The 57,671-nt window shown below is 59.1% G+C and carries 49 protein-coding genes (1 of these 49 running past the window's edge); 18 read left to right on the forward strand and 31 right to left on the reverse strand.

The window, feature by feature from the left end; genetic code table 11:
• Nucleotides 1-8 precede the first annotated feature (8 nt).
• The gene (locus ACT3UA_RS01115; protein WP_096286387.1) at nt 9-674 is read left to right on the forward strand and encodes a potassium channel family protein; all 666 of its coding nucleotides are present in this window, start codon (nt 9-11) and stop codon (nt 672-674) included.
• On the opposite strand, the gene ACT3UA_RS01120 is transcribed toward ACT3UA_RS01115, so the two are convergent.
• The 4 genes from ACT3UA_RS01120 to dut form a co-directional block, all read right to left on the reverse strand.
• Complete coding sequence (locus ACT3UA_RS01120) at nt 671-1,384, reverse strand: DUF3159 domain-containing protein (protein WP_096286389.1); 714 nt, start codon at nt 1,382-1,384, stop codon at nt 671-673. The two genes, ACT3UA_RS01115 and ACT3UA_RS01120, sit on opposite strands and share 4 nt — an antisense overlap.
• 65 nt (nt 1,385-1,449) lie before the next feature.
• Nucleotides 1,450-1,824 carry a hypothetical protein gene (locus tag ACT3UA_RS01125; protein ID WP_096286391.1) on the reverse strand — a complete coding sequence of 125 codons (375 nt, stop codon included), beginning with the start codon at nt 1,822-1,824 and terminating at the stop codon, nt 1,450-1,452.
• 4 nt (nt 1,825-1,828) lie between these two features.
• On the reverse strand, nt 1,829-2,527 hold the full coding sequence (locus tag ACT3UA_RS01130) for a DUF3710 domain-containing protein (RefSeq protein WP_096286393.1): 699 nt from the start codon (nt 2,525-2,527) through the stop codon (nt 1,829-1,831).
• A gap of 38 nt (nt 2,528-2,565) precedes the next feature.
• Entirely contained in the window at nt 2,566-3,024 is a 459-nt protein-coding gene (gene dut / locus ACT3UA_RS01135) for a dUTP diphosphatase (RefSeq protein ID WP_096286395.1), read from the reverse strand.
• 132 nt (nt 3,025-3,156) lie between these two features.
• On the opposite strand from dut, the gene ACT3UA_RS01140 reads away from it, so the two are divergent.
• On the forward strand, nt 3,157-3,717 hold the full coding sequence (locus ACT3UA_RS01140; protein WP_096286397.1) for a DUF3093 domain-containing protein: 561 nt from the start codon (nt 3,157-3,159) through the stop codon (nt 3,715-3,717).
• 44 nt (nt 3,718-3,761) lie between these two features.
• On the opposite strand, the gene ACT3UA_RS01145 is transcribed toward ACT3UA_RS01140, so the two are convergent.
• Complete coding sequence (locus ACT3UA_RS01145) at nt 3,762-4,064, reverse strand: DUF4193 family protein (protein ID WP_096286399.1); 303 nt, start codon at nt 4,062-4,064, stop codon at nt 3,762-3,764.
• A 240-nt stretch (nt 4,065-4,304) separates the two neighbouring features.
• On the opposite strand from ACT3UA_RS01145, the gene sepH reads away from it, so the two are divergent.
• On the forward strand, nt 4,305-5,357 hold the full coding sequence (gene sepH, locus ACT3UA_RS01150) for a septation protein SepH (protein ID WP_096286401.1): 1,053 nt from the start codon (nt 4,305-4,307) through the stop codon (nt 5,355-5,357).
• Between the two features lie 99 nt (nt 5,358-5,456).
• On the opposite strand, the gene ACT3UA_RS01155 is transcribed toward sepH, so the two are convergent.
• Genes ACT3UA_RS01155 through ACT3UA_RS01165 form a run of 3 tightly spaced genes read right to left on the reverse strand, consistent with a single transcriptional unit; the run spans nt 5,457 to nt 9,945 of the window.
• A complete protein-coding gene (locus tag ACT3UA_RS01155; protein ID WP_096286403.1) occupies nt 5,457-6,641 on the reverse strand; it encodes an alkaline phosphatase family protein in 1,185 nt (394 codons plus the stop codon).
• A gap of 6 nt (nt 6,642-6,647) precedes the next feature.
• Complete coding sequence (locus tag ACT3UA_RS01160; protein WP_096286405.1) at nt 6,648-7,232, reverse strand: DUF5998 family protein; 585 nt, start codon at nt 7,230-7,232, stop codon at nt 6,648-6,650.
• A gap of 52 nt (nt 7,233-7,284) precedes the next feature.
• A complete protein-coding gene (locus ACT3UA_RS01165; RefSeq protein ID WP_096286407.1) occupies nt 7,285-9,945 on the reverse strand; it encodes a bifunctional acetate--CoA ligase family protein/GNAT family N-acetyltransferase in 2,661 nt (886 codons plus the stop codon).
• 99 nt (nt 9,946-10,044) lie between these two features.
• On the opposite strand from ACT3UA_RS01165, the gene ACT3UA_RS01170 reads away from it, so the two are divergent.
• Nucleotides 10,045-12,675, forward strand: a complete 2,631-nt coding sequence (locus tag ACT3UA_RS01170) for a DNA gyrase/topoisomerase IV subunit A (protein WP_096286409.1) — start codon at nt 10,045-10,047, stop codon at nt 12,673-12,675.
• A 13-nt stretch (nt 12,676-12,688) separates the two neighbouring features.
• Here ACT3UA_RS01170 and cydC read toward each other — a convergent pair whose 3' ends face one another.
• From cydC to ACT3UA_RS01185, 3 genes are read right to left on the reverse strand one after another with little or no spacing between them, the layout of a single operon-like run.
• Complete coding sequence (gene cydC, locus ACT3UA_RS01175) at nt 12,689-16,006, reverse strand: thiol reductant ABC exporter subunit CydC (protein WP_096286411.1); 3,318 nt, start codon at nt 16,004-16,006, stop codon at nt 12,689-12,691.
• A 26-nt stretch (nt 16,007-16,032) separates the two neighbouring features.
• Nucleotides 16,033-17,058, reverse strand: a complete 1,026-nt coding sequence (cydB, locus tag ACT3UA_RS01180; RefSeq protein WP_096286413.1) for a cytochrome d ubiquinol oxidase subunit II — start codon at nt 17,056-17,058, stop codon at nt 16,033-16,035.
• Between the two features lie 13 nt (nt 17,059-17,071).
• Nucleotides 17,072-18,661: a cytochrome ubiquinol oxidase subunit I gene (locus ACT3UA_RS01185; RefSeq protein ID WP_096286415.1), complete on the reverse strand. Its 1,590-nt coding sequence runs from the start codon at nt 18,659-18,661 to the stop codon at nt 17,072-17,074.
• A gap of 393 nt (nt 18,662-19,054) precedes the next feature.
• Between ACT3UA_RS01185 and ACT3UA_RS01190 the strand changes: the two genes are divergently transcribed.
• A complete protein-coding gene (locus ACT3UA_RS01190; RefSeq protein WP_096286417.1) occupies nt 19,055-19,426 on the forward strand; it encodes a BlaI/MecI/CopY family transcriptional regulator in 372 nt (123 codons plus the stop codon).
• Nucleotides 19,427-19,449: 23 nt separating this feature from the next.
• Complete coding sequence (locus tag ACT3UA_RS01195; RefSeq protein WP_096286419.1) at nt 19,450-20,415, forward strand: M56 family metallopeptidase; 966 nt, start codon at nt 19,450-19,452, stop codon at nt 20,413-20,415.
• A gap of 115 nt (nt 20,416-20,530) precedes the next feature.
• Here ACT3UA_RS01195 and ACT3UA_RS01200 read toward each other — a convergent pair whose 3' ends face one another.
• Entirely contained in the window at nt 20,531-22,639 is a 2,109-nt protein-coding gene (locus ACT3UA_RS01200; RefSeq protein ID WP_096286421.1) for a DNA gyrase/topoisomerase IV subunit B, read from the reverse strand.
• A gap of 223 nt (nt 22,640-22,862) precedes the next feature.
• Between ACT3UA_RS01200 and ACT3UA_RS01205 the strand changes: the two genes are divergently transcribed.
• Entirely contained in the window at nt 22,863-23,087 is a 225-nt protein-coding gene (locus tag ACT3UA_RS01205; protein ID WP_096286423.1) for a DUF7455 domain-containing protein, read from the forward strand.
• A gap of 157 nt (nt 23,088-23,244) precedes the next feature.
• On the opposite strand, the gene ACT3UA_RS01210 is transcribed toward ACT3UA_RS01205, so the two are convergent.
• The 4 genes from ACT3UA_RS01210 to ACT3UA_RS01225 form a co-directional block, all read right to left on the reverse strand.
• On the reverse strand, nt 23,245-24,474 hold the full coding sequence (locus ACT3UA_RS01210) for an RNA polymerase sigma factor (protein ID WP_096286425.1): 1,230 nt from the start codon (nt 24,472-24,474) through the stop codon (nt 23,245-23,247).
• 252 nt (nt 24,475-24,726) lie between these two features.
• Entirely contained in the window at nt 24,727-25,830 is a 1,104-nt protein-coding gene (locus ACT3UA_RS01215; protein WP_096286427.1) for a DUF4192 domain-containing protein, read from the reverse strand.
• Between the two features lie 66 nt (nt 25,831-25,896).
• On the reverse strand, nt 25,897-27,165 hold the full coding sequence (locus ACT3UA_RS01220) for an MFS transporter (protein ID WP_096286429.1): 1,269 nt from the start codon (nt 27,163-27,165) through the stop codon (nt 25,897-25,899).
• On the reverse strand, nt 27,162-28,118 hold the full coding sequence (locus ACT3UA_RS01225; protein ID WP_255248438.1) for a proteasome assembly chaperone family protein: 957 nt from the start codon (nt 28,116-28,118) through the stop codon (nt 27,162-27,164). The genes ACT3UA_RS01220 and ACT3UA_RS01225 overlap by 4 nt, the downstream gene beginning before the upstream one ends.
• Nucleotides 28,119-28,363: 245 nt before the next feature.
• Here ACT3UA_RS01225 and ACT3UA_RS01230 point away from each other — a divergent pair, with 245 nt between their 5' ends.
• The 4 genes from ACT3UA_RS01230 (at nt 28,364) to ACT3UA_RS01245 (ending at nt 33,908) form a co-directional block, all read left to right on the forward strand.
• On the forward strand, nt 28,364-29,878 hold the full coding sequence (locus ACT3UA_RS01230; protein ID WP_096286433.1) for a leucyl aminopeptidase: 1,515 nt from the start codon (nt 28,364-28,366) through the stop codon (nt 29,876-29,878).
• Between the two features lie 257 nt (nt 29,879-30,135).
• On the forward strand, nt 30,136-31,515 hold the full coding sequence (lpdA, locus tag ACT3UA_RS01235; RefSeq protein WP_096286435.1) for a dihydrolipoyl dehydrogenase: 1,380 nt from the start codon (nt 30,136-30,138) through the stop codon (nt 31,513-31,515).
• Nucleotides 31,516-31,673: 158 nt separating this feature from the next.
• Complete coding sequence (gene sucB, locus ACT3UA_RS01240; protein ID WP_444615334.1) at nt 31,674-33,449, forward strand: 2-oxoglutarate dehydrogenase, E2 component, dihydrolipoamide succinyltransferase; 1,776 nt, start codon at nt 31,674-31,676, stop codon at nt 33,447-33,449.
• Between the two features lie 108 nt (nt 33,450-33,557).
• Nucleotides 33,558-33,908, forward strand: a complete 351-nt coding sequence (locus ACT3UA_RS01245) for a hypothetical protein (protein WP_096286439.1) — start codon at nt 33,558-33,560, stop codon at nt 33,906-33,908.
• A 72-nt stretch (nt 33,909-33,980) separates the two neighbouring features.
• Here the strand turns inward: ACT3UA_RS01245 and ACT3UA_RS01250 are convergent, their stop codons facing one another.
• Nucleotides 33,981-35,495: a serine/threonine-protein kinase gene (locus tag ACT3UA_RS01250; RefSeq protein ID WP_096286441.1), complete on the reverse strand. Its 1,515-nt coding sequence runs from the start codon at nt 35,493-35,495 to the stop codon at nt 33,981-33,983.
• Between the two features lie 105 nt (nt 35,496-35,600).
• On the opposite strand from ACT3UA_RS01250, the gene lipB reads away from it, so the two are divergent.
• From lipB to ACT3UA_RS01265, 3 genes are all read left to right on the forward strand, one after another.
• Entirely contained in the window at nt 35,601-36,248 is a 648-nt protein-coding gene (gene lipB / locus ACT3UA_RS01255; protein WP_096286443.1) for a lipoyl(octanoyl) transferase LipB, read from the forward strand.
• A gap of 31 nt (nt 36,249-36,279) precedes the next feature.
• Nucleotides 36,280-37,281, forward strand: a complete 1,002-nt coding sequence (lipA, locus tag ACT3UA_RS01260; protein ID WP_096286445.1) for a lipoyl synthase — start codon at nt 36,280-36,282, stop codon at nt 37,279-37,281.
• A 158-nt stretch (nt 37,282-37,439) separates the two neighbouring features.
• Nucleotides 37,440-38,183 carry a DUF4191 domain-containing protein gene (locus tag ACT3UA_RS01265; protein ID WP_096286447.1) on the forward strand — a complete coding sequence of 248 codons (744 nt, stop codon included), beginning with the start codon at nt 37,440-37,442 and terminating at the stop codon, nt 38,181-38,183.
• A gap of 69 nt (nt 38,184-38,252) precedes the next feature.
• Here the strand turns inward: ACT3UA_RS01265 and ACT3UA_RS01270 are convergent, their stop codons facing one another.
• Entirely contained in the window at nt 38,253-38,690 is a 438-nt protein-coding gene (locus ACT3UA_RS01270) for a hypothetical protein (RefSeq protein WP_096286449.1), read from the reverse strand.
• Nucleotides 38,691-38,930: 240 nt separating this feature from the next.
• Here ACT3UA_RS01270 and glnA (ACT3UA_RS01275) point away from each other — a divergent pair, with 240 nt between their 5' ends.
• On the forward strand, nt 38,931-40,355 hold the full coding sequence (gene glnA / locus ACT3UA_RS01275; RefSeq protein WP_096286451.1) for a type I glutamate--ammonia ligase: 1,425 nt from the start codon (nt 38,931-38,933) through the stop codon (nt 40,353-40,355).
• A 139-nt stretch (nt 40,356-40,494) separates the two neighbouring features.
• Entirely contained in the window at nt 40,495-40,863 is a 369-nt protein-coding gene (locus tag ACT3UA_RS01280; RefSeq protein ID WP_096286453.1) for a hypothetical protein, read from the forward strand.
• Here ACT3UA_RS01280 and ACT3UA_RS01285 read toward each other — a convergent pair.
• From ACT3UA_RS01285 to glnA (ACT3UA_RS01300), 4 genes are all read right to left on the reverse strand, one after another.
• Nucleotides 40,860-41,327 (reverse strand): nucleoside deaminase, encoded by a 468-nt coding sequence (locus ACT3UA_RS01285; protein ID WP_096286455.1) that lies wholly within the window; start codon nt 41,325-41,327, stop codon nt 40,860-40,862. The two genes, ACT3UA_RS01280 and ACT3UA_RS01285, sit on opposite strands and share 4 nt — an antisense overlap.
• An 85-nt stretch (nt 41,328-41,412) precedes the next feature.
• Nucleotides 41,413-41,976 carry a DUF1990 family protein gene (locus tag ACT3UA_RS01290; RefSeq protein ID WP_096286457.1) on the reverse strand — a complete coding sequence of 188 codons (564 nt, stop codon included), beginning with the start codon at nt 41,974-41,976 and terminating at the stop codon, nt 41,413-41,415.
• Complete coding sequence (locus ACT3UA_RS01295) at nt 41,976-45,002, reverse strand: bifunctional [glutamine synthetase] adenylyltransferase/[glutamine synthetase]-adenylyl-L-tyrosine phosphorylase (protein ID WP_096286459.1); 3,027 nt, start codon at nt 45,000-45,002, stop codon at nt 41,976-41,978. Before ACT3UA_RS01295 ends, ACT3UA_RS01290 begins: the two co-directional genes overlap by 1 nt.
• Nucleotides 45,003-45,053: 51 nt before the next feature.
• The gene (gene glnA, locus ACT3UA_RS01300) at nt 45,054-46,394 is read right to left on the reverse strand and encodes a type I glutamate--ammonia ligase (RefSeq protein WP_096286461.1); all 1,341 of its coding nucleotides are present in this window, start codon (nt 46,392-46,394) and stop codon (nt 45,054-45,056) included.
• 133 nt (nt 46,395-46,527) lie between these two features.
• Between glnA (ACT3UA_RS01300) and panB the strand changes: the two genes are divergently transcribed.
• A complete protein-coding gene (panB, locus tag ACT3UA_RS01305; protein WP_096286463.1) occupies nt 46,528-47,364 on the forward strand; it encodes a 3-methyl-2-oxobutanoate hydroxymethyltransferase in 837 nt (278 codons plus the stop codon).
• A gap of 70 nt (nt 47,365-47,434) precedes the next feature.
• Here panB and ACT3UA_RS01310 read toward each other — a convergent pair whose 3' ends face one another.
• Nucleotides 47,435-47,629: a hypothetical protein gene (locus tag ACT3UA_RS01310; RefSeq protein ID WP_096286465.1), complete on the reverse strand. Its 195-nt coding sequence runs from the start codon at nt 47,627-47,629 to the stop codon at nt 47,435-47,437.
• A gap of 112 nt (nt 47,630-47,741) precedes the next feature.
• Between ACT3UA_RS01310 and map the strand changes: the two genes are divergently transcribed.
• On the forward strand, nt 47,742-48,617 hold the full coding sequence (map, locus tag ACT3UA_RS01315; RefSeq protein ID WP_096286467.1) for a type I methionyl aminopeptidase: 876 nt from the start codon (nt 47,742-47,744) through the stop codon (nt 48,615-48,617).
• Nucleotides 48,618-48,724: 107 nt separating this feature from the next.
• Here the strand turns inward: map and nrdR are convergent, their stop codons facing one another.
• The 8 genes from nrdR to ACT3UA_RS01355 form a co-directional block, all read right to left on the reverse strand.
• Nucleotides 48,725-49,213: a transcriptional regulator NrdR gene (nrdR, locus tag ACT3UA_RS01320; protein WP_096286469.1), complete on the reverse strand. Its 489-nt coding sequence runs from the start codon at nt 49,211-49,213 to the stop codon at nt 48,725-48,727.
• A gap of 85 nt (nt 49,214-49,298) precedes the next feature.
• Entirely contained in the window at nt 49,299-50,651 is a 1,353-nt protein-coding gene (gene hisD, locus ACT3UA_RS01325) for a histidinol dehydrogenase (protein WP_096286471.1), read from the reverse strand.
• Between the two features lie 75 nt (nt 50,652-50,726).
• Entirely contained in the window at nt 50,727-54,290 is a 3,564-nt protein-coding gene (gene dnaE, locus ACT3UA_RS01330) for a DNA polymerase III subunit alpha (protein WP_096286473.1), read from the reverse strand.
• Nucleotides 54,291-54,373: 83 nt separating this feature from the next.
• Nucleotides 54,374-55,321 (reverse strand): RluA family pseudouridine synthase, encoded by a 948-nt coding sequence (locus ACT3UA_RS01335; protein WP_096286475.1) that lies wholly within the window; start codon nt 55,319-55,321, stop codon nt 54,374-54,376.
• Nucleotides 55,318-55,890 (reverse strand): signal peptidase II, encoded by a 573-nt coding sequence (gene lspA, locus ACT3UA_RS01340; protein ID WP_255248439.1) that lies wholly within the window; start codon nt 55,888-55,890, stop codon nt 55,318-55,320. Before lspA ends, ACT3UA_RS01335 begins: the two co-directional genes overlap by 4 nt.
• A 108-nt stretch (nt 55,891-55,998) precedes the next feature.
• On the reverse strand, nt 55,999-56,736 hold the full coding sequence (locus tag ACT3UA_RS01345; RefSeq protein WP_096286479.1) for a DivIVA domain-containing protein: 738 nt from the start codon (nt 56,734-56,736) through the stop codon (nt 55,999-56,001).
• Between the two features lie 226 nt (nt 56,737-56,962).
• Entirely contained in the window at nt 56,963-57,259 is a 297-nt protein-coding gene (locus ACT3UA_RS01350; protein ID WP_096286481.1) for a YggT family protein, read from the reverse strand.
• A gap of 23 nt (nt 57,260-57,282) precedes the next feature.
• On the reverse strand, nt 57,283-57,671 hold the 3' portion of the coding sequence (locus ACT3UA_RS01355; protein ID WP_096286483.1) for a cell division protein SepF. 163 nt of this gene lie beyond the right edge of the window; 389 of the gene's 552 nt are visible here — the last part of the coding sequence; its start codon lies off the right edge, out of view; its stop codon occupies nt 57,283-57,285.

The raw sequence follows: 57,671 nt of genomic DNA on the forward strand, positions 1-57,671 counted from the left end.
CTAAACACGTGAAAGTAATGATTGCCGGGGCCGGATCCGTTGGTTCGTCTATCGCCCGTGAGCTTGTACTGAATTCCCATCAGGTGCTCATTGTCGATCCGAAGGCCGAGATGGCTGACCGCGAAGATCTGGAAAACGTCCAGTGGCTCATCGGAGACGCCTGCGAACTCGCGGTCTTGCAACGAGCCAAGCTCGAAGAATTCGATGTGGTCGTCTCGGCCACCGGCGATGACAAAGTCAACCTGGTGGTCTCGTTGCTGGCCAAAAGCGAATTTGGTGTGCGTCGAACCGTGGGGCGCGTAAACCACCCCAAGAACGAATGGATGTTTGACGACGCCTGGGGCGTGGATGTGGCGGTGAGCACCCCACGGCTGATGACTGCCCTAGTCGAGGAGGCGGTAGAAGTTGGAGACTTGGTACGGCTGCTGACGCTCAAAAGCGGTGAGGTGCATATGGTCGAATTCACCGTGCCGCACGACTCGGCACTGATTGGACGCACCCTGGGACGTGTCACCTGGCCTCAAGACACCACCATCGTGGCGGTGGTGCGTGATAAGGCGCCGTTCCCGCCCAGCGATGATGATGTGATCGAGGGCGGAGACGAAATCTTCTTCATCACCACTCCCGAGGCTGAAAGCCCGTTGCGGCGCACCCTGCGCGGAGCGGCCCGTTAGTTCTGCTGCCGAGGCTGCTCCGGCTGAATGTCCTTGGCCGGACGGGATACCAGCCAGGCGAACCAGAGCCCAGCGGCATACAGTGGGGCGCCCATCAGCGCGCGGGCAAGGCCCAGGGCCACCACATTGTCGGCGAAGTACATCGGCAGCTGCACCGCGAGGCGTGCAATGAATACACCGATGATGATCCACGTCGCGACGCTGTAGCGGCGCAACCTTGCCGGCTGGGTACGCCAAGCGGTTCCCTCGTTGCGGATGAATCCGAAGAGCACCCCGGCCAGTGGCCACCTGACGATAATCGAAATCAGCAGTGCGAGCAGATAACCGGCGCCGATGAAGAAGCCTGGAACATAGTAGTCCTTGGCTTCACCGGTGGCACGAGCCGCGAAGGCGCAGATCAGAATCCCGATGAGTCCGCTGGCGGCCTGCATCAGCGATGACTTCTTCGCTAGGCGCACGATCATGAACAGCACACCGAGCCCGATCGAGGCGATCAACGCCCACGAAAGCTCTAGGCTGAGCGCGTACACCATGACGAAGACGAAACCCGGAAGCACCGTCTCAACGATGCCGCGGGGACCGCCAACGCTGGCGATGACATCGATCCCGCCATCGGCATTTTGCGCCAGCTTTGCGTTCTGTCCGAGATTCGAAGCGAACGAGTGCTCCTTGTGGCGTTGCGGCTCGTTCAGCTGTTCTTCGTTGTTCATGCTTCTCACTTCTGCCTCGGTCACGGTGCGGGACCTGCATATACGGCAACTATAGAACCCACAACCTAGCGGCGGTTGACCGGAACGATCAGGTACCGCGGGTTGAAGATGCTGGGGACGTGATCCACCAGCGCAACCATGCCCGCATATTTGATTTTTACTCCGGGTTTAATCCCGGGTACCTGCTTTTGGCCCATGAACAGCAGCTTTACATGCGGAACGGTGCCACGGCGCCCACCAACTCCAGCCAGCCGGTCCACCACGACGGCGGTCAGACGCGGTGGCGTGTTGGGGGCCGAGTAGCTGACCGACTGGATGTACCCGAGGTGCTCCACTCGCCCCTTTACCGGCAACTCGGACAGGGACTCCAAACGCAGATGTGCCGGCCTGACTTCCCTGCTGCCAAGGTGGGCCTCCAAAGGGCCGGGCTCGCAGGACATGCCATTAGCCGATCTGGGTAATTTCAGGGCCACGTTCCGGACGGGTGATTCCCGGCTCAGCTGTCTCGGCTTCAGGTGTCTCGGCGCGGGTTGTGGCATTGCTCGGCACGTTCAGTGGAAGTAGCTCCGCCGGCGGTAGCGGCTTGTCGCCGCGGTTGATCACGACGCTACGCAGCAGTTCATCAACGATCTTGGTAGCTTCCTCATCGGCAATTGCGGCGCCGCCAACGACAGCGCGCAGGAACCAACGCGGACCGTCGACGCCCACGAAACGCAGGGCGACGTGTCCGGCACGTCCGTCCGGCAGTTGCTGCGGAACCTTGGCGAGAAGCTCTTCGCCATATTCTCCCTCGCGGGTGAAGATCTCACCCTTCTGTCCGTGGATGTCGCCGGTGATCTTTTCACGGATACCGGGCCACAAGGAGTCCGACTTCGAGGCAGCGAAAGCCATCAGTTGAACGCGCGATTCGGCGATCTCCAGCGAAACCGCCACAACCCGCTGATTCGCCTGTTCGACATCCATGCGCACCTTCATGCCAGGGATCGGCTTGACGAGAATCGAACCAAAGTCGAGGTAGCTATCGGTTTCGGGCACGTCGCTGATGTCGAATGGGCCGCTGGTAGAGGTGGGCTCCGGAGTGCTTTCCTCGACGGTTGGCTCTTCGACCGGCTGTTCTACCGACTTCTTACGCTTGAAAAACATGATGTCCTTAAAGTTTTGCGCTCTTACACCAAGGGTACTTACTTAGCGTTGAATCCGCCTGTTGAACCGAAACCGCCGGTACCGCGAGACGTCTCGTCGAGGGACTCGACCTGCTCAAAATGGGCTAGTTCGACTTTCTGGATAACCAGCTGGGCGATACGATCGCCGCGGCGAACTTCAAAGGCATTGGAGTTGTCCGTGTTCAACAGTGTGACCATGATCTCGCCACGGTATCCGGCATCAACAGTACCCGGTGCGTTGACGACGGTAATACCGTGCTTCGCGGCCAAACCACTTCGCGGATGAACGAGGCCGACATATCCGTGCGGAAGTGCCAAGGCGAGCCCGGTAGGGATCAGTGCGCGTTCCCCCGGCTGGAGCACTACGTCACCACGGGCATGCAGATCAGCACCTGCATCAGAAGGGTGAGCGTAGCTGGGGGCCGGGAGCTGCGGATCGAGCATCTTGATTCTGATTGAAATCGTGGGCTCATTCATGAGTTTTTCTAATCTCCCGGTAAATCGATTGGTCGTTTTCCACCTGTCCAACTCTATCGCGCGCCGCCAAACGGTTGCGCCAGTGAATCCGAGCGGTTATTCAACTCCGAAAAATTGCCTAAACTGGTTGGTATGAGTACTCCCAGCCCAGAGGCTTCAAATGTTCTATTTCGTGAAAAGCTATGGCCTTCGGTCGGCACATGGATTTGGCCTTTACTAATCGCGATCACCGCCGGCATAGCGGTCGCCCCGATCAGTGTCCCTTGGGGTATAGCGATCGGGCTCTTTGTCTTGGTCGGCATCGCAGTGATCTTCTTGCTTAAGGTCCCTACCCTGGAAGTCACCGAAGAGAGTCTCACCGTGGGCCGCGCTACCATTGAGCGAAAATTCGTCGGCGAGGCGATCGGCTATCGCGGCGAAGAAGCATTTAAGCAGCGTGGCCAGAAGCTGCATGGACTAGCATTCATGAACTTGCGCGGCTGGCTCGATGCGGTAGTTCGCATGGAGGTCACCGACCCGCGTGATGAGACCCCCTACTGGATCACTTCCACCCGTCGCCCCGAAGAGCTCACCGCGGCTCTGGGCGGTGTGATGTATGAATTCACCGAGGAGGCTCAGCGTGAATCCACAGCACAGGAGGCCAAAGAGGCAACCCAGTTTCGCGCTCCGGAATCTACCGAAGAACAGTCCTAACCCGTAGCCCCAAAAAGTTTATTTCTTGCATCGAGTGTTGGGGCTTAGCCCTCACACTCGGTGCAATATTTTTGTCCTTGATCTTCGCGGGCAAGCTGGGAACGGTGGCGCACCATGAAGCACGAGGCACAGGTGAATTCGTCGGCTTGCTCCGGAATGATGTCCACATTTGCTTCGTCTTGACCGGCTTCTCCCCCGGGCAAAACATAGGCTTCGGCAAGCTCGGCTTCGCTTTCATCGATCAGGTTCGCGGTCGCGGCGGTGCCCAATTTTTTCGCTGCGGCCAGCTGCTCGGCGCGGGACTGGTCTTGGCTGGTCTCACGTGAGGCAACATTTTCGTTGGCCATGATCGTATTTCACTCTTTTCCGCTGGCGGTAATCTCGATACGTGGCACTTGTTGGTAAACACCAGTACCGGCCTAAAAGTATAACGTTGAACTGCGCCGAACATTCCCGCCAGTGACACATCAGCCACAAAGTGATATGAACTTGCGAGTATTCTTGCGCCACACCCGGGGCGGTAATAGGAAATCAGGGTCATAAGTGGCAGAGTTTCACTCAGGAAATAGACCGTGTGGAGGGTAGTAATGCGTCAGCTGAGACTGGTAGGAATTCATGAAAATGGTTCCAGCCTGCAGGTCAGCAGCGACGATGGGATGAGCTTTGAGCTTTCCGTCGACGATGCGCTGCGCAGTGCAATGGCCGAAATCGCCCGAGCTCGGGCGCCGCGAAACCGCGATGAGTCTTCGGTTCATTCGCCGCGTGAGATCCAGGCACGAGTACGTGCTGGAGCTTCCGCTTACGATCTGTCCTTGGAATGGAATGTTCCGGTTGAACAGATCGTCAAGTATGAAGGCCCAGTGTTAGCAGAACGTGAGCACATCGCTGAATTGGCTCGTCGGGTAGAGGTTTCCGGGCCCCAAACCGATGCCGAGTACCGCGAGATTTTCGGTGAAGAACCGGCGGACCTTGGTTCGATGGTGACACATCGTTTGCACCAGCTCAATATCGACGCCGAACACGCACGCTGGAACTCTTGGAAGGACCCTGAGGGCCAGTGGATCGTAACGGTGGAGTTTGATTCTCCGTTGCCATCAGAAAACGTCGAGTCGCTGGCCAACGGTTCGGCGGACGGCAAGGAAAATGTCGCCAAGTGGGCTTTCACCCCGGCGCGCAAGTCCTTGAAGAACCTTAATCGTTGGGCGCAAACGCTCAGCGAGCAGCAGGCACCAGAGTATTTTCGTCCCATCGCAGCCGTAGGTCAGGCCGAGCAGCCGGCCACACCAATTGGCAGCGCAGACAATAACGACTCCGAAGAATTAGTCAGCTTGCTCAATTCCCGTCGTGGCCAGCGTGCCCCGGAGGATCCTGCGAAGGATGACCGGTTGAACGAGATTATTGAACGCAGCATGAGCAAGTATGAGAACGACGATGAGGAGTCATTCCCCCATCTGTCGCAAGGCATCTCATCTCGGACTTCGCAGTTGACGGTAGTCACCGACAGGGAAGACTCCAACGACGCAAGCCAGGAACCCGAACTTTCTGCCGAGGATTCCTCCCCGCGCAAGCCGAAGCGTTCTTCGGTTCCAAGCTGGGATGACATCATGTTTGGAAAGCGCAAGAAGGACACCGACTCTTAAACGAGCCGCTTCCGCACAAAGCTAGAGGCACTGCACAAAAGTTTTCAACTTTGTGCAGTGCCTCTAGCTTTACTGGTCTGAAATCGACTTTTCAGCGAATTACTTGGTGCGATGCGTAAACAGCGGCACGAAGCGCTCACCGGCGGTCAGCGAGCCATGCTGGCCAATCATGTCAAAGGCCATCGGAGCCACCCGCCGCCCATCGTAGAACGCGATCGCTTCGGCTGCCATGATGATCAAGTCGCCCATGCGAGCGGCATGGGCATCAGGGATCTTGCCGAAGTACCCTAGATCGATCGCTTCCTCGCGGCTGAGCACCCAGGCCTTCGAGCCGTAGGCCCGTTGCCATGCGTCGCGTACCTGCTGGCGTTGCCCGTCGCTGGTCGCCGCGGCAAAAGTTAAATGCACGCCGCGCGGTTCCCCACTGGTGAGCTCGACTCCCTCGATGAGTTCCGGTTCGAGGCTGAAATCGATGCGCTGTGATTCAGGGACGTCGACCATTCCGTGGTCACCGGTGATCAGCACGGTGGTCTCTTCCGGCAATCGGGAGACCAGCGATTTGATGACGTAGTCAATTTCTTCGAGGGTGTCGCGCCACTGGCTGGAATCCACACCGAATTTGTGGCCGACTTTATCTAGTTCATTAAAGTAGGTATACACCAGTGCGTTGCGGTGGCTGGCAAAAACTTCTTGAGTGGCCCGGGCCCGTGCGGTAATTTGTTTTGCCGCCACAAATTTCGGTCCGCGCAAGGCGGCACGGGTCAATGCAGAATTCGCAAAGAGGGGCAATGAAACCGAAGCAACATGGATGCCGTGTTCATGGACTCGCTCAAATACCGTGGGAACGGTCTGCCAGGATTCTGGCTTCAGGTCCGCGGGCCAGCCGCCAAGTTGGTTAACTACTCGCCGGCGCTCGGGATCGACCACGTCATAGCCGAGCATGCCATGCTCGCCAGGTGCCACACCTGTGGCCAGGCTGGTCAGGCTCGTCGCGGTCGTCGAAGGAAAACCGGTGCCCAGCTTCTGCGCTCGCTCAAAGAGTGAACGTAGGAATGGGGCGTGCGCCGCGTGAGATTTGAACTGATTCCAACCCAGCCCATCAACCATGATCATGCTGACCCGTTTAGTGGGTTTCAGCCCCAGCGGATTCAGGTAGCCGGGAACGCCTAGTGCGTGGGCGGCGGAAGGGAGGATTTCCGACAGTGTCGTTTTCCCGTAGGCAGGGGCCGCAGGCAGGGCCTGCGGCGGCGTAGGCAAAGCGGGGTCACTCAAAATTTGGCTCATACGCAATCAGATAGTTTCTTGTCGCAAACGCACCGCGAACTCGCGTGCCTTGTTGACCGCGCGCTGCCCGTCGGCCTCTGCGCTAACCCGAATCACCAAGTCCTCGGGTTGCGCGGTTCCGTTCAGCCCATGATCTGCATCGCACTGCGGATCGGTGCAGGGAGCAGGGGCGAGGTCGATTCGGCTCGTCCCGTTCCATGACATGCCGAAGGTCAACTCACGCACCTCATCGCCTGTGCGGTAATGCTGTGGCTGGTGATAGACATAATTGGTAGCGACCGAGGCGATACGTCGCAAAGAGATCATTTCGGTCGAGACCTGAGCCACGACATTATTGCCGTGGTCATCGAGCTGCTGATCGTCTACGTGGATGATGAACAAGACTTTTTCGCTGAGCACCAAGACCGTGATGTGGCGGTGCACTTCGGTGTGGTCGAAGTGCGTCTCCAGATGGACATAGTGGTCAAGCACCGGTTGGGACATCATTGCTTCGGCTAGGACGTCCTGCACCATCTGCGGGTAGAAGCCGGCCCTGACCAGGTCGTGCTGCAATTCAGCACCAGCGGTAGTGGAATACGTTGGTGAGTTCATAACCTAATTCTACCGAGTGCAACGGACCAATTCATCCAAGCCACCCCTCAGCTCAACTTCGCAGGGCCCGTCGCACGCTATCGGTACGCTGTTCGGTATTGCCGATCTTCATGCTGACCCCCAGGACACTCAGCGAATCCTGAGCCACGCTAACCGGCGCAAAGTTCATAATCGTCACCGCTGGGTGATGGTCCTTGAGCATCGAGACGCGAGTGATGAAGTCTTTCAGGGATTCCAGGTCTACCGCCGGCAGACCCTGATAGCCAAGGAGCCGAACGCTGCTACGCGGGCGCCGAATCAGGTTGTCGAGGTCTTCCGTGGTCAGTGGCGCCACGCCGTGGGCCCAATCGTCGAGCAGGTTCACCGGATCGCCGCTCAGCCCAAAGGAGATCACCGGTCCGAGCAGCGGGTCTTCCACCGCCTTGATCACGCAGGCTTGTCCGGCCGGTGCCATGGATTGCACTTCGAGCGAGGTCACGTCGTACGAGGCCATGAGGGCGCTCATATGTTTGAAGTTTGCCTCTAGGCTCTGCGCATCTGGAATGTTTAATCGAACGCCGCCCAGATCGAGGCGTTGGCGCATATCCGGATCGTTGGCTTTCAGCGCGACCGGCCAACCGAGCCGGTCGGCAGCCTCCAACGCTTGTTCAGCTGACCTGACCACCGTCGAATCGAATACCTTGATGCCATAGTAGCCAAGGAGTTTACTGGACTGTTCGTGGTTCAGCTCTTTCAGTTCGGTACCGACGATGTCGCCGACCAGCTGTTCAAGGTACTCATGCGCGCCGGCAACATCCACATCTGTGGGTTCCGGCAGGGCTTGAAAAGGGACATTCATCCACTGGCTATAGCCGTACGCTTTGGACAGCGCGCCAACGGCCTCGGTAGGCGAGGTAAACACCGGAATTCCTTGATGCACACCCTCACGGAATTTCGGATCCGCGATGCCTGGCATGAGGGCAATGACGGGCTTGTCCTGCCCACTGAATTCGGTCAGCACCTTGATCACCGATTGCGCGCTTATCCCGATGGCCGGAAGATGCGCCACGATCACCGAGTGCACCTGCGGGTCTTGCACCAGTTCGGTCACCCGCGCACGCAATTTCGAAATCGATCGTGATTCTCCGAGCGAGTAATCCAATTCTTCACTCTGCGCGGTGGCGAACAGGTTGCGTCCCACCGTGACATCACCGACGATTTCGGCCAGGGCCAAAGAGTTTGAGAGCACCGCTACTTGTGGTCCGGCAGGGGCCGGGAATACCGACAGCAGCGAGGCGACGTCCATGAGCTCTTCGATGGACCTCACCCGGATCACCCCGGATTGCCGCAGCATCGCATTCAACGCCGCCGGCGGGGCCTCGCCCAAGCGCACCGAGTGCCCCGGTGGTATCCGCCGGCCCATCAGGTCCGATTTAGCCACGATCACCGGCTTGCTGCGCGCCAGGCGACGGGCGATGCGGGAGAACTTACGTGGATTGCCGAAGGATTCCAAATGCATCGCCACGACGCCGGTGCGCTTGTCATCCTCGAAATACTGCATCGCGTCATTGCCTGACACATCTGCGCGCAGCCCGGCTGAGATGGCGCTGCTTTGGCCGACCGCGCGTTGCATCGCCGCGCCTTGCAAAACAATGCCCATAGCTGCCGACTGGCTGAACAGACCGACCGGCCCTGCCTGCGGCAATTCGCTTGCCAGCGAGGCGTTGAGGCGGATCTGCGGATCGGTATTGAGCACTCCCAAGGATGCTGGGCCGATGACGCGCATGCCGTTTGCCCTGGCCAGCGCCACCAGCTTGCGTTGGGCCACTAGGCCGTCGGCGGTCTCATAACCGGCGGTCATGAGAATCAGGCTTTTCACTCCGTGCGCGCCACAGTCCTGGATGGTTTCCAGAACCCGTTCTCGTGGCACGCAGATAATTGCCAAGTCCACCGGGCCGGGGACGTCGGTGATATTTCCATAACTCAGCAGCCCGCCGACCTCGAAGGCCTGCTCGTTGACGGCATAGATGGTCCCGGTAAATCCGCCTTCGACGAGCCGGTCCAGCACGTCGTGGCCGATACTCCCCCAGGCGCGGCTGGCACCGATCACCGCTACGGCGGACGGTGCGAGGACCCCGGCAACGCTGCTCGCTTCGGCACGGTGTTCTCGTGCTTCGGTGACTTCCTTCGATTTCTCGGTGGGGCTGATGGGGAATTCCAGCATGATCACCCCATCTTCGAAGTGCCGGGCCACCGCATAGCCGGCATCCGAGAACACAGTGAGCATCTTGCGGTTTTCCGGCAGGATTTCGGCGGTGAATTTGACTATGTCGTTTTCCCGCCCGGCGGCGGCAAGGTGCTCGAGCAGGATTGAACCGATCCCGGTGCCTTGGTATTCGTCCGAGACGTTGAAGGCGACCTCGGCTTCGGCCGGATTCTCCAGCCGGTCGTAGCGGCCTACCCCGATGATCTTCGAACCGCGCAGCACGGTGAAGGCCACCCGGTTGCGATGATCGACATTGGTGAACCGTTCAAGCTCTTTAGGAGTCAGCGACGACTTGTACGTAAAATAGCGTAGGTAAACCGAAGTTTCAGATTGCTGTTTATGCATGTCTTGCAAGGCTTGAGCATCTTGGGGCGTAATTGGCCGAAGATGCGCGGTCGTGCCGTCGCGAAGAACAACATCTGCTTCCCAGTGGGCTGGATATGCCGCTGAAAGTTTACGATCCACCATAGGCTTAGAATAGTCGCGCTTTCGCGTTTGCGCCCAGCTGCAACACGAAATCCGACATTTTAGGCCGTGAAGCAGCAGATGAAGGGCGAAGGCAGAGTAATGGCTCGCAAAAAAACTCCCGAGATTCCCGAGGATTTCGTCGAGAACATCGTCGATATCGATGTCACCAGCGAAATGGAATCCTCCTTCTTGGAGTACGCCTACTCGGTGATCTATTCGCGTGCGCTACCGGATGCCCGAGATGGCCTGAAGCCGGTGCAGCGACGCATCCTCTTCCAGATGGCCCAAATGGGCCTGCGCCCGGAGAAGGGCCACGTGAAGTCCGCTCGTGTGGTCGGGGAGGTCATGGGCAAGCTCCACCCGCACGGGGACACCGCGATCTACGATGCGATGGTTCGTCTGGCGCAGAGCTTCTCGCTGCGCTTGCCGCTGATCGATGGCCACGGCAACTTCGGTTCGCTCGATGACGGACCGGCCGCCCCGCGTTATACCGAGGCCCGGCTCGCGGCCTCCGCGGTGGCGATGACCGCAAACCTCGACGAAGACGTGGTGGACTTCGTCCCCAACTATGACAACCAGTTCATACAGCCCGAAGTTCTGCCTGCGGCGTTCCCCAACCTGCTGGTTAACGGCACCACCGGTATCGCGGTGGGCATGGCCACGAATATGGCCCCGCACAATCTCAATGAGGTAGTCGCCGCGGCGCAGCACTTGATCGCGAATCCGGATGCACCGGTTGAAGAACTGATGAAGTTCGTTCCGGGTCCGGATCTGCCCTCCGGCGGCACGATTGTGGGACTTGACGGCGTCAAGGACGCCTATCGCTCCGGCCGCGGCGCATTCCGCACCCGCGCCACCGTGAACCTGGAAAAGATCTCCGCCCGCAAATCCGCGCTGGTGGTCACCGAGCTGCCCTACACGGTAGGGCCCGAAAAAGTCATCGAGAAGATCAAGGACGGCGTCAACAACAAGAAGATCGTTGGCGTCTCCGATGTCGTTGACCTCACCGACCGCCACCATGGTCTGAAGCTTGTGATCGAGCTCAAGAACGGCTTCAACCCGAACGCCGTGCTGGCCGCTCTCTACAAGTACACCCCGATGGAAGACTCCTTCGGGATAAATAATGTGACCCTGGTCGAGGGGCAGCCGCGCACCTTGGGACTGCGCGAACTGCTGACCGTCTATGTGGAGCACCGTATCGATGTGGTCCGCCGGCGGACCGCGCACCGTCTGGCCAAGCGCGAAGACCGGTTGCACCTGGTCGAGGGGCTGCTGATCGCGATTCTCGACATCGATGACGTCATCGCAATCATCCGTTCCTCCGAGCAGACCGCCGAAGCCCGCGAACGGCTGATGACGGTCTTCGATCTCAGCGAACCACAGGCAAGCCACATTCTGGAACTGCGCCTGCGCCAGCTGACCAAGTACTCGCGGATCGAGCTGGAGGCCGAGGCCGAACAGCTGCGCGCTGAAATCGCCGAACTGCGCGAAATCCTGGGCGACGATCAGAAGCTGCACGCCCTGGTTTCCGCGGAGCTCGGGCAGATGGCGGAGACCTTCGGCACGCCGCGGCGCACCAAGCTGAACAAGTCCTCCGCCCTCGAACCGCTGAAGGGCACCGCTCTGCCCGAAGAGGTAGGCACCGGAAAAACAGCGAAACTGGCCCTGGAAGTCTCCGATTCGCCCTGCTTCGTGCTGCTCTCGGCCACCGGGCAGATCGCCCGCACCCATGACCGGAGCCCGCTGGACTTCTCCTCCGCACGCATCAAGCACGATGTGCTCTCCTCCCAGGTCCCCTCGACCGCCCGCGGAGAGATCGGCGCGCTGACAACCACCGGGCGGATGATCCGCATTTCGTTGATCGATGTGCCGGTGCTGCCCGAAACTCATGGCTTCCCGCAGCTGGCCAATGGTGTTCCGGTCGGCGAATTCCTGAAGCTTGAAAAGGGCGAACGCGTGGTGGCGTTGCTGCCGCTGAACCGGGTCTTCGCTCTGGGCACGCAAAATGGCGTAGTCAAACGCGTCACCCCCGATTATCCGTTGAATCGCGAAGAGTTCGAGGTGATCACCTTGAAGGACGGCGATGTCGTCGTTTCGGCCGCACCGGCCGAGGACTCCGATGAGCTGGTCTTCCTGACTCGCCAGGCCCAGCTATTGCGATTCCCCGCCACCGCCGTGCGTTCGCAGGGGCGTACCGCCTCGGGCATGGCCGGTATCAAGCTGGCCGGAGAGGACAGGGTCATTCATTTCGGCGTGGTGGGCCAGGCCAATGAGGACGCGGTCGTGGCGACCATAGCTTCCGGATCGCAGACCCTTCCGGGAACCTCGGGCCAGTCGGTGAAGCTCAGTTCCTTCAGCGAGTTCCCCGTGAAGGGACGCGCGACGGCCGGAGTGCGGGCACACCGCTTCGCCAAGGGCGAGGACTACCTGGCGCTGGGCTACGCCGGTTATGGGCCGGCCCGCGCCAGTTCGGCCGCCGGGGTGGTGCGCGCCTTGCCGACCGAATTCGCCAAGCGTGATGGTTCCGGCGCCCCGCTGGCGCAGACGATCAACATTCTCGGCGGTTCCCTTCCGGGCCAAGCTCCGGCCGGTGCGGTGGCCGGCAGTGAGCCTGGCGCGCCTGCTCCGCAGCAGAGCGACGCCGCCCCGGCCGCCAAGCCCCGGGTGAAACCAGAGCTGCATCCCGGAGAGGACACCTTGCCGTTCTCCGATGGCGGCGTGCTGCTCTGACAGGCGGCTGCTTTTAGCTGGCGGGTGCGAGGGTTCGGTCCAAGCAGATCGACCCCTCGCAGATTTCGGCCAGCTTCGGCTCGTGGGTGATCAGCACGACGGTCCGCCCGGCGAGCGCGGCACGCAGCGTGCGGATTAGTTCGGCACTTTCATCAACGCCTAGGTGCGCGGTCGGTTCATCGAGCAGGATCACCTGCTGCCCGCCGACCAGGGCTCGGGCGACCGCAAGTTTGCAGCGTTGCCCGCCGGAGAGCCGGTGCCCGCCGCTGCCGATCCGCGTCTCGAGCCCGGCAGGTTGTGCCGCATACCAGCCGGCGAGCCCTACCCGGTGCAGGATTCCGATGAGCGCTTCGTCGGACGCCGGCGCCGCGCTGTTGGCTGCCAGGTTCAGGTTCCGTCGAAGAGTGGAATCGAATAGGTGCGCTTCTTGCGGGCACCAAGCCACCGAATCCATCGCCCCTTGCTCCAGGGCGCGGTAGTTGCCGTGCTCATCGATGCTTTCCAGGCGTCCCCCGCTCGCGGGCAGGGCACCGAGCAAGGCGGTGAGCAGCGTGGATTTACCCGAGCCTGAGGTTCCGGTCAAGGCGGTCCACTCTCCGGGGCGGATCTGCGCGTCCAAGTTGCTGATCACCGGGTTACCGGGCACGTAGCCCAGTTCCAGCCCGGCCAGCCGGTAGCCGTGGACCGTGTAGCCAGGTTGCGTTGCGGTTGCGCCTGGTCGGGCAGTTCCCTGCTCCCCTACCCCGCGGCCTGCAAGCTGATCGGTCAGCTCGTGCAAGGCTCGTCCCTGCTGGATCGCGCCCAGTGCGCTAGCTGCCGGTTCTGCCAGGGACAGGGCCAGCAGCACGGCCAGGGCGGTGAACGATGCGCTGCTTTGTGAGAGGGTCACCAAGGCCGTGGCAAGCAGCACCGTGGTTAGCGCGGCCAGGGCCGGGGCGGTGCCTTGGCCATAGGCGTGGCGGCGAGCCCGGGCGGTATTCCGGCTTTCGGCCCGGGCAAGCTTGTGGAGCACCGGACCGAGGCTGCCGTAGGCACGTAGCGCTTCCTTATTGCGCAGAGTGGATAGCACCAGTTGGTTCAGCTGCAAGCGATGGCGCAGCGCCAGAGCCAGGTGCCTCCCCTCGACGAGTTTCACCAGCCAGCGCGCCGGGAAGGCCAGAAAGAGCCCGGCGCCAAGTGCTGCGTAGCCGAACTCTGGCTGGATCTGGAAAAGCACCACGGTACCAAGAGCCCACACGATCAGTGCTTGCAAGGGTGGGAAGAGCACTCGGGCAAGGGCGTCGCGTAATTCGTCGACTTCGGCGAGCAGATACCGCAGCACCACCGAGGAGCGGCTCATCATGCCCCAGCGTGCGGGGTTGGCGACCATGGCGTTCCACAGCTTTTCACGCAAGGCCCCGGCATAGCCGAGCACCGCGTCGTGGATGGCGAGTTGCTCCAGATACCTGAATACCGCGCGCCCGATGCCCAAGGTGCGCACCATGACAAAGGCGACCGTGAGGTGCAGGATGGCCGGCTGGTAGCTGGCTTCGACGATGAGCCAGCCGCTGAGCCCGGCGAGCGCAACGGCGCAGAGGATGGAGAGCGCCCCGTAGCACAGCGCCTTGCGGGCGGCCCGATAGTTGCCCATGACTTCCCGGCGTGGGTTCCACCGGGGATTGCCCTCTGGTTTCCCCTGGGGCGCGGCCCCGCCGCGCATCGGCGCCTGGGATACTGCGCGCAGGTGATCGGGCGTTGGCTGGCGGGTGCTCAGCGTGGGGCCGGTTTCGGTGATGAGCGGGTCGTGGCTGGCCACCAGCATGGCGCAATCCTCAGGTAGTTCGGCGAGCAGCCGGCGGACCGCGGCCGCGTTCTGTTCGTCCAGATGGGCCGTGGGCTCATCGGCCAGCAGCAGCCGGCAGCTGGGCACCGAGTGCAGCCGCAATAGCGCGCGCAGCACCTCGAGCCTGCGGAGTTCCCCTGGCGAGTACTCCGCTATGGCCCGAGGCAGCATGGCGCGCAGGTTCAGTTCGGCAGCTAGCCTTTCGGTCAGCTCTTTGGGCGCCTCTGGTGCGTCTTGTGCTATCTGCTCGGTTCCCGTCTGGGCGTTGAACTGCGGGTGCTGGCTGATGCATGCCAATTCTCCGGCCACAAAGATTTCCCCGCTCACCAGCTCGGCGGCGAACTCATTGCTGCTGGTTTGCGCCTCGGCGATGAGCTTGAGCAGACTGGTTTTTCCGCTACCGCTTGCGGTGCTCAGCAGCTGGCGGTCTCCGGCGCGCAGGTCCATACTGAAATCGCTATAGATCGGGTTCTGCCCCGGGTATCGAAGCGACAGTTTTCGCACTTCGAGCACATTGGCCTTGCGCATCGGGCCGGTCGGGGCGCGCAGCGAGCTGGCGGGCGTGCCCTGTATTTGTTTGCGGTAGCGTTCGTAGGCTGCGAGCCCGTCATCGGCCGCATGGTAGGCCGAACCGACCTCGCGCAAGGCGATGAACAGTTCGGGCGCGAGGATCAAGATGGTCAGCCCGGCGGCCAGATCCATGTTTCCGCCAACGAGTCGAACACCGATGAGTACGGCGAGCACCGCAACCGAAAGCGTTGAGATCAATTCCAGCCAGAAGCTGGACATGAAAACGGTCCGCAGGTTCTGCATGGTCGCGGCCCGGTAGCGTTCGCTGACCTGCGCGATGGCGTGCCCTTGGTGGCGGGCACGCCCCAATCCGAGCAGCGCCGGCAGCCCTTGGGCGAGTTCATAGAGTTGATTGGCTAGGGCGTCGAGCTTGGCCTGCGACTGCTCGATGGTGTCTTGAGTGTGCATCCCGATGAGCGCCATGAATACCGGAATCAGCGGAATTGTCAGCAGCAGCACCAGGGCACTGAGCCAATCGATCCGCAAGATGTAGATCCCCAGAAGCAGTGGGACAACCGTGGCGCCGATCAGCGCGGGAATGAATTTGGTGAAGTAGTCATCGAGCTTTTCAATGCCATGGCCTGCCAACGTCGAAGCCTCCGCCAGCGACAGGTCATTTCGCTGATCTGCAAGGATCCCCGGGCGCGAAGCGGCGGATGCGATCAGATTTGCGCGCATCTGCTCTTTCGCTCCGGCCCCCAAGCGCCGGGAGCCTGCGTTGAGTCCCCAGACTCCCACTGTGCGCAAGGCCGCCCCGCCCAGCGCCAACCAGAGCAGCAGCTGCTGGTGCGGCTGCCCGAGGGACATCTGGGTAATCCACGTGGCCAACGTGTAGGCCACGAGGATCAGCCCGCTGGTTTTGAGCACCGAGAAGGCCGCCAGCAGGGCAACCTGTCGGCGGGGCAGCAGGTCGCGAGGCAAAAAGCGGGGCGCAGACATGATCGGTTCCTTTCGAGCTGGCTAAATTACTTCACGACCGAGGTCACCAAGTGATCCTCCGGTATATGCTTTTCGCTGATGCGTTTGCGAAATACCCAGTAGCTCCAGGACTGGTAAGCAAGCACCAGGGGAACGCCGAAGGCGGCCACGATGCTCATCAGCTTCAGCGTGTAGGGCGAGCTCGACGCGTTATCGATGGTCAAATCAAAGGCTGCGTCAAGAGTCGAGGGAAGCACCACCGGGAAGGCTGCGACGAAGATCGCGGCCACCGCGGCCAAGAGCGTGATGCCCAGAGCGATGAAGGAGCGAGCTTCATGTCCCGACCGTGCGCTCATCCATGCGCCGCACACCGCGATCAGGGCCAGCCCGAGGAGTCCCCAGGCAGCGGGTGAGCGCTGCCCGAGCAGGACGACCAGGGACCACAGCAGCAATGGTGCGATGCACAGCGGGAGCCAACGGACAAAGAGCCTGCCCGAACGTGCACGGATTGGCCCGTCGGTCTTCAGCCGCAGGAAGGCGATCGAGTGGATCCAGCTAAAGGCCACCACCGCTACACCGCCGAGTATTGCGGACCAGGTGAGCCAGGCGAAGGGCCCGCCGACCCGGTCGCCATTTTCGTTCAGCGGCAGGCCGAGAGTGGTCAGGGCGAGCATTGCGCCGACCCCGAAAGCCGCAACAAGCGACCCCCAGCCCAGGGCCAGATCCCACAGTCCGCGAGTTCTGCTGCTTACGGCTTTTCCGCGGTACTCGATGGCTACCGCACGGAAGATCAATGCCACCAGCACGAGGGTCAGCGGGAGGTACAGCGCGGAAAACAGTGACGCATACCAGTAGGGGAAGGCCGCGAAGGTTGCCCCCGCGGCGGTCAGCAGCCAGACCTCGTTTCCGTCCCAGACCGGGCCGATGGTGTTGAGCAGCACCCGCTTGTGCTTTTCGCCGCCGCGGCCCAGACCGATCTGCATGCCGATGCCGAGGTCGAAACCTTCCAGAAATAGATAGCCGGTCCAGAGCACGGCGATGAGGATAAACCAGAGAGTAGGAAGCCAATCCATTGCTATCGCCTGTCTAATATGCGAAGGCGAGAACGTCGCCCTCGTCGTCGCTAGGGTCTTTGTCCGATGTCTGCTCGTGATCCCGCAGTTCCGGCATGGCCGATCCGGTGCCTCCCCGGATGTATCGGGTGAGCAGCACCAGTTCCACCACCAGCAACACCCCATAAACCAAGGTCAGCGTGATCAAGGAGAACAGCATTTCTCCGGCGCTCACGGTGGGGGAAACCGAGGCGGCGGTGTACATGAACACTTGGTCCACCCCGCCCATCTGAGGGTTCGGCGCCACGGTGAATGGCTGCCTGCCCATTTCGGTGAAGATCCAGCCCGCCGAGTTCGCGCCGAAGGGGGCTGCGATGCTCAGCAGCGCTAGCCGTGAAAGCCATTTGCTGTAGGGCACAGTCCCCTTGCGGGTGAGCCACAGCGCCAGGGCCGCAGTGACCGCCGAAAGCCCGCCGAGGGTGATCATCAGCCGGAATCCCCAGTACGTTACTTCCATCACCGGAAGGTAGCTGATCTCTTCGCCTGCATATTGCCCGAAGGCCGGGTCATCTGGGTAGTGGCTTCCGTACTTTTCCTGGTATTCGGGAATCAGCGTGTTCACGCCCTTGACCGGAGTCTCAAAGTCGCCATTGGCGAGGTAGGACAAAAGCCCCGGCAGTTCGAAGACCGCAACGACGTCGTCACAAGTGGTCGCCCCTTCGGTGCTCACGTTGCCCAGCGTGAGTACCGAGAACCCGGTTCCGTCGTGGCATGCGGCTTCGGCGGCAGCCATCTTCATGGGCTGCTGCTCGAACATGAGCTTTGCTTGTTCATGGCCGGACAGCGCAACTCCAGCGAAGGAGACCACGGCGATCACTGCGCCGATGCGCAATGAAGTGATCCAGACTTTGTGATCCTTTCGATCTCGCACCCGGCCCTTAGCCGGGTCCTCGCCGACGATGACTCGTCCATTGGCATCAACGCTGTCGATGCCTTCCTTGCGGCGGCGGTAGAGGTGGAACCAGGAGATGCCCAGCAGGAAGCCTCCGGCGACCGCGAATGCTCCGAAAATTGTGTGCGGGAAGGTCACCAGTGCGGTGTTGTTGGTGAATACCGCCCAGGCGTCGGTCATCACCGCGCGCCCGTCGATGAGCTCAGTGCCTACCGGATGCTGCATCCAGGAGTTGGCGACCAGAATGAAGTAGGCCGAAAGGATCGCCGCCAGCGAGGCGCACCAGATGGTGGCTAGGTGTATCCGCGGAGGTAGTTTTTTCCAGCCAAAGATCCACAGCCCGAGGAAGGTGGACTCGACGAAGAAGGCGAGCAGCGCCTCCATGGCCAGGGGTGCGCCGAAGACATCGCCCACGTATCGACTGTATTCGCTCCATGCCATTCCAAATTGGAACTCCTGGACGATGCCCGTAGCTACCCCCATGATGAAGTTAATGAGGAAGAGCTTGCCCCAGAACTTCGTCATGCGCAGCCAGTGTTCGTTGCCGGTTCGGTGCCAGACCGTCTGCATCACGGCAACGGTGAGTCCGAGGCCAATGGTTAGCGGCACCATCAGGAAGTGGTACACGGTGGTAATGCCAAACTGCCACCGAGCAATCTCTAATACATCCATGGATTCCTCAACTGTCCCGAGAAGTCGATACTTCATTTTCTACATGTCGTAGAAAATGCCCGTATTGCCAGAATAGACCAATTTCGACAGCTTGTAGAACTCGTGGACCACCGGAAGGGCGGCAGTTTCCTAGGGATGAAAAAGCCAAGATTCCTAGCATTGACACAGAAAGGACTTTCTGAAAGAAAAAACCCCAAGTCAACACCAAGCAGCACCACCCGCTGGCCGATCCAAGGCGGTTATCCGCAAACCCAGTCATCACTCGATATTTTTACGCCACGTAGAAATATCGGACAAACGCCTATATAATGAAATTTCCAAGCAGAATGCTTTCCCCACCCTGTGGAGGTTGGCAGCACTGCATCAGCACTAAAGCAAGTGAGGTAAGACCTGGTGGCCAGCCTTGGCGATCTGGAACGCTCCGTCATGGACCTGCTGTGGGATTCTGCAGAACCGCTTACCGCTAACGATCTTCGTGATGCCCTAGCGGCACTCGGTACTGATGCAAAAGAACTCGCAGTTACCACGGTACTTACCGTGTTGGCCCGACTGGAGAAGAAGGGACTTGTGGCGCGGGAACGCTCCACTCGTCCACATCGTTACACCGCGTCCTCGTCTCGCGAGGACCATACTGTTGGACTGCTAAACGACGCTTTGGGCACCGCTCAAGATCGCGAAGCCGTCCTCGCCCGATTTATCGGAGGAATCTCGGCTGATGAAGCAGTCTCCCTGCGTGCTATCTTGGATTCTGTAAAGACTGTCTGAGTAACATGAACTTCGGGGACTGAGTGCTTCTCACCTCATATTTCCTAGCGGCGTTGGCTATCGTCTTGGCGTGGCCGACGCCGTTGGCATTGTCTAAAGCAAAATGGACCGCGCGCGCCCCGGTGGCGGCGGTATTGCTCTGGCAAGCGATCGCCCTGGGCGGTGGCCTGTCCATGATCGGCTCGATGCTTGTCTGGGGGCTGACCCCGCTCGGCAACGACCTCATCTCCGCGCTGCATGCTAGTTGGCTTCTGGTCACCGGCGATCCCAGCATTAAGTACCCCGGCGTCGTTCACTTATTTGCGCTCAGTACAGCATTGCTCTTCGCTTTCCATCTGGTGCTCACCCTGGTGAGAGCTTCGTGGCGCACGACCCTGCAAAGAGCCAGGCACCGTCAGCTCTTGCGATTGTTGAGCAACCCCTCGCAGACCCGGCCCAATACGCTCGTGCTCGATCACGACCTTCCGGTGGCCTATTGCGTGCCGGGCTTCAACGGATCGGTTACGGTGCTGTCAAAGGGCCTGCTGACCCAGCTCTCCCCCGAGGAACAACGCGCCGTCATCTCGCATGAGAATTCGCATCTCGATCAGCGGCACGATCTGCTGATTCTGGCCTTTACCGCCTGGCACGAAGCATTGCCCTGGCTGCCGACCTCGCGTCTGTCACTGGATGCGGTGCGGCAACTGATCGAGATGCTCGCCGATGACAAAGCACTCGAGGTAGTGGACCGACCGGTTCTGCTTCGCGCCATAGTGAGCGTAGCGTCCTCTATTGCCTCGGTTGGGGCGCCCAAGGATGCCTCAAGCGGAGCCACCGGCGAAGTCGTAGGGATGCCCGGCGGTGAAGTTTCCTCGCGGCGGCTGCAACGCCTGCTGTCACCGGTAGCTCCGCTGAATCGATTGCAGAATTTTGTGGTTCTATCCTGCACGGTGCTGCTCCTGGTGTGCCCCACCGTCTTGCTCATTGCCCCGCGTTTGCTGTCCTGGTAACTAGCCAACGCAAGCGGGAGCATGCCAGCGCTACAAGCTGCGACAAGGCCCTCCCGGACTTGCGGTTAGGCAGGTCATCCGGGAGGGCTATCTCGTGCATAAACATCATGGTCGACTACATGTCGATGCGGTCCCGTTCAAGGTTTTCGGCGCCGGCGATGATGAAGTTCTTGCGCGGAGCCACGTCCGAGCCCATCAGCAAGTCGAAGACTTCCTCGGCCGCCTGAGCGTGTTCGATGCCCACGCGCCGAAGCATCCGATGATGTGGATCCATGGTCGTCTCGGCCAGCTGGTCAGCGTCCATCTCGCCAAGTCCCTTGTAGCGTTGGATCGGTTCCTTATAGCGCTTTCCTTCGGCTTCAATCTTGGCCAGCAGGGCAGACATCTCGGCCTCGGAATAAGTGTAAATTACCTCGTTGGCCTTCGAACCCGGGTTGATCACCTCAATACGATGCAATGGCGGCACGGCTGCATAGACGCGGCCGTGCTCGATCATTGGTCGCATGTATCGATAGAACAGCGTCAACAGCAGCGTTCGAATGTGCGCCCCATCAACGTCGGCGTCCGTCATCAAGATGATCTTGCCGTATCTGGCCTGCTCAATATCGAAGCTACGTCCCGATCCGGCGCCAATCACCTGAATCATGGCAGCGCATTCCACATTCGATAGCATGTCCGAAATGGAGGCCTTCTGCACGTTGAGGATCTTGCCTCGAATTGGCAGTAGCGCCTGGAATTCGCTGGAACGCGCCACACGCGCAGTACCCAATGCGCTGTCGCCCTCGACAATGAAGAGTTCAGAACGCCCGACTTCTTTGCTCCGGCAATCAAGCAGCTTGGTAGGAAGCGAGGACGACTCGAGCGCGGTTTTGCGGCGCTGAGTTTCCTTATGCATCCGAGCTGAAACCCTGGACTTCATTTCGTTGACAACTTTTTCAAGAAGCGTCGACGCTTCGGCCTTTTCATTGCGTTTGGTGGATGCCAGGCGCTCGTTCAGCGCCTTTTCGACGACCTTCGTGACAATCTGCCGGACCTGCGAGGTACCAAGAATTTCCTTGGTCTGTCCTTCGAATTGCGGCTCGGCAAGTCGCACGGTGAGCACCGCGGTCAGCCCGGCCATCACATCGTCTTTCTCAATTTTGTCTTTTTGACCGAACTTGAGTTTGCGAGCATTTGCGTGGACGTTCTTGCGGAAAGACTTCAGCAGCGCTTGCTCGAAGCCGGAAATATGCGTTCCGCCTTTAGGCGTGGCAATGATATTCACAAAGCTTTGGATGGTGGTGTCATATCCGATCCCCCAACGCAACGCGACGTCGACCTCGCACACGCGCTGAACATCTTCGATATGGCTCCGCCCGTTCTCGTCGATTACCGGAACCTTCTCGTGGAACGAACCACTGCCATGGACGCGCCACACGTCGGTAACCGATGAATCGCTGCTCAGGTACTCGACGAACTCACTAATGCCGCCGTCGTGCTGGAAGACTTCCTCGTACGGCCCTTCGGCTCCCTCGGTTCCGGCCAGCGCACGTTCGTCGCGCAAGGTGATCCGCAGACCAGGAACCAGGAAAGAGGTCTGACGGGCACGGTTCTGGAGTTCTTCATATGAGAATTTTGCGTCCGACGTGAAGATATGGTCATCTGCCCAATAACGGATACGGGTGCCGGTCACCCCGCGCTTTGCTTTGCCGATGATTTCCGGAACGGTTGCTTTTTCATGAGCGGCGAACGGGGCATCGGCTTTGGGCCGGCCACGATCTGCGAATTTGCCTGGCTCGCCACGGCGGAACTGCATCGAATAGGTTTTGCCGCCGCGATCAACTTCGACGTCTAGCCGGGCCGAAAGAGCATTGACCACCGAAGCTCCTACCCCGTGCAAGCCACCGGAAGCCCCATAGGAGCCGCCGCCGAACTTGCCACCGGCATGCAGTTTGGTAAAGACGACTTCCATGCCGCTCAGACCGGTTTTTGGCTCGATGTCTACGGGAATGCCACGACCGTCATCATGGACCTCGACCGAACCGTCGGCATGCAAGATGACATTGATGGATTGCCCGAAACCGCCGAGCGCCTCGTCGACCGAGTTATCAATGATCTCCCACAGGCAGTGCATCAAGCCGCGAGAGTCGGTAGACCCGATGTACATGCCAGGTCGCTTGCGTACGGCTTCGAGCCCCTCAAGAACGGAGAGATGACGTGCATTGTAATTATCGGCTGAGGCCACGGGGCTGCAATCTCCTACTGACGCGGGAAAAGAATGAACTACATACCATTCTACTCGTTTATGTGTTCGAACTTGGTGCTATCGCCCGGTCGGTAATTCTCCCGAGTCGTCAGCAAAAGTTCTCCACAAGCGCTACGCGGTGAGCGAAAGCGCCCCGATTTAGGGATAAAGTCAAGGCCAAAGCTGGTTGTATAGATTGAACATCGATTTAAGGAGGCTGGCAATGACTACTACTACCACTAGTCGTGAACTAAATGCCCTCGACCGGTGCGACCGATGCGGCGCACAGGCTTATGTACGGGCTGTGCTGGCTTCTAACAGCGGAGAATTACTCTTCTGTGCCCACCACGCACGCTCCGTGGAACCCAAGCTGCGCCCAATCACTTCGGTCTGGCAGGACGAGTCGGCACGACTTTACGAAAAGCCAAAGGTCGACATCAACGACTAAACGAGTGGGACCTATGTCCTATTCAACAGAAGGGTGATCCAGCCGATGCTGGATCACCCTTCTTGCTTTAAGCGCCTGCTTCCCGTGCTACAGCTTAAAAAGAAATGCGGTCGCAGTATCCTCATTAGGGATATTGCGACCGCATGACGTGAAAAATTTAGTCTAGGTAGTCACGCAGAACTTGTGAACGCGATGGGTGGCGCAGCTTCGACATGGTCTTCGACTCGATCTGGCGAATACGCTCACGGGTGACACCGTAAACCTTGCCGATTTCATCTAAGGTCTTCGGCTGACCGTCGGTCAGGCCAAAGCGCATGGCTACAACGCCTGCTTCACGTTCGGACAGGGTGTCCAGAACCGAGTGCAGTTGTTCCTGCAACAGGGTGAAGGAAACCGCATCGGCCGGAACGACCGCTTCGGAGTCTTCGATCAAGTCACCGAACTCAGAGTCGCCATCTTCACCCAGCGGGGTGTGTAGCGAGATTGGTTCGCGACCGTATTTCTGAACTTCAACAACCTTTTCAGGGGTCATATCCAGTTCCTTGGCCAACTCTTCTGGAGTCGGTTCGCGGCCCAGATCCTGAAGCATCTGTCGCTGTACACGTGCCAGCTTATTGATGACTTCAACCATGTGGACCGGGATACGAATGGTACGTGCCTGGTCTGCCATGGCGCGGGTAATGGCCTGGCGGATCCACCACGTCGCGTAGGTGGAGAACTTGAATCCCTTGGTGTAGTCGAACTTCTCGACTGCACGGATCAGACCCAAGTTACCTTCCTGGATCAAGTCCAAGAAGAGCATCCCACGTCCGGTGTAGCGCTTTGCCAGCGAGACAACGAGACGAAGGTTCGCCTCAAGTAGGTGATTCTTTGCGATCTTTCCGTCGTGAATGATCTGCTCGTAGTCCCAGCGCAAGCGCTGGTCGATTGAGCCGTCATCTTTGGAAAGCTTATCGGTAGCGAAAAGCCCTGCTTCGATACGCAGAGCTAAGTCGACTTCCTGCTCTGCGTTCAGCAGTGCGACCTTACCGATCTGCTTCAGGTAGTCCTTGACCGGGTCGGCGGTTGCACCTGCAACCATGACCTGCTGCTGCGGAGCATCATCATCGGCAGAAGACAAGGTGAATCCCTTGGATTCTTCTTCCGGCTTTGCCGAGCCGTCCTTGGCGCCAGCTGCGTCAGCGGCACCCGACTCAGCATCGTCTTCGGACTCTTCAGAACCCTGCTCGACGTCCGACTCCTCGGAAGTTGCAGTCTTCTTTGCGCGAGGCTTAGCCTTCGCACGGGTAGCGCGCTTTTTCGCGACAGGAGTTTCTGCCGTTTCCTCGGCCTCTGCGGCCTCAGCCTCAGTAACCTTACGATTAGCGTTCGTCTCAGAAGATGACACGAATAACCTTTCTAACGATGCGTTCCGGATGCACCTGCCGGTAACACCACTATGACCCTGTCAAGTCCGAATGCGCTGTATCAGTGACTCAACGCGACGGTGGGTACATTGATTACAACGCACCAACCACGTCTAATGTTCCCAAAAACTACGTTTCTGGAACCTAGACAACTCGAACCTAACCGGGTCTGTTTTTTCATTATCCACTAATTCGCCCACAGACACCACTTGACCCGGTCACCCGCGCGTCTGCTAACCCAGCTGGGCACGCCATGCACGCAGTTCGTCCGTAGCCCATTCGGGCATCGATCCGCGATTCATTAGCTCTCGAAGGAGCTGGGCTAGCCGGTAGTCTCCCCGCTCGCTAAGGACTCGATCGATCAAAGCGATGGCCATGGTGCCGCGCCCACGAGCCCATTCGATCCAAGCCAGGATGCACATCAAGGCGTGGCGTTCGCCATCAACTGCAACACCGAGCAGATCACGAGAAACCAACCACAGCCGTTCCAATCGCTTCCAGTCCGGGCTCTGCCACCCTCGCCCCAGGAGGAAATCTGCCAGAGGTTTAACCTGCTCGCCCCCATTGCCAACGCACAATTGTTTGGTCATTTCCATGGTCTGCGCCGTACCGACGCCAGCAAGAAAAGGCAGTACATCACGGACGAGACGAATTCTCAGGCCCGCCAGCATTCGTGCACTGCTCAGCGAACTCGAATGAATGCGTTCTAGTGCTTCATCATCGCTCAGGTTCAGGACTTCTGCCCATTCATCGAGGCTGTCCAGCAGGTCATCGCCAAATGCACCTGTGAGCTCTTGGACTTCTGCCGCGTTAGCCCACGTTGCTATTCCGGTTCCGTCCCAAGGTCGGTCCAACGGAGCAGAACCGGCAAGGACCAGAGACAGGTTGGTTTCTCCCAGCGCGATGTCTGGCCGTGGGAAAGTTACACCGACGTCGCCGTCGTCGTAGTCCCAGACTTTCTCGCGGCAAAGGCACCAGGCTTGTCGCAGTTGAATGCCATGAGGATCAAAGGCTTCTTCGAGTTCGCCGATCATTTGCTGATAGGGAATCTGCTCTGCGATCTTGATGTCTCCCGGTGCGTATACCACTGCGACAACACTGCGCACCTGTGGAAGTCGCCGAAGCAAGCCGAGCACCTGTGCGACCCACGGCCTGCGGTCCACTTCATGAATTTCGCTGGGCAGGTCAACACGAAGCGTCGCTTCGAGGCGTTGCCCAACGATCAGTAGGAGCACCATCGACTTTTGCGGGTGAAAGCCAAGGGCATGGGGAATATAGGCGAGTACGTCATCGCAATCGGACAACGAGAGGGGCTGCCGTTCGGGTGTAGTAGTCATAACCCCACGATGCGCCCCAAGAACTCTTCCGGGCTTCAGTTCAGCGCGCGCTGTGGAGAAGTGCTCCTACTGGGTATTGGCCGGCTGCTCTCTGGCCTTGCGCCGTTCGATCAGCATGAACGTCACCCCGATCGCCGCCATGACAAATTGCACCGACAACGCAATGCGGAAGGCCGGCAAATTGTATAGCTCGCCCACCGACCCGTTGGCCGCATAAAGCCAGTCCATCACGACGCCGACCAGGTAGATGGTGACGAACCCGCCGAAGAACCCACCGGTATTGACCAGCCCAATGGCGGTACCCATGATGTTTGGTGGGTTGAAGGTCCGGGCAAAGTCGAACGCGATAACCGATGAAGGACCACCAGCCGCCACGGCAACGAGCAAAATGATCAGCACCCATAACGGCGCAGCACCAGGCCAGAACAACACGACCGCCCACATGAACACCATGGCTCCAATAACGCCCAGAGCGAAGTTTGAGCGCTTGTGCGGATATCTGGCCGTCAACGCTCCTAGAAGCGGCCCGTATAAGACCGCAACCGCCACGAAAATCGACATCAACCCGGACGCGAAACCACCTTCGAGCCCTTGACCTTGAACCAGGAAGGGGTACCCCCAGGTCAGCAAGAAAACATTGATCATAAAGGAGGTGGTGAAGTGTGTCCAGAACCCGAGCCGGGTTCCGGGTTGCTTCCACGCGGTGGTTAATCGATCACGGGTGCGCATCGGCGCACTCTCGCTCAGATGCGCCCAGCCCGGACCATTGCGAATCAGGGATATGGCGATCAGCAAGCTTGCTAAAGCCAGACCGGACATGACTGAAAATGCCGGGGTCCACCCAAACTGCACCAAGATCAGATGAAAAGGAAAGAGGCTGACTAGTTGTCCAGCCTGCCCAAAGGTTCCTACCAGCTGCGTTAATACCGGAATGCGCGAGCCGGAGAACCACAACGGAAGCAGCTTGAGTACCGAGACGAACACCATCGCGTCGCCCGACCCAACTAGGATTCTTCCGCCTAACCCCATCGGAACGCTGGTTGAAATAGCCAAGAACGCTTGGCCCATAGCCATCAACACCGAACCGGTGATGATCATGACGCGCGGCCCAATCTTGTCCAGCAGCAGGCCTACCGGAACCTGAGCGCCGGCGTAGACAACAAGCTGAACCACCGAAAATGACGCCAGGATTTGAGCGGTGGCATCAAATCTTTCAGTGGCCTGAAGCCCTGCAACACCAAAACTTGTTCGTTGGGACACGGCCGCCATATAGGTAAATATTCCGGCACAAACCACCAACCAAGATCGCGCCGAGTTTAGGTGAGACTGAATCACTGGTCAGGGTCACCCGATGCGGAGTCCGCTCCCCCGGACTTTCCGTTGGCGTTCAACCAGTCGGTGCTGTCCTCGATTGTGGCCAGGAAGTCTTCAACGCTTGCCCCCAGCTCCTCGGCATCTGGCATTTTTTCGTCTTCATCCAACAGCAGCGAACGGCGTTCGTGATCTTGCGCGTGCTCGTCAAAGCGCTTCTCAAAACCGAGCACCATTTGCTTGACTTCGTTGCTGCTTTCGATCTGTTCGGCAAGCTGAGATTCGATCAACCGGGCCGCTTCGCGCAACTTTTCTGTGGGAAGCGCCAGCTTCAGCGCGGCACCCACATGCTCTAAGGCAGCCACGGCAACCGCCGGATATTCGGATTCGGCCAGGTAATGCGGGGTGTGCAACGAATAGCCTACGACGTCGCGGCCCGCGTCATTCAGGCGGATCTCCAAAAGCGCCATCAGCCCCGATGGGGTTTCGGCGGTAGGGGCCCACGTGGAGATATTTTCGGTGAGATCCTTGCGGTTTCCGTGTGCGGTCACTCCCACTGGGCGGGTGTGTGGCACAGGCAGAGGCAGCGACACGGTGCCGGTCACCAGTTGCACGTTGAACGCGTCGATAAAGTTCAGCAACTCGGCGATGGTGCGTTCCCAACGCAGGTCTGGCTCGACTCCGGTGAGGAACCAGAACTTCCGGTCCAGCGCATCGGTCATCAGGTAGATTTCGATGCGCGGCTCCTGATAGCCGGCGAAGTGATCGCCGAGGAAAGACACCCGTGGGCGCTGGGCGCTGTAGACAACAAGCTCATCCGTGTCAAAACTGGCATAGAGTTCAGAATTCAAATTTCCGAAGAGCTCGTTGCATACCAAGTCATGGGCATGGCCTGCGTCGGATGCTCCACGCAACGAAACGTACATCCCTAGACCCTGCAGACTCGGATCGTCCAAGTTAATGCTGACCAGAGTCATCAACGGATCCTTGGACATTCTCACCTCAATCGTTTTCGGTACCGCCAAGCAGAGGCGATTACTTAAAGCTCAAGAACTTATCCTATCCGTTCAGCCTTTCGCTCGCTGTGAAGTATCGCACGCCGAGCTCAAACCTCGGCTAACATCGGGTGTAGGAAACACTCAGCTCACCGGCCCCATCCACCGGTTATTCTCGCGGGCTGAACCGTCCTTAGACCCTACAAAGGCATAGAAGGAATGATTTTGTGATCAACTCCAGTGATCTCACGTTGACCGCCATTGGTGCAGACATCAAACGTAAAAACGCCGACGCCCTTATTTTGGGCGTGCTGAAGAACGGCGACAAGGTATCCATCGCCGCGTCACCGCTCGCGGCAGAAACCACCACCGCTCTGGAACAGTCGCTCACCGCGCTGAACGTTGCCGGTTCTGCAGACGAAGCAACCGTGCTTCCAGCAGTTGACGGCATCAAGGTCAGGACGATCATGTTCATCGGCTTGGGCGTGAAGGATCTCTCCGAGCTCAACGACGAGAAGTTGCGCCGCGCCGCCGGATCGGCAGCACGCCAGCTTTCCCACGCCAAGACCGCGATCTTCGCCTTGCCTGCCGACACACTCGAGCAAGTTTCAGCCGTGGCCGAAGGGATAGCCCTGGGCGCATACCGCTTCGAGAACTTCCGTTCGAAGAAGAACGACAAGCCAGTCCTTGGCGAGGCATTCATCGCCACCGCGGTCGCAACCTCCAAGGATCTGCCTGCCTTGCTCAAGCGCGCCGCGGTTATCGGCCGCGCCGTGCGTGGCACCCGAGATCTGATCAACACCCCGGCCAATATCTTGTACCCGGAAACCTTCGCCACCGCGGTGAAGGACTACTCCAAGTCGCTGCCGTTGAAGGTCACCATCTTTGATGAGAAGCGCCTGACGAAGGAAGGCTTCGGCGGACTGATGGGCGTTGGTGGCGGCTCGGTCCGACAGCCTCGCATGGTCAAGGTCGAGTACTCCCCGGCCAAGGCCGCCAAGCACCTGGCACTGGTGGGCAAGGGCATTACCTTTGACACCGGTGGCATCTCGATTAAGCCAGCCTCGGGCATGCACGCGATGAAGTCCGATATGTCCGGCGCCGCGGCAGTCTTCCACACCATCGCCGCGGTATCGGAGCTTGGCCTCGACGTGAAGGTCACCGCGTGGCTGTGCCTGGCCGAGAACATGCCAGGCGGCGCTTCGACGCGTCCCGGAGACGTGCTGACCATGCTCGGCGGCAAGACTGTCGAAGTGCTCAACACCGACGCCGAAGGGCGCCTGGTCATGGCCGACGGTTTGGTAGCGGCCAGCCAGGAGAATCCGGATGTGGTGATCGACATTGCCACGTTGACCGGTGCACAGATGCTCGCGTTGGGCCTGCGCACCGCCGGTGTCATGGGCAACGAGCAGGTACGTGACGATTTGGTCGCAGCCTCGGATGCAGTGGGCGAGCTCGCCTGGGGCATGCCGCTTCCGGAAGAGCTCCGTCCAAGCATCGATTCTCAGGTCGCCGATCTGGCCAACATTGGCGAGCGCATGGGCGGGATGATGACCGCTGCGGTCTTCCTGGAAGAATTTGTGGGCGAAACCGACGGTCAGAAGATTCCTTGGGCGCACATCGACTTTGCTGGTCCGGCCTTTAACGAGGGCTCGGCGTGGGGCTACACCCCTAAGAACGGCACCGGTTCGCAGGTTCGCACCTTGGTGGCCTACGCCGAGACGATGTCCGGCACCCGCTAGAAATGCCTTTTTCGACACATCCCGGTGCGGGCGAAGTCATAGCCCAATGCGCCGGGATGTGTGCCAAAATACGAGATATGGCCGACTTTTAGCCAACTCAAGATGACTCTGGTGCTTTGACGGTACTAAGGTAAGTTTTGAAACATCACCGGTGAATTTGTTCGCTCGCGCCCCGTGCGAGAGTTAGACCAGTTCACCACCCGATCTCCAGGTCGGCCATGGCCGACCTCACTTAGCTATTACGAGGGAGCGTTCACGTGGCCGATTCGGCAGCAACGCAAGAATTTGATGTCCTCATCCTCGGCGGTGGTTCCGCTGGATACTCGGTCGCTTTACGCGCCATCCAGTTGGGCTTCACCGTTGGATTGATCGAGAAGGAAAAGGTCGGCGGCACCTGCTTGCACACCGGCTGTATCCCAACCAAGGCGTACCTGCACGCAGCAGAGCTCGCCGAAAACGCTCGCGAAGGTGCCAAGTACGGCATCAACTCCTCCCTCGAGTCAATTGACCTGGGCGGAGTACGCAAGTACAAGGACGGCATCGTCGCCGGCAAGCACAAGGGTCTTCAGGGTCTGCTGAAGATGAAGAAGGTCAACGTTATCGAAGGTAGCGGACGACTGGTCTCCAAGGACACCATCGAGGTTGATGGCGTCCCCTACAAGGGCAAGAACATCGTCCTTGCGACCGGTTCGACTTCCAAGACCTTCGGCCTGGAAATCGGTGGCCGCGTGCTGACCAGCACCGAAGCGCTGAACATGGTTGACATGCCAAAGAGCGCCATTGTGCTCGGTGGCGGCGTCATCGGTGTTGAGTTCGCCTCCGTCTGGAAGTCCTTCGGCGTCGACGTGACCATCGTTGAGGGCCTGCCTTCGCTGGTTCCAAACGAAGACCCAGCCATCATCAAGAATCTCGAGCGCTCTTTCAAGAAGCGTGGCATCAAGTTCAACACCGGTGTCTTCTTCGAGAAGGTCGAGCAGGATGCCGACGGCGTCAAGGTCTCCCTAGCTGACGGCAAGACCCTCGAAGCCGAGATCGTCCTCGTTGCCGTCGGCCGTGGCCCGGTCACCGAGAACATGGGCTTCGAAGAGCAGGGCATCACCCTCGATCGCGGTTTCGTGATTCCTAACGAGCGCCTGCACACCGGCGTGGGCAACATCTATGCCATCGGCGACATGGTCCCTGGCGTTCAGTTGGCACACCGCGGTTACCAGCACGGTATCTTTGTCGCCGAAGAAATCGCTGGCCAGAACCCAACCATCGTCGAAGACATCAACATTCCAAAGGTAACTTTCTGCGAGCCAGAAATCGCCTCGGTCGGCTACTCCGAGCCTGCCGCAAAGGAGAAGTTCGGTGAGGACCAGATCGAAACTACCGAGTACAACTTGGCTGGTAACGGCAAGTCCTCGATCTTGGGCACCTCCGGCCTGATCAAGATGGTCCGCGTCAAGAACGGCCCAATCGTGGGCGTTCACGGCATCGGCGGCCGCATCGGCGAGCAGATCGGTGAAGCACAGCTGATCGTGAACTGGGAAGCCTACCCGGAGGATGTTGCACAGCTCATCCATGCACACCCAACGCAGAACGAGTCGCTGGGCGAAGCCGCAATGGCTTTGGCCGGCAAGCCACTTCACGGCTAAATACGCTGTTGGTCACCGGGTAGCGCGTTCACACACGCGCTACCCGGTGCACTAAGCTCGGAGGCAACGCCTCCATTCATCGGTTTCTGGGTGTTCAACCGTTTAAATTGCACACTCAAACCACACTTCAAGCTTGATTTAAGAGGAGATACGGGAAGATGTCTGAGACCGTAAACCTGCCCGCACTGGGTGAAAGCGTTACCGAGGGTACGGTAACCCGATGGCTGAAACAGGTCGGCGACCGCGTTGAGGTTGATGAGCCGTTGGTGGAAGTTTCCACCGATAAGGTCGACACCGAGGTTCCATCACCTGTCGCTGGTGTTATCGAAGAAATTTTCGTCGCCGAAGATGAGGAAGCCGAAGTAGGCGCTCCTCTGGTTCGTATCGGTGATGGCTCGGGTTCCGACGCCGCTGCACCGGAAGCCCCTGCAGCCGAAGAGGCACCTGCGGCCGAAGAGGCGCCTGCGGCCAAGGAGGAAGCTCCTGCTGCTCCAGCGGCCGAAGAAGCCCCTGCCGCAGCACCTGCTGCAGCAGACTCCGCTTCGGGCACCGAGGTCACCCTCCCAGCTCTGGGCGAATCGGTCACCGAAGGTACCGTCACCCGCTGGTTGAAGGAAGTTGGCGAAGAAGTCGCCGTAGACGAGCCACTGCTCGAGGTCTCCACCGACAAGGTAGACACCGAAGTTCCTTCACCAGTTGCCGGCACCCTGCTGGAAATCCGTGTTGCTGAAGACGACACCGCTGAAGTTGGTGCCGTTCTTGCAGTGATCGGCGCTGCGGGCGCTGCTCCGGCTGCCAAGGAAGAAGCTCCAGCCGCTCCAGCACCAGCTGCCAAGGAAGAGGCTCCTGCCGCTCCAGCACCAGCTGCCAAGGAAGAGGCTCCTGCCGCTCCAGCACCAGCTGCCAAGGAAGAAGCTCCAGCCGCTCCAGCACCAGCTGCCAAGGAAGAGGCTCCTGCCGCTGCTCCTGCTCCTGCTCCTGCTGCCGAGAACAACAGTGATGCAGGCTACGTCACCCCGTTGGTGCGTCGTTTGGCCAACCAGCACGAAATCGACATCGCTTCCGTCAAGGGCACCGGCGTTGGTGGACGTATCCGCAAGCAAGACGTTCTTGACGCAGTAGCTGCCAAGGAAGCCGCCGCTGCACCGGCTGCTGCTCCTGCCGCTCCTGCTGCTGCTAAGCCGGCCGCCCCGGTTGTCGAGGCATCCTCGTTGCGCGGTACCTCCGAGAAGGCTCCACGTATCCGTCAGGTAATCGCCCGTCGTATGCGTGAGTCCCTAGAGGTCTCCACCCAGCTGACTCAGGTTCACGAGATTGACATGACCCGCGTGGTCAAGCTGCGCGCTTCTGCCAAGAATAATTTCAAGGCAGTCAATGGCGTCAACCTGACCTACCTGCCATTCATCGCTAAGGCAGTTGCCGAAGCCTTGAAGGCTCACCCGAAGCTGAACGCCGAGTACAACGAAGAGACTCAGCAGATCACGTACCACAATGCCGAGCATCTGGCGTTTGCGGTAGACACCGACAAGGGCCTGCTGGTTCCTGTTGTGTCGAACGCTGGCGATCTGAACCTGGCTGGCATGGCTTCGCGTATTGCCGACGTCGCAGAGCGCACCCGCACCAACAAGATTGGTCCGGATGAGCTTTCCGGTGGCACCTTCTCGATCACCAACATCGGCTCGGTCGGAGCACTGTTCGATACCCCGATCATCAACCAGCCACAGGTAGCAATCCTGGGTACCGGTGCGATTGTGAAGCGTCCAATGGTCATCACCGATGCCGATGGCAATGATTCGATCGCCATCCGTCACATGATGTACCTATGCCTGACCTATGATCACCGTCTGGTTGACGGCGCCGATGCAGGTCGATTCCTGCAGACTCTCAAGGCCCGTCTTGAGGGTGGCGCTTTCGAAGGCGACCTGGGTCTGTAAAGTCGTCGATCGACTTTCACAAGCGAGGTAAACGATCGCCCCTTCCGTTCATTCGGGAGGGGCGATCGTCGTTTCTACAATTCGTCGAAAATCAATTAGGCTGGAGCCATGGACTTCCTAACTCTTATCCTTGTTTTCTTGCACATCCTCGGTGCGGCAGCGATCTTCGGTGGCTGGCTGGCAAACTTCAAGACCCCTACCGTGAATGTTTGGCAGTGGTACGGCGCGATTGCTCAGCTAATTACCGGTTTGGCTCTCGTTGGCATGGCCGAAGCAGGCGATGGCGACGTGAACCACATGAAGATTGGCGTCAAGGTTGTCATCGCTATCGCCATTCTCGTAGCGGCATTCATCGGTCGTAAGAAGGTCAAGGCCGGCGAAGAGGTTTCGACCGGGATTGCGCACGCAACCGGCGGCCTGGCATTGATCAATATCGCGATCGCCACTCTCTGGGTCTAAGCTACAAGACAGTCTTGCAGCTCCACGCAAAGGCGAGGCAACCCGAAGGCAATTTGGGTTACCTCGCCTTTGTCATGCCTCGCGGCTGAGCACCTTTCCAATTTTCCATTTCCCCTCAATCAGCTTCAGTTCCACTTCGATACGTTCCCGCGTGCCACGGGCCACCTGATGGACCACACGGTTCACTGAATCCACATAGTCGTAGGCTTCCTGAGTGGATGTCGCACGTAGTATCACGGTGTCTGGTTGCGCACGGGCAGTCACCGAGATGCCTTCCAAGCGGGTAGCTAGTCCATTGATTCCCAGCTTCAGCGACTCCAAGCGTTCGAGCGTTTGCTGGTCTCTTTTGAATTGCTCGGAGGCGGGCGGATAAATCGCTGACAATGCTTTGAGGTCCTCGGTCTCTAAGGCCGCATCCCGTTCGCGTGAAAGCTTGATGAAACTGGCTATTACCGTCTCAGCGGAGAACGCGCAGGCAGGAACCACGGCTCCGTCGAGGATCCGGCATGGTTCACGCCGTTCCTGTGTTTGCGACAGAGACCCCGTCTCCGATTGCCCGCGCTCCCCCACTAGATTTACACCGAGAAAGCTCGCACCCACGAGCATTGCCCCTCCAGCGACAGCCAGCAAGACCTTGCCACGTCCTGGGGTTCGGCGTAGTTCATGCATACGCCACTCGGGTGTGCCAAGATCTCTTTGACTCTTCTCCGTCTTGGGTCTTCTTGGCCGCTTGCGCCGACGCCGGCCGAGCGCCTCGCTAGGGTGAACTGTGGCCATTAGATGAGTCGATTCTACCGGTGTGCACTGTTCCCAATTGATGGCTTCAGCCTGCGCCGCAGCGAAGAGCGTCCGGGCGAATTGCTCCGCTGTCGGCCTCTGCTCCGGATCTTGATGCAGAGAATCAAGCAGCAGCTCATGGATCAGGGTGGGCACCGCCGGGAAGATGACCGTGACCGGCGGGCGCATATTCGGTTCGGAAGGAGCGGTTCCTTCAAGCAGGAACCAGAGGCACGCACCTAAGGAATAAACGTCCTGCTCACCGAGGCGCCCCTCTGGTTCGCGCGCGGAAACCTCAGGCGCCATAAACCCCGGAGTACCCGACCCGGGTGTCTCATCGATACCGGTTCGGCTTTCTTGAAAATCGCCTAATTTCGGCATTCCATCGGCTGTCAACAACACGTTGCCAGCCGAGACATCGCCGTGAATTTGCCCAGTGGAGTGCAAGGCGGCCAGAGTCTGGGCTATCGGCGCCAAAGCTGTGACGCACTCTCCGAGTGAAAATGGTGCGCGTTCTTCGAGAAGTTGAGCCAGGCTTCCGCCGGGACAGTACTCCATCAGAATCCCCTCGCCCAACTGTGTCGAAAGGGTGCCGTAAAAATCTATGACATATTTCCTTGCGGATTCGACCTGCTGCTGACGCAGCGAACAGATACTTTCGGCGTTTGTAGAAAGCTTCAACACCATGTAGCTCTGATCCGAGTCACGGCGCATTAACCAAATTTTGCAGGGTGACTTGGCCTTTAATGGACGAACCGTCACATATCCGGGGCAAGTTGGCCAGGCCAACAGATTGTTTGAATCATTCATGTTCCAGTTCTAACGCAAAGAACAGATTCTCGCCTCGGTTATCCACAGCTCAGCGCCTCTCAGCCAATTAGCGGGGCCTGTTGCAAAAGGCGTATGGTAACCACTATGGCGATCGAATTCGAACGAGTCGGACTCGGCACGGAGCTAATTCCATATTTGCAAGCGTGGGATTACCAGCAAAATTTGCACGATGCTGTAGCGGCCGATGAACAGACCCCGCGAGTCCTGTTTCTTGAACACGAGGCGGTATATACCGCCGGCAAAAGGACCGAACCTGAAGACTTACCCCTAGATGGCACCCCCGTTGTTGACGTTGACCGTGGCGGGAAACTGACCTGGCATGGCCCCGGACAGCTCATCGGCTACCCGATCGTGAAGCTGAAGAAAATCAGCGCGATACGTCTGTATGTGGAGACCCTCGAAGAAGCGTTGATTAACGTCATAGATGAAATGGGCATCCCCACCGTTCAAGTCAAGGGGCGTTCAGGCGTCTGGGTCCCAGGCAAGAACGGCGAAGAAGATCGAAAGATAGCCGCCATTGGCATCCGCATCACCCGTGGAGTCACCATGCACGGTTTTGCGCTCAATTGCTCAAACGATCTGGCCGCCTACGACCAGATCATTCCCTGCGGAATTACCGATGCCGGCGTAACCACGATCTCCGAACAACTAGGCCAGACGGTCTCCCCCAACGATGTCGTTGAGCGGGTGCAAGAGGAACTTGAACGTCTCCTCTCGCCACAAGTCGTCTAAGCAAATATTACTAACGTAGAAGGACCCTCCAATGAGCATTGAACCTGAAGGCCGTCGACTGCTGCGCGTCGAAAAGCGCAACGCCCAGACGCCAGTTGAGCGCAAGCCCGAGTGGATCCGCGCCGAACTCAAGATCGGCCCCGAATATGTGGGCCTGAAAAATTTGGTGCAGTCCGAAGGCCTCCACACAGTATGTGAAGAAGCTGGCTGCCCCAATATTTTCGAATGCTGGGAAGACCGCGAGGCATCGTTCCTTATCGGCGGTTCCGAATGCACCCGTCGTTGCGACTTCTGCCAGATTGACACCGGAAAGCCTGCTGCACTAGATCGCTCAGAGCCATTCAAGGTGGCCATGAGCGTGAAGAAGATGGATCTGCGTTACGCAACCGTCACCGGCGTGGCCCGCGATGATCTCGAAGATGAAGGTGTCTGGCTGTACGCCGAAACAGTACGCCAGATCCACAAGATGAACCCGAGTACCGGAGTCGAGTTGCTCATCCCCGACTTCTCCGGAAAACCCGATAACCTCGACGCCATTTGCGATTCGAAGCCTGAAGTCTACGCACACAATGTGGAAACCGTCCCGCGTATTTTCAAGCGCATCCGTCCGGCTTTCCGCTACGAACGCTCCATGGATGTCATCACCCACGGTCGGAACCGCGGCTTGATCACCAAGTCGAACTTGATTCTGGGCATGGGCGAAACGCGTGAGGAGATTTCCGAAGCTATGCGCGACCTGCATGAGGCGGGCTGCGATTTGCTGACGATCACTCAGTACCTACGCCCAACCGAACGTCACCTTCCGGTCGACCGCTGGGTCAAGCCGCAGGAATTCTTGGAGCTGCAGCAAGAAGCCGAGGAACTCGGTTTTGCCGGCGTCATGTCCGGACCATTGGTTCGTTCCTCATACCGCGCGGGACGACTCTGGGCTGGAGCCATGCGCAAAAAGGGTCGCGAGATCCCAGAGTCCCTTTCCCACATCGAATCCTCGGGTACTACCCGTCAGGAAGCTGCTTCGCTGCTTAACCGCTGAGCCCAACTCCATGTTCAAGCATTCGGATCCAATTGCCGTAAAACCCGGCGATTGGGTCCGAATTCATGTTGTGCAGCGCACCGCGCGGACTCTTCGGATTCGCCCGGAATTCCTCGAAAGAAAAATAAGCCAGTCAGATCGCGTAGAATTGAAGCACTATGGCCAAAAACTCCGATAACGATGCGGCCGCGCAACAGAAGCGTGGTCTGTTTTCGCGTAAACCAAAAGCTGAAAAACAAAATAAAGAGCCCGGGCGCCTAAAGCAAATGGTGCAGGTCTTCCAGATGACCCGCCGTAACGATCCGATGGTCGTTTGGTGGATGGTCTTGGCCTTCCTTGGCGTCATTGCCGTTGGACTGATCATCGGTATCTTGATCAACAACTGGATCACGTTGCTAATTATCGCGATCCCTCTTGGCTTGCTCGCCGCCCTGTTCATCATGTCCCGTCGGGCCGAGAAGGCCGCGTTCGCGCAGCTTGAAGGCCGTCCGGGTGCCGCTGGCGCGGCGATGAGCGTACTGCGTCGCGGCTGGATCTTGAAGGATGAGCCAGTCGCGTTCAACCGCCACCAGGATCTGGTGTTCTTGGCGGTTGGCCGTCCCGGCGTTGTGCTGGTCACCGAAGGCCCAAGCAGCCGCGTGCGTGATCTGGTGGCGTCCGAACGCAAGCGTATTGCTCGCGTTCTGCCGAATGTTCCGATCCACGTGATCAACGCCGGACAGGACGAGGACCAGACCGATCTGGTAGAAGTCAGCAAGAAGATGAAGAAGCTTCCGAAGGCAATCACCAAGCTGGAGATCAGCGCGGTAGACAAGCGACTAACCACGCTTACCGCCAACCGCCTGCCGATTCCCAAGGGCATCGACCCAAACCGAGCACGCCCTAACCGCCGAGCTCGCTAAACAGGCATAAAGAAAACCGCACTAGCTCGCTAGTGCGGTTTTCTTTATGCCTGGATTCTTGAACGCGGACTAGCGGATATTCACCAGTACGCTTTTTCCTGCCCGGTCGTGGAAGCCGCGCTGATCCGCGCCCGAGAACAGAACCGGAATCACCAAGCACAACAGCACCGATCGAATGACCCCGGTGAGCGGCTTGATCGCCGTGCCATCCATGGATTGAACTTGCAGCCCAAAGGTCCGATGCCCAATACTGTGGCCGGTGAAGCCAACGGCAATCATCTGGCCGGCACAGAACAATGCGAGCGTGGCGAGGTCGTTCAAGTTGAACAGCCACCAGCTCAGCAACATGGATAGTCCCCAGTCCACGCATAACGCGCCGAGCCGACGCGGCAACCGGCCGATCGCCCCAGGCCCTTTTTCCGGTCGTCCCAAGCGCTGGCCCGGCCATTCTTGCGAGTTTAATTGCGGGGGGCCTTCGAGCCACGAGCTAAAGTCTTTGCGTTCCACATAACTAGTGTATCTGGGCGATCTGTGTGAATCTCATCAGTTTGTTACGCATCACAAAGCCACTACTGACCCGGTACGACGCGCCCGTACTCGCGCTTTGTAACGTAGCCGAAACAATCGAGACACCATTCAGAAACGGTTTCTAGGTAGGATTACTTGGTAAGCAAGAGAACTGATCAGATCAATTCGTATGATCGTTCCGTTTACCAAACCAATAACTCAACAGGGAGTCACCTGCACATGTTTACCAGCCCAGAAGAAGTCTTGGCATATATTGCCGAAGAGGACATCAAATTCGTTGACATCCGCTTCACCGATCTACCAGGTGTCCAGCAGCACTTCAACGTTCCGGCGAAGTCCGTGGATGCAGACTTCTTCGTCAACGGCCAGCTCTTCGATGGTTCGTCCATTCGCGGTTTCGCTGGCATCTCTGATTCCGACATGCAACTGATCCCTGACGTCACCACCGGCTTCGTCGATCCGTTCCGTATCGAAAAGACCCTGGCCTTCAACTTCTCGATCATCAACCCACGCACCGGTGAGCCTTACCACCGCGATCCGCGTGGCGTAGCCGAGCGCGCCGAAGCCTACCTGGAATCGACCGGCATCGCCGACACCGCAGTCTTCGCACCAGAGGCCGAATTCTTCATCTTCGAAGACGTCCGCTACGAATCCACCCCACAGGGTGCCTTCTACAAGGTCGACTCGGACGAGGCGCCTTGGAACACCGGCCGCAAGGAAGAGGGCGGCAACCAGGGCTACAAGACCCCTTACAAGGGTGGCTACTTCCCAGTGTCGCCAACCGACAAGCAGGCCGACCTGCGCGATGCGATCTGCGTCGAGCTGGACAACGTTGGCCTCGAAGTCGAACGCAGCCACCACGAGGTTGGCGCAGCCGGCCAAGCCGAGATCAACTACAAGTTCAACACCATGGTCCACGCGGCCGACGAGCTGATGCTCTTCAAGTACGTCGTGAAGAACGTTGCCGATGCTTGGGGCAAGTCCGCCACCTTCATGCCAAAGCCGGTCTTCGGCGATAACGGCTCGGGCATGCACGTGCACCAGTCGCTGTGGGCCAACGGCGATCCGCTGTTCTACGACGAAAAGGGCTACGCAGGTCTGTCCGATACCGCTCGTTGGTACATCGGCGGCCTGCTGAAGCACGCTTCTGCCGTGTTGGCATTCACCAACCCAACGGTGAACTCCTACCGCCGTCTGGTCAAGGGCTACGAAGCACCGGTCAACATGGTGTACTCGCAGGGCAACCGCTCCGCAGGTATCCGTATTCCAATCACCGGCTCGAACCCTAAGGCTAAGCGCATCGAGTTCCGTGCACCGGATGCTTCCTCGAACCCTTACCTCGCCTTCGCGGCTCAGCTGATGGCAGGCCTGGACGGCATCAAGAACCGCATCGAGCCTTCGGACCCAATCGACAAGGACCTCTACGAGCTTCCTGCCGAGGAAGCCAAGGACATCCAGCGCGCGCCAGAAAGCCTGGAAGAGGCTCTGAAGGCATTGGAGGCCGACTACGAGTTCCTGCTCGAAGGTGGGGTATTCACCGAGGACCTGATCCGCACCTGGGTCGAGTACAAGCGTGAAAACGAAATCAAGCCACTGAGCCTGCGCCCGAACCCATACGAGTTCGAGCTCTACTACGGTTGCTAATTCCGCCACGGATCAACTGAACCGCTAGGAATGCAAAACCTGTCCCGTGGGCCATCTTGGTCCACGGGACAGGTTTTTGTCGTGTCGCCGCCTTAACGGATCGATGGCCGATATCGCGGATCCGGTCTAGCCTTGGGCTATGGATACATCGAACTGGCTCCCCGTCAAACGTGCCGATGGGGAAACCGTAGGATACCTGGAACCACTTGTTGCGTCCTACGATCGGGTCTGCCCGAGATCTGTTTTGGGCCATGCGGTGCTCGATTCGTGCGATTATTTCCAGGGTGAAGCGTTGTTGACCGAGCGTGGCATCGGCGAGCTCATGAACCATTGGATGCTCCGCAATGCCACGTCGGACGGGCACGGTCCGCTGTCTATTCTCGAAGTTTCCCCAGCAGGTATCGTCGTGGCCGACGCGCTTCTGACCAAGGCGCTGGCGCCAACCGAAAGAATTCACCTGGCATGGCCCGATATTGATGCCGCTCTGGTTCCCTACCCGCTGGACTAGTAGCGCGTCTTGTCAACCTTGTCGGCCCATTCGGCGAAGACCGATGCAGCATCGGTCGAAGGAACATGGGTGAAAGGGATCAGTCGTTGCCCCATCGGTTTGTCCAGTTCCGTGTAAATGAGTTCGTCATCAAATCCGATGCGAGCGGCATCTTGGCGCGTGTTTGCGTAATACACATGCTTAAACCGCGACCAGTAAATCGCACCGAGGCACATGGGACATGGCTCGCAACTGGTATAGAGCTCGCACTCGGACAGGTCGAAGCTTTTAAGCTTCGCCCCGGCATTGCGGATCGCGATCACCTCGGCATGGGCTGTCGGATCGTTCATCCCGAGCACCATATTATTGCCCGTCGCGATCACCGCACCGTCGAGTACGATCACAGCCCCGAAAGGCCCTCCCTGATTGGCTTGCATCCCCTGACGCGACAGAGCGACCGCCTCGTCGAAAAATCGTTCGTCCATAGTTGCACCGCTTTCTACCTGCCTGAACCGCACCGATTCCCGAATGTTGCATCCAACGGTGGCTCAATTGCCAGTCTAGGGAGGTTCACCGGCTATTGGTAGAGCCGGACGTACTGCTGCCGCTCGCCCTCGAGCTGCCAGGCATTCGGAGCGCCTTGAAGTACCGGTAGCGAGCAATCAGTTGGGCGGCTCTGAGCAAGGGGAACAGCCCGCGCCAAGGCTGCACGTCGGCAGGCCTGGTCAATGACCTGATCGTGAGGAAGTTTCCGCCGGTACGTTGTTCGAGGACGAAGCACTCTTCGCCGCTAACCGGATGCCCCGCCAAGGTCCGGTAAGCGAAGCCGACTCGCTGAGTCGTTTCAACAACGGAGATCACTTCCACGGGTTCAAGGATCCTAGCCCCTGGCAAATCGACCCTGATGACCGGGCGCTGCCCAACGGCAACAGGCAGCGCAGGAAGCACGCTGAATCCGCTGCGGGTTTTGATCCCCCAGCGCAGCACCTGTTCCGAAGCCCAGCGCCAATGACGCTCCCCCGCACCGATCCGGACCGTTTTCTCCCAGCGTAGATGGCCAAAACCACTGGCTTGCCAGATCTGGCTCTCGGGAGTCGTTAACGACGCGGGAGCAGGTGGGTCCGAGCCCACCATTAATCTTCAAAACCGTAGAAGAGCTGTTCAAAGATTGCACGCGAATGCCTGGTGGCACGCAGGTAGTCCTCTTCCAATGCCGGACCTTGATTGGCCTCGTAGCCGCACCAGCGTGCCACTGCCTCCATATCCCTGGCCGAGCGTGGCAGCACATCGCTAGAACGTCCGGAGGTAATGATCTCGGCGCTTCGAATCCGTGTAGCCAAGGACCAGGTGAAGTCCAAGAGCTCGGCTTCTTCTTCGCTGATCAGCTCCAATCCGGCCATGGCATCCAATGCCTTGCGCGTGGCCGGAGTGCGCAGCGATGGATGTTTCCATGCGTAGCGCAGTTGATAAAACTGGACTAGCCATTCAATATCGGAAAGCGAGCCCCTGCCAAGTTTCAGATGCCGGTTGGGATCGGCACCGCGAGGCAGTCTTTCGGACTCGACGCGAGCCTTGATCTTTCGAATGTCCTTCATCTGGCCCTCGTCGAGCCCCTTGCCGTAGCGTACCGGCTCGATAAGCTGGATGAAGTCCGCAGCAAGTTGCGCGTCGCCGGCAAATGGGCGGGCCCGTTGCAGAGCTTGGCGTTCCCAGACTTCCACCCAACGCTCGTAGTACTGGGCATAGGCGTCAAGCGAACGAACCAGCATCCCTGCTCGCCCTTCGGGACGAAGATCGGAATCGACTTGGAGCTTCACTTCTGCGGGAATGGCCGGCTTGAGCGGCTTGTTGCTCCAGGAGGTCAGCTCGGTCACCACGCGCAAGGCCTGTTCTTGGGACTCTTGGGCGCTGGTGCCGTCAACGGGACGCTGCACGAAGAGCACGTCGGCGTCCGAACCGTAGCCGATCTCCTCCCCGCCTTGCCGGCCCATGGCGATGACGGTGATGATCGCATGCACTCCATGCTTTTGCTGGTCCGCCGCGAGCAGCACCTTCAAAATTCCATCGATCATGTTTCCGTCGATATTCGACAGCGCCTCACCGACTTGCGAGACGTTCAGCAGACCCGCTCCGTCCGCCAGCGCAACGCGCAAGAACTCGCGACGGCGCACCAAACGGATTTGCCGGATCGCCGCCTCGGGCTGTTTGGTGCGCTGGATGATCGAGGCGTTCTGCTGCTGCAGGCTCTGGTAGGTCTGCGGCGCCAACGCGCTGTTCGAGCCCAGCCACGCGGCCGCCGCCGGCTCGTTGGCCAGCAGATCGGTCAAGAACCGTGTGTTTGACAGCAGGTGGCTCAAACGCTCGGCCGCCGCATTGGTATCGCGCAGCATGCCCAGGAACCACGGAGACTTCCCCAAGGCCTCGCTGAGCCTGCGGAACCCCAGCAGACCGGCGTCCGGGTCCACTCCCCGTGCGAACCAATCCAGGAGCACCGGCAGCAGCTGCCGCTGCAGTGAGGACCGGCGCGAGACTCCCCCGGTCAACGCCTCGATATGGCGCATCGCCGCCTTCGGATCCAAATAGCCCAGGGCACGCAGACGTGCCTGCGCGGACTCCGGGGTCAGGCGCACCTGGTCTGCCGAGAGATTCGAGCTGGTGACCAGCAGCGGGCGGTAGAAGATGCGTTCGTGCAGCGAACGGACGAGGCGTTTGGTCTCATTCCACCGGCGCAAAAGCTTTTCAGGGTTCGTGGCCTGCAGGTCACCGGCCCCGCGCACCGCCCGAGCCAGCACCCGCTGAGCGCCCTCAACGCGTGGCATCAGGTGCGTACGGCGCAGCTGGCTAAGTTGGATTCGGTGTTCTAGCAGACGCAGGTAACGGTAAGACTCGTCAAAGTTTCTCGCATCTTCGCGGCTGATGTATCCGATCTCGCTCATCGCCCGGATCGCCAGCGTGGTCGTCGGCACCTGGATCTCGGGATCCACGCGTCCGTGGACCAATTGCAGAAGCTGCACGGTGAATTCCACGTCGCGCAGTCCGCCGGGCCCCAACTTGATTTGCCAAGGAACTTCTTCCTTGTCGATGTGGTCGCTCACCCGCCGACGCATGGACTGCACGGATTCAACGAAGCCTTCGCGCTCCGAGCTGGACCAGATCATCGGGGAGACCATGCGCTCATAAGAACGTCCAAGTTCCGGGTCCCCGGCAATGGCCCGCGCCTTGAGCAGCGCCTGGAACTCCCAGGAGTGCGCCCACCGGTTGTAATAGGCTTCGTGTGACGACAAAGTCCGGGTCAGGGCCCCGTCCTTGCCTTCCGGACGCAAGTTCGCGTCCACTTCCCAGAGCATCGGTTCGGGACCAGGGACCATAATTGCACGAGCCGTATTGCCGCACAGTACGGTGGCGATGGCGGATGCGAGGTCCTCATCCAGGTTCGGGGTGCTGCCGTGCACATAGATCACGTCTACATCTGAAATGTAGTTCAATTCCCGAGCACCGCATTTACCCATGCCGATGATGGAAAGCTTGACGCTATCTACATCTTCCGAGGTGTACTGCTCGGAGGCTTCGGCGCGTGCGATTGCCAGTGCGCCTTCGAGCACCGCACCAGCCATATCTGCGAGTTCGGCGGCAACTAGGGGAAGAATTTCCTGCGGATCCGCGGCGCCAAGGTCTCGGTACGCCAAAGACAGCAGCGCCTTACGGTAACTCGCACGTAATTTCTGCCGCGCTTCGGCCCCAATGCACGATGATATCCAGTGTTCGTTGGCGGTACGCGTAGCGCCAACCGAGTCAAGCATGGCACTACGTAGGGATTCGAGCCCGACAGGCCGAAAGGTTTTGCTCGGCGCCTGGCTGACTACCGCCAAGGCCTCTGGGCAGCGGATCAAGAACTCACCCAGGGCCGAAGAGCTGCCGAGCAGTCGAACCATTGCCAAGCAGGTATCTGGCTGTCGAAAAATCTCAGCGGCTTCGGGGTGACGATCCACAAGCCTGAGCGCCAGCAGAAGTGCCTGGTCGGGATCTGGCGCGTGCGCCATCATCCTCACGATGAGAACCGGATCAACGTTCGCCAGTGCTTCTGCTTCAAGGAACTTCTTGGCGCGTTCGGTATCGCTGAATCCAGCGTTGATCAGTGCCCGTGAGGATACTTCTGCCATATTTTTCGTGTGTCTCCCACTTGCCGCCACGTCGTGGACGTGGCGTACTCCTTAGAGGATTCCCAGATACTTGTTGAGCTCGTAGGGCGTGATGACCTGACGGTATTCTTCCCACTCGGCTCGTTTATTTGCCAAGAAGGAGTTGAAAACCTGTTCGCCAAGCACCTCTGCCATCAGCTCGGATTCTTCCATGGACTTCAGCGCATCGTGCAGCGTGCCAGGCAGCGGGACGTGGCCCGAGGCGCGGCGTTCTGCGGTGGACAGTGCCCAGACGTCGTCCTCGGTCGGCTCCTCCAGTTCGTATCCCTCACGGATGCCCTTCAGCCCGGCGCCAAGCAGGGTTGCGTAGGCCAGGTAGGGGTTCGCGGCGGAATCGATGCCGCGGTATTCCACGCGGGCGCTCTGACCCTTGCCTGGTTTGTACAGCGGCACGCGGACCAAAGCGGAACGGTTGTTGTGGCCCCACGAACGGTAGCTTGGAGCTTCACCGCCGCCCCAGAGCCGCTTGTAGGAATTCACGTACTGGTTGGTGATCGCGGTCATCTCGGGAGCATGGTGCAAAATGCCGGCGATGAATGAACGAGCTACGTCGGAGAGCTGGTACTCGCGGCCGGCCTCGAAAAATGCATTCGCGTCGCCCTCGAACAACGAGAAGTGCGTGTGCATTCCGCTGCCTGGCTGGTCCGCAAACGGCTTGGGCATGAAGGTGGCGTGGATGCCCTTCTGCATGGCCATTTCCTTGATGACGGTGCGGAAGGTCATGATGTTGTCGGCGGTCTGCAGTGCATCTGCATAGCGCAGATCAATTTCGTTCTGCCCTGGCCCGGTCTCGTGGTGCGAGAACTCGACCGAAATTCCCAAGGCTTCCAAGGTAGTCACCGAGGCGCGACGGAAATCTTGGCCCACGCCATCGGGCACGTGGTCGAAGTAGCCGCCATTGTCTATCGGCTGCGGGCGGCCCTGCTCATCGAGCTTGCTGTTCTCCAGCAGATAGAACTCGATCTCCGGGTGCGTGTAGCAGGTGAATCCCATGTCGGCCGCTTCGGTCAGCTGGCGCTTGAGCACCTGGCGGGGATCCGCGCTGGAAGGCTGGCCTTCGGGGGTGAGGATGTCGCAGAACATGCGGCTGGTGGGTTCGACTTCACCACGCCACGGCAAAATCTGGAAGGTCGCCGGATCCGGCTGCAGCAGCATATCTGATTCCGAGATGCGCGACAGCCCGTCGATCGAGGAGCCGTCAAAACCCAGGCCCTCTTCGAAGGCGTCTTCAACTTCGGCCGGGGCCAACGCTACAGACTTCAAGGAACCGACTACGTCGGTAAACCACATACGCACGAACCGAACGTCACGTTCTTCAATGGTGCGCAGCACGAATTCCTGCTGACGATCCATAATTCACCGCCTCAAAATCTTTGATTCCCGCACTGATCACAGCCGGGAGTTAAACAACCTGAAGCAAGACTATACGTTTTGGGCCTCAATCTCTGCCACGCACCGCTGGGTGCAAGTGCGATAAGGTTTTTCTATGCCCCAACCATATCTTTCCGACCCTGACAAAGGCCCTTCCCGCATTCGGGTTCACCATTTACAGCAGGCAAAAGAGCATGGCGAAAAATTCGCCATGTTAACCGCATATGACGTCATGATGGCCGAGATCTTCGACCAAGCAGGCATCGAGCTGCTCCTCGTAGGCGACTCAGCGGCCAACACCGTGGTTGGCTACGACTCCACCTTGCCTATTACCGTGGACGAAATGATCGTCTTCACCAAGGCCGTCGCCAATGGTGCCAAGCGCGCTCTGGTCGTAGCCGATCTTCCATTTGGTTCCTACGAGCAGTCCCCGCAGCAAGCGGTAGCCACCGCGGTTCGGCTCATGAAGGAGGGCGGCGCCCAGGCCGTGAAGGTTGAAGGGGGCCATCAGTTCGCCGAACATGTTCAAGCGATGGTGCTTGCCGGAGTTCCGGTCATCGGACATATCGGATTCACCCCGCAATCCGAGCATGCCCTGGGCGGCTACCGTGTTCAAGGACGCGGAGACGGCGCCGCGGAGATGATCTCGGATGCCCAGGCGCTAGAGCGTGCCGGCGCTTTTGCGGTCCTCATGGAAATGGTGCCTAGCCCTGTGGCGGCCAAGGTCGATGCGGCTCTGCGGGTGCCAACCATTGGCATCGGCGCAGGAAACGGGACCACCGGACAGGTCCTTGTCTGGCAGGACCTCCTGGGGCTGGGGGCTCACCGCACCCCGCGATTCGTGAAGCAGTACGCCGATCTTCGCTCGGTGATTTCCGCCGCCGTCGGCGAATACCACCGGGACGTCGTGAGCGGCGCATTCCCCTCGGCCGAGTACGAGTTCAAGGACTAGCAAGTTCCACGGCCGTCACACTGGACCCGGGTGCAAGGAATCAATTTCCCTCGCACCCGGGTCCAGTTCGTTATTCGTCTTCTTCGTCTTCGGCATCCCAGGCTTCGTTGCGGGCCTGCACCTTGGACATCGCGTTGCGTGCCGCATCCTCGGTATCGTAGGGGCCGAGAAGCTGGGTCCAGTCGGACTGCGGTCCCTTCTCGATGCCGCCGGTCGATACGTTGTACCAATATTTGCCTTCACCGGGGGTGGCGCTCTGGCTCACGGTCAGCTCCTAGGTTCGATTGCTGTTGCTGACTCCACGCTAGCTCAATCTCACGCATATCGGTGGCTTCAGAAAAGCGATGTTGGGCTAGCTGCGTAGTTAGAGTGTTTATATGGCTACTGTTGCAACTGCACCACTTGGAACCCTGACCCCTGGCACGATCTCACCGGAGCTCTTCGTCCCGGCGCATATCGAACGACCCGAATATGTGGGCAAGAAGGAACCGGCGAAAAGCACGGCCTCGGAAGTTAAAAGTCCTGAAGTGATCGAGCGAATCCGCATTGCCTCACGTATCGCGGCCCAAGCGTTGGCCGAAGTTGGCAAGGCCTGCCAGCCGGGCGTGACCACAGATGCGCTTGATCGTCTGGGACACGAATTCTTGATGGATCACAACGCCTACCCATCTACTCTCGGCTATCGGGAATTCCCCAAATCGCTCTGTTCCTCGCTCAATGAAGTCATCTGCCACGGCATCCCGGACAGCACCGTGTTGCAGGATGGCGACATCATCAACATCGATATCACCGCGTACATCGGCGGGGTGCACGGGGATAACAATGCAACGTTCCTCGTGGGCGACGTTGACGAAGAATCCCGGCTCTTGGTGGAACGCACCGAAATGTCCTTGAAGCGGGCGATCAAGGCCGTGATGCCGGGGCGTGAGATCAACGTCATCGGGCGCATCATCGAAAGCTACGCCAAGCGCTTTGGCTATGGCGTGGTCCGTGATTTCACCGGCCACGGGGTCGGCGAGGCATTCCACACCGGGCTGATCATTCCGCACTACGATGCGGCACCGGCCTACGATACCTTGATCGAGCCGGGCATGGTCTTCACCATCGAGCCGATGCTGACCCTGGGCACCATTGAGTGGGATATGTGGGCCGATGACTGGACGGTGACCACGCGCGATAAGAAGCGCACCGCGCAGTTCGAGCACACCCTGCTGGTCACCAACGACGGCGCCGAGATTCTCACCCTTCCGTAGCTGCTCGAGTCCTCGATTTCCGGCAAGCAACAAGGCCGGGCCCCGAACCGTCATGGTTCGGAGCCCGGCCTTGAAACTATCTGCCTACGGCTGGGAAGCGCTGGCCCTTAGTCTGCGGTTAGCGGACGCTGGTTTCCCTGCGGGGTCTTGGCCCGGCGGTCGCGCAGCTTCGCGATCGCGGTTTCGAAATCCGTGAGCGACTGGAAATTGTGATAAACGCTAGCGAAACGCAAATAGGCGACTTCGTCCAGGCGCGACAGCGGCTCGAGAATCGCCAGCCCAACTTGATGGGCCGGGATTTCTGCGGCCCCGGAAGTCCGGACCGCTTCCTCAACCTCTTGAGCCAGGATGGCCAGATCGTGATCGGTCACGGGGCGGCCTTGGCAGGCCTTGCGCACACCGTTGATGACCTTGTGGCGCGAGAACGGCTCCACTGCGCCGGACTGCTTCAAAACGCTCAGCGAAGCGGTTTCCGTGGTGGTGAAACGGCGCGAACACTCGGTGCATTGACGACGGCGTCGAATGGACACGCCGTCATCGGCGACTCGGCTATCGACCACACGCGAATCTGCGTTGCGACAATAAGGGCAATTCATGGCACCTCCAACTTTTTGCGACCGTGGTGTCTACCGAGGCCTACGGCGTACAGAAATCCACACACGTCACCTAATAGTTTAGCTTCTAAAGCGCCTGACGGACCGCGACTGCATCGCCGTGCGCTGGAAGGTCCTCTGCATTGGCCAGATTGATCACGTGAGCGGCTACCTCAGCGAGCGCTTGCTTGTCATAGTCGATCACCTGTATGGCCTTCAAGAAGGTGTTCACATTCAGGCCCGAGGCGTGCAGGGCGGTACCGCTGGTAGGAAGCACGTGGTTTGAACCCGCGCAGTAGTCTCCCAGCGACACCGGGGCGTATTCGCCCACGAAGATCGCCCCGGCGGCATTGATCCGCGCGGCGACCTCGGCAGCGTTTTGGGTCAGCACCTCGAGGTGTTCGGCCGCATACGCATTGCATACTTCGATCCCCTGCTCCAGGTCATCGACCAGGATGATCGCCGATTGCGTACCTGACAAAGCCTGCTGCACGCGTTCTGTGTGTTTTGTTGCGGCCACCTGTGTGGCAAGTTCGGCGCGCACAGCGACAGCTAGCTCCGGGGAATCCGTGACCAGTACGGCCGCCGCATTCGCATCGTGTTCGGCCTGCGAAATCATGTCCGCGGCGACGAAGGCCGCGTTGGCCCGGTGATCGGCGAGGATCGCGATTTCGGTGGGACCGGCTTCCGCATCGATTCCCACTACTCCCTTGACTAGGCGCTTAGCGGTCGCGACGAAAACATTGCCCGGACCTGAGATGACATCTACCGGTTCGATGTCTCCACGCTGGTCCCCGGGGACTTCGACGCCGTAGGCGAAGGCCGCGACGGCTTGCGCACCACCCATGGCGTGCACCTCGGTAATGCCCAGCAGCTTCGCCGCGGCGAGGATGGTCGGGTGCGGCAGTCCTCCGAAGTCCTGCTGCGGAGGGCTGGCCAACGCCAGCGAAGTGACGCCAGCGGCCTGCGCGGGAACGGTGTTCATGATGACCGAGGACGGGTAGACGGCCAATCCTCCGGGAACATAAAGCCCGACGCGGCGCACCGGCACCCAGCGCTGGGTCACAGTGCCGCCGTGGCCATAAGCCACACTTGCTTCCTGCGGCAGCTGCGCTGCGGCGAAGACTCGCGCGCGGCTGATCGATTCTTCCAGAGCCAGCCGGACCTGCGGATCTAGCTCGTCCAGGGCGCGATCGAGTTCGCTCTGCGGTACCCGGGTATGCTCCAGATCAACCTTGTCGAATCGCTTCGCGAGGTCCTTCAACGTTTCCATGCCATGCTCGCGCACATCCTCGATGATCTGCTGGACCACCTCGGCGGCGGTCTGCGAGTTCACTTCAGGTCGCGGCAGTTTGGCCTTGAGCTGAGCACGGTTGAGTTTTGCTCCACGCCAGTCGATGGTCGCGAGTTCGGAAAAGACTGTATCTGGGTTTGAAGTCACGATCCTAGTTTAACGCCTCTGGCCGGGTTAGGTTTCCTTTGGTTACCCAACCCGGTCATAAGCCCCGGGAACTTGCTAGACGTCCAAGCAGGCTGGGCCGAGCAATACCTTGAGGTCTCCGAACAATGCGGGGTTCGGATTGACCCTGAAGTTCATCCCCAGCCGCATCAACGAGGTTCCACGGCTACCGGTGAGTTTCACCCGCACCTCGGTATTGCCGTTGTGGGTACGCAGCACGTCACCGAGCTTTTGAATCAGCGACTCGGTGGCCTTATGCGTCGGAATGCCGATGACCACCGGTCCTGTGCCAGAGGCATCCGAGAGTTCCGGAATCATCATTTCTTGGGCGTTGAGCGTAATCGAACCATCATCGCGGCGCTGCACGCGGCCCTTGATGACCACGATCAGGTCATCGGCCAGAATCTCGGCGATCGGCTGATAGGCCTGCCCGAAGAACATGACTTCCATGGAGCCCGAGAGGTCTTCGATCTCACAGCGCGCGTAGGGATTACCGGATTTCTTGGCAATGCGCCGCTGCAGGCCGCTGATCATGCCTGCAATCGAAATGACGTGCCCATCGGAGGGCCCTTCATCCGAAAGCACGCTGGTGACCGGCATATCCGCATACTGGTCCAGGGCAGAGCCCAGACCCTGCAAGGGGTGGTCCGAGACGTAGAGGCCGAGCATATCGCGTTCGTAAGCGAGCTTTTCCTTCTTCTCCCAGTCGGGAAGGTCGGGGACGGCCACCGTCATCGCGTCCGAAACATCGGAGGTATCCAGCGCGCTGAACAGATCAAACTGGTTCGCGGCCTCATTGCGCTTAAGCTGGATGACCGAGTCCACGGCTTCTTCGTGGATAGCCACCAGCGCGCGGCGCGGGTGCTTCATCGAATCGAAGGCTCCGGCCTTGATCAAGGATTCGATTGTGCGCTTGTTGCACACTACCGCAGGCACCTTGCTCAGGAAGTCGCTGAAGTCCCGGTAGGCCCCCTTTTCGGTGCGCGCTTCGACCATGCCTGCCACGGCGTTGGCGCCGACGTTTCGGATGGCGCCCATGCCGAAGCGGATGTCCTTGCCCACAGGGGTAAAGTTCAAGGCCGATTCGTTGACATCCGGTGGCAGTACGGTAATACCGATGTGGCGGCATTCGTTCAGGTACAGCGCGAGCTTGTCCTTGTCGTCACCGACGCTGGTGAGCAAGGCGGCCATGTATTCGGCCGGGTAATGAGCCTTGAGGTAGGCGGTCCAGTAAGAGACCACACCGTAGGCCGCCGAGTGGGCCTTATTAAAGGCATAGTCGGAGAAGGGCAGCAGAATATCCCACAGGGTTTTCACCGCGGCGTCGGAATAGCCGCTGTCGTTCATGCCCTTTTTGAAGCCCGCAAACTGCTTATCCAGTTCGGATTTCTTCTTCTTGCCCATGGCGCGGCGCAGAATATCTGCTTGACCCAGCGAGTAGCCGGCCAGTTTCTGCGCGATCGCCATAACCTGCTCCTGATACACGATCAGGCCGTAGGTCCCGCCGAGAATATCCGCAAGCGGTTCTTCGAGTTCCGGGTGGATCGGAGTGACGTCCTGCAGCCCGGTCTTGCGCAACGCATAATTGGTGTGCGAGTTCGCGCCCATTGGACCTGGGCGGTACAGGGCGATAACTGCCGAAATGTCTTCGAAGTTATCCGGACGCATCATTTTCAGCAGCGAACGCATCGGGCCACCGTCGAGCTGGAACACCCCGAGGGTGTCACCGCGGGCCAGCAGCTGGTAGGCCGCGGGATCTTCCAGGGTCAAGACCTCGAGGTCGATCTCGTTCCCGGTGTTGTACTGGATGTTCTCCAGCGCGTCGGAAATGATGGTGAGGTTGCGCAACCCCAGGAAGTCCATCTTGATCAATCCCAAACCTTCGCAGGTCGGGTAGTCGAACTGCGTGATGACTTGGCCATCCTGAAAACGGCGCATAATCGGGATCACGTCGATAATCGGATCCGAGCTCATGATGACGCCGGCGGCGTGTACCCCCCACTGGCGCTTCAGCCCTTCCAGGCCCTTCGCGGTCTCGAAGACTCGCGCGGCTTCCGGGTCATTCGCCACCAGGTTGCGGAAGTCCCCGGCTTCGGAATAGCGCTTCGAATCCGGATTCTCAATGTCGTTGAGCGGAATGTCCTTGGCCATCACTGCCGGGGGCAGTGCCTTAGTCAAGGTTTCACCCATGCTGAATGGGTAGCCAAGCACGCGTGAGGAGTCTTTCAACGCTTGTTTGGTCTTGATCGAACCATAGGTCACGATCATGGAGACACGTTCATCGCCATACTTTTCGGTCACGTATTTGATGACCTCCGCGCGGCGACGATCATCGAAGTCGACGTCGAAGTCGGGCATGGACACACGTTCCGGGTTCAGGAAGCGTTCGAAGATCAGCCCGTGCACCAGCGGGTCGAGGTCGGTAATACGCATGGCATAGGCAACCATGGAACCGGCACCAGAGCCACGGCCCGGACCGACACGGATGCCGTTGTCCTTGGACCAGTTGATGAAGTCCGCCACGACGAGGAAGTAGCCAGGAAAGCCCATCTTGATGATGACGTCCAGCTCGTAGTCCGCCTGTCGGCGCGAAGCGTCCGGAACGCCGTTGGGATACCTGTAGTGCATCCCCTTGTCGACTTCCTTGATCAGCCAGCTGGTCTCATCTTCTCCCGGCGGACAAGGGAACTTCGGCATGTAGTTCGCGTTGGTGTCAAAGGTGAGATCAACGCGATCTGCGATTTCAAGGGTGTTGTCGCAGGCTTCTGGATGTTCCTTGAACAGCTCACGCATTTCGCGCGCGCTCTTGAGATAGTAGCCGGAACCGGAGAATGCGAAGCGGCTGCCACCCTGGTCATAGGTCGGTTCATCGAGCGTGGAACCCGAGTTGATGGCAAGGAGCGCCTCGTGCGCTTTCGAATCAGCTTCATGGGTGTAGTGCAGGTCGTTGGTCGCCACCAAGGGGATGTTTAGCTCGCGGGCCAGGCGCAACAGGTCCTTGGTGATCCTGCGTTCAATCTCCAGACCGTGGTCCATGATCTCGCAGTAGTAGTTTTCCTTGCCGAACAGATCCTGGAGCTCCGCCGCGGCAGCCTTGGCCGCATCGTATTGCCCGAGACGAAGCTTGGTCTGCACCTCCCCGGAGGGGCAACCGGTGGTCGCGATCAGGCCCTCGGAATGCTCGTTGAGCAGTTCGCGGTCCCAGCGCGGGTACTTGCCGAACACTGAATCCAATGAGGCTCTGGAGGAACCCTTGAACAGGTTGTCCATACCCTTGTTGTTATAGGACAGCAAGGTCATGTGGTTGTACAGGCCACCGCCGGAAACGTCGTCGCCTTTTTGCGATTCATCGGTACGCCATTTCACACGGGTCTTGTCATTTCGGGCCGTGCCCGGGGTGACGTAGGCTTCTACGCCGATGATTGGCTTGACGCCAGCGTCGGTAGCCCGTTTCCAGAAATCGAAGGCGCCAAAGAGGTATCCATGGTCGGTGATGGCCATGGCTTCCATGCCTTGCCGGTTGGCTTCTTCAAATAGCTCGCCTAGCCGGGCTGCTCCGTCCAGCATGGAGTATTCGGTATGGGTATGCAGATGGACAAATCCGTCACGTGTCGCGCTCACTGAACCAGTCTAGCGATTCACGCAACGAATTTCGTCCACTGCCCCACCCGCTGTGGGAGCTCTCATAGCAAGCACCGAGGGAACTAGTAAGTTCCTTCGCGCAGTAGCTCCAATGCACCCGACAGATCGTGCGGATATTCGCTTTCGTACTCGACCCATTGATCGGTGACCGGATGGTTGAATCCTAGACGCTTGGCATGTAGCCATTGGCGGGTCAGCCCCAGGGCGGCACTGAACTTCGGGTCCGCACCATAGGTTTGGTCGCCGACGCAGGGGTGGCCGAAGGCTGAGAAGTGCACGCGGATCTGGTGGGTTCGACCGGTTTCCAATTGCACTTCGACCAAACTTGCCCGTCCGAAGGCTTCGAGCATTTCGTAATGGGTCACCGAATCGCGCCCGCCTTCGAGTACCGCGAACTTCCAGTCGTGTCCCGGGTGGCGGCCGATGGGCGCGTCGATGGTTCCTTCAAGAGGATCCGGCAATCCCTGGACCACCGCGTGGTAGACCTTCTTCGGAGTACGTTCCTTGAAGGCACGCTTGAGCGCGGTATAGGCGCGTTCGGACTTGGCCACCACCATCAGGCCGCTGGTTCCGACGTCGAGCCGGTGCACGATGCCCTGGCGTTCCGACGCACCTGAGGTTGAGATGTTATATCCCTCGGCCATCAGCGCACCGACCACGGTCGGTCCGACCCAACCCGGCGAAGGATGCGCCGCGACGCCTACCGGCTTATCGATGACCACATAGTCATCTTCGTCGGCAATAATCTTCAGATCTTCCACGGCAATTACTCTGATTTCTAATGGATCGGCCTGGGGTGGGATGGTCACTTGCAGCCTGTCCCCCGCTTGGAGTTTGAGCGGCTTGGTGACAATCCGTCCGTTGACTTCAACCATCGAATCCTTGCACAGGGATTTGGCCAGGGTGCGCGGGATTTCCAAGGTCTTGGAGATGTGGACGTCCAGACGTTGCCCGGCATCCTCTGGGGCGACGACTAGTGCGTGGTTCTCGGTGGTGTCGGTACCGCTCATGCTGTGGGCTCCGTGCCTTCGTCGTCCCCGTCGTTTATTTTCTTAGTCGGCGCATCGCCGATGGTGCCATCCAAATTCCTTCCGCGGATCAGCATCAGCGCAACCACGATCATCGAGCAGACGATAAACGAGTCGGCGACGTTGAAGATGGCAAAGTTTTGGACGGAGAACATGTCAACTACATGCCCGAAGCCAAAGGCCGGCTCGCGGAAGATTCGGTCGGCCAGGTTTCCCGCGACCCCGCCAAGCAGACATCCCAGGATGATCGCCCAGGAGCGTACCGCGACCTTGCGCAGCAGCAGATAGATCACGTAGACCACGACCGCCGCTTGCAAGATGGCAAAGACGATGGTGAAGTCTTCGCCCATGGAGAAGGCGGCCCCGGGATTGAGAATGTAATGGATATCCAAGAAATTCGGGATGACCACGAAGGATTCGCCGAGTTCCATATTTCTCTCCACGAGAATTTTGACCGCTTGGTCCAGGACCAATGCGATCAGGGCGATGACCAGCCCTATGCCGGTGAAGCGCTTGGCCGCAGCAGCACTTCTCGGTTGTGAAGCACTCACACTATTACCCATTAATTCCCTTTAAACATCAACGGTGGCGCCGGACAAACCCGAGCACCACCGTCAACTGTACTTATATTTAGTTCAAGCCATCAAACCCGTAAGGGACTAGTTGGACTTGGTTGCGTTATCGATGGATCCCTGCGACTCAAGGTCGCGGAGCTGTCCTTCGATGTAAGTCTTCAGACGTGCACGGTAGTCACGCTCGAAGCCACGCAGCTGCTCAAGCTTGCGCTCAAGTACGGACTTCTGCTGTTCCAGTGCGGAGAGAGTCTTGCGGCTCTTCTCTTCTGCAGAGGTAACCAGCGAGTTCGCTTCGGTCTTAGCTTCCGAGATGATCTTGTCACGCTGCTCAACACCGGAGGCAACGTATTCATCGTGCAGTCGCTGTGCCATCGAAAGCACGTTGGCTGCAGATTCTGCGGATTCGGTGCGAGGAGCGGCAGCAGGAACGGCGTTGGCTCCAGGAGCCGCGTCCTTCTTGTCCTCGACCTTGGCTGCAGCAACCGGAGCTTCGGCCTTCTTGGCCTCGGCTACTGGTGCAGCGGCTGGGGTCTCGACCTTCTTTGGCTCTTCCGGCTTGGTTTCAGCCTTCTTTTCTTCAGCTGGTTTCGCAGCTGGAGCGGCGGCCACGGGAGCTGGAACGGACTGTTCCTTGGCCGAGACGCTGGTGTCCCCGCCTTGCGCTGCCAAGCGGCTGCGCAGCTCTTCGTTCTCACCGGTCAGGCGACGCAGCTCCACAACGATCTCGTCGAGGAAGTCATCTACCTCGTCTTGGTCGTAGCCTTCACGGAACTTGGTCGGCTGAAACCGCTTATTGACTACGTCTTCTGGCGTCAAAGCCATTGGGTCACCTCAATACTGGGATCATTTCCGCTCGACCGTTGATGTCTAGCGAAACACTTACCGTTCATTCAGTGTCGCGACCGGTGAAGTCGGAGCACTATTTCCTAAAGGATATAACGATTCGGACACTAATTACGAAACCGAACTGCCGGGACAGCTCTTTTTCTATTGAATTTTACAGTTTAGGACTCTGCCAGATCCTCGTATTCTTCTACGAAATACCTGCTCAGATCCCTGTACTGTAACCTACGCCACTAATGATCGATTTGACAATCATTACGACGATAAACAGGATCAAAAATGACAAGTCAAGCCGGATTCCACCGATATCCAATGGCTTAATCCTGCGTCTCAACCAACGCAGCGGCGGGTCGGTAATCGTGACGATTGCAGTTGCAGCCACTAGCGCGATCCCTTTCGGTCGCCAATGCCGTGCAAAACTTTCAGTTATGTCCAACACAATTCGCATTATTAGCAGAATCTGCAAGACAGCTAGCAGGAAATAAATAATCCCGAACACCATGTTTACGCGCTCGCTCCTGCAGCTTAACTCTGGTTGAAGAAAGTCGCCTGGGCTTCGGACTGTTTACGGTCTTCACCCAGTACTTCCACAGTGGCCGGGGAGAGCAGAAATACTTTATTCGTGACTCGCTCGATGGAGCCGTGGAGTGCGAAAACTAGGCCAGCCGAGAAATCGACTAGGCGCTTAGCATCGGTTTCTCCCATATCGGTGACATTCATAATCACCGGGATTCCGTCACGGAAGTTCTCACCGATGATTTTGGCATCGTTGTAAGAACGCGGGTGAACGGTAGTAATTTGACGCAATTCGGAATCCTCATCCCGTACTGAAGGGGCACGCTTAATCGGTGTGACCGGAGCACGGTATTCGCTCTCTGGTTCTTTGGCTACGGAATGCGGGGCAACCGGCTTGA

The sequence above is a fragment of the Glutamicibacter sp. 363 genome, assembly GCF_052379505.1.
GTDB lineage: Bacteria > Actinomycetota > Actinomycetes > Actinomycetales > Micrococcaceae > Glutamicibacter.

Bases quoted from the DNA above. Each gene is read 5' to 3' on its own strand.
- panB (WP_096286463.1), top strand. From the start codon at position 46,528: ATGCCCCAACCATATCTTTCCGACCCTGACAAAGGCCCTTCCCGCATT.
- sucB (WP_444615334.1), top strand. From the start codon at position 31,674: ATGTCTGAGACCGTAAACCTGCCCGCACTGGGTGAAAGCGTTACCGAG.
- dut (WP_096286395.1), bottom strand. From the start codon at position 3,024: ATGAATGAGCCCACGATTTCAATCAGAATCAAGATGCTCGATCCGCAG.
- ACT3UA_RS01345 (WP_096286479.1), bottom strand. From the start codon at position 56,736: ATGGCTTTGACGCCAGAAGACGTAGTCAATAAGCGGTTTCAGCCGACC.
- ACT3UA_RS01215 (WP_096286427.1), bottom strand. From the start codon at position 25,830: ATGACTACTACACCCGAACGGCAGCCCCTCTCGTTGTCCGATTGCGAT.
- ACT3UA_RS01145 (WP_096286399.1), bottom strand. From the start codon at position 4,064: ATGGCCAACGAAAATGTTGCCTCACGTGAGACCAGCCAAGACCAGTCC.
- ACT3UA_RS01120 (WP_096286389.1), bottom strand. From the start codon at position 1,384: ATGAACAACGAAGAACAGCTGAACGAGCCGCAACGCCACAAGGAGCAC.
- ACT3UA_RS01125 (WP_096286391.1), bottom strand. From the start codon at position 1,824: ATGTCCTGCGAGCCCGGCCCTTTGGAGGCCCACCTTGGCAGCAGGGAA.
- cydC (WP_096286411.1), bottom strand. From the start codon at position 16,006: ATGTCTGCGCCCCGCTTTTTGCCTCGCGACCTGCTGCCCCGCCGACAG.
- lipA (WP_096286445.1), top strand. From the start codon at position 36,280: ATGAGCATTGAACCTGAAGGCCGTCGACTGCTGCGCGTCGAAAAGCGC.
- lipB (WP_096286443.1), top strand. From the start codon at position 35,601: ATGGCGATCGAATTCGAACGAGTCGGACTCGGCACGGAGCTAATTCCA.
- ACT3UA_RS01160 (WP_096286405.1), bottom strand. From the start codon at position 7,232: ATGAACTCACCAACGTATTCCACTACCGCTGGTGCTGAATTGCAGCAC.
- nrdR (WP_096286469.1), bottom strand. From the start codon at position 49,213: ATGAATTGCCCTTATTGTCGCAACGCAGATTCGCGTGTGGTCGATAGC.
- sepH (WP_096286401.1), top strand. From the start codon at position 4,305: ATGCGTCAGCTGAGACTGGTAGGAATTCATGAAAATGGTTCCAGCCTG.
- ACT3UA_RS01250 (WP_096286441.1), bottom strand. From the start codon at position 35,495: ATGAATGATTCAAACAATCTGTTGGCCTGGCCAACTTGCCCCGGATAT.
- cydB (WP_096286413.1), bottom strand. From the start codon at position 17,058: ATGGATTGGCTTCCTACTCTCTGGTTTATCCTCATCGCCGTGCTCTGG.
- ACT3UA_RS01130 (WP_096286393.1), bottom strand. From the start codon at position 2,527: ATGTTTTTCAAGCGTAAGAAGTCGGTAGAACAGCCGGTCGAAGAGCCA.
- ACT3UA_RS01170 (WP_096286409.1), top strand. From the start codon at position 10,045: ATGGCTCGCAAAAAAACTCCCGAGATTCCCGAGGATTTCGTCGAGAAC.
- ACT3UA_RS01140 (WP_096286397.1), top strand. From the start codon at position 3,157: ATGAGTACTCCCAGCCCAGAGGCTTCAAATGTTCTATTTCGTGAAAAG.
- ACT3UA_RS01280 (WP_096286453.1), top strand. From the start codon at position 40,495: ATGGATACATCGAACTGGCTCCCCGTCAAACGTGCCGATGGGGAAACC.
- glnA (WP_096286451.1), top strand. From the start codon at position 38,931: ATGTTTACCAGCCCAGAAGAAGTCTTGGCATATATTGCCGAAGAGGAC.
- ACT3UA_RS01265 (WP_096286447.1), top strand. From the start codon at position 37,440: ATGGCCAAAAACTCCGATAACGATGCGGCCGCGCAACAGAAGCGTGGT.
- ACT3UA_RS01205 (WP_096286423.1), top strand. From the start codon at position 22,863: ATGACTACTACTACCACTAGTCGTGAACTAAATGCCCTCGACCGGTGC.
- ACT3UA_RS01290 (WP_096286457.1), bottom strand. From the start codon at position 41,976: ATGGTGGGCTCGGACCCACCTGCTCCCGCGTCGTTAACGACTCCCGAG.
- glnA (WP_096286461.1), bottom strand. From the start codon at position 46,394: ATGGATCGTCAGCAGGAATTCGTGCTGCGCACCATTGAAGAACGTGAC.
- ACT3UA_RS01165 (WP_096286407.1), bottom strand. From the start codon at position 9,945: ATGGTGGATCGTAAACTTTCAGCGGCATATCCAGCCCACTGGGAAGCA.
- ACT3UA_RS01225 (WP_255248438.1), bottom strand. From the start codon at position 28,118: ATGACTCTGGTCAGCATTAACTTGGACGATCCGAGTCTGCAGGGTCTA.
- ACT3UA_RS01245 (WP_096286439.1), top strand. From the start codon at position 33,558: ATGGACTTCCTAACTCTTATCCTTGTTTTCTTGCACATCCTCGGTGCG.
- ACT3UA_RS01155 (WP_096286403.1), bottom strand. From the start codon at position 6,641: ATGAGCCAAATTTTGAGTGACCCCGCTTTGCCTACGCCGCCGCAGGCC.
- ACT3UA_RS01185 (WP_096286415.1), bottom strand. From the start codon at position 18,661: ATGGATGTATTAGAGATTGCTCGGTGGCAGTTTGGCATTACCACCGTG.
- ACT3UA_RS01285 (WP_096286455.1), bottom strand. From the start codon at position 41,327: ATGGACGAACGATTTTTCGACGAGGCGGTCGCTCTGTCGCGTCAGGGG.
- ACT3UA_RS01350 (WP_096286481.1), bottom strand. From the start codon at position 57,259: ATGGTGTTCGGGATTATTTATTTCCTGCTAGCTGTCTTGCAGATTCTG.
- ACT3UA_RS01335 (WP_096286475.1), bottom strand. From the start codon at position 55,321: ATGAGCGGTACCGACACCACCGAGAACCACGCACTAGTCGTCGCCCCA.
- map (WP_096286467.1), top strand. From the start codon at position 47,742: ATGGCTACTGTTGCAACTGCACCACTTGGAACCCTGACCCCTGGCACG.
- ACT3UA_RS01295 (WP_096286459.1), bottom strand. From the start codon at position 45,002: ATGGCAGAAGTATCCTCACGGGCACTGATCAACGCTGGATTCAGCGAT.